This window comes from Nonomuraea sp. NPDC052116, from assembly GCF_040680035.1.
Lineage (GTDB): Bacteria > Actinomycetota > Actinomycetes > Streptosporangiales > Streptosporangiaceae > Nonomuraea > Nonomuraea angiospora_A.
Genome location: NZ_JBFAWA010000059.1, coordinates 1 through 54,474, shown reverse-complemented (window position 1 = coordinate 54,474; position 54,474 = coordinate 1). Strand labels below are relative to the sequence as shown.

Here is a 54,474-nt window from a genome sequence, read left to right as displayed (position 1 = left end):
CAGAGGACGTCGCACACGCCCCACTCGCTCGCGCAGCCCGCGGCCGGCTGCGTCGGGACGTAGCCCGCGCTCGCGCTCGCCACGGCCTGGCCGAGCGGAACGAACATGAGACCGGTGGCCGCAGCGGCCAGGGCCAGCTTGGCGATACGGGCGCTGCGCGGCGTCGGCAAATGCCGAATTTCAGTATTCACGTGCTCTCGTTTCCATTCATGGATAAATCGACGCGAAATCCGACGCCCACATGTCGGTAGGCATTCAGACAGAAGCGTACATACCCGCAAGGATTATCTCATTCACCTCAATGAACCCCAATAACCCGTCAAATTCAATACCTTTAAAGAAGGCGTCATCGCACAAATATTTTGGCGTTTCTTTGCATGTCGTGAGACATGCCATGACGCTGATTCCGATTAATTCACATTTGCCGACAGCCAGCGATTCGCCGTCCAGAACGGCAACGCCTACGAGGCCGTGATCAAGGCCCTCCGCACGCAAGGCTGCACGGCTGTCTACTACGTGGCGGAACCCTGTCTCGCCGGCACAGCCTCTGGACCGCGTGCCGGGCCGACTCCTCGTCGCCTAACGCACCGACGACCGGCTGACCGGCGTGCTCGCCGCAGTCAAACCGCCCGAACTCCTGCACGCCCTCATCGCAGCCCGCGGTTCTGGTCGAAGGAGCCGCCCGCCGGGCTTCAGCGCCGCGATCATCGACCGCAGGGCATGTTCGCGGTCGGCGACGTGCACCGGCACCAGGCGCGCGTGCACGAGGTCGAACGCCTCATCGGGAGGGTCGGAACGGGCGACGTCATGCCTCGGCGCCGACCTCCCAGCACCGCCACCCGGGCTCGATGCCGAGGCTGTCGATCCGCCGGAACGTCGGAGGATCGAAGATCGCCGGGTCATCGTGACGGGGCGAGGCGATCCCAGACGAGGCGCTGCCATAGGCCGCGACCGACGCATTCCATCGCGTCGGAGTCGGTCTGCCTCTCGACGGTGCTCATCCCCACCTTGACCCCGCGCACCTCGTACCTGGCGAAGTATTGCGCGGACGCCGGAATCCACGAGGCGGCGTGAAGGCAGGGGAACGAGGCGAGCGCGGCACCGAACTCATCGACCTCCTCTCGCCGCGCCACCAGGAGATCGATGTCCCCGACAGGAAGCTGGACCCCCTGGAGGAGAGCCGCGCTCGTGCCACCCAGGCGGTAGGCGATGTCGGCACCCGCGGCTCGCACGGCGGTGAGCGCCGTGTCCAGCGCCGCAGTGATGTCCGCCGCTCGAAGAAACGTTCCACCGTCGTCCATGGCGAGCAGCCTAAGAGCGCGAGGACGCGGGATGTCAGTCGTGCTGACCTGCGTTCGCAGTCAGCTTCAGCCGCCTTTGCAGTGGATCACAAGTCGTGATCGCCACGATCACTCGCAGGGTCGTAGATCACGGCCCTGCTGGAAGACGTGATCCGACCGCGATGACCGCGGCATGCACCTGGCCTTCGCCGCCCTGCACACCACCGCCGCCACCCAGGCCACCATGGTCGACAGCCTGGCCGGCATCGAGGCGATCAAGGCCTCCGGCGGAGAGACGGCCGCGGCGGACCGCTGGCGCGTCCACCACGAGGAGGAGCTGACCACCGGGGCGGCCCGGGACCGGCACGTGGCCGCGGTCCAGACCGCCACCACCACCCTGCAGATCGCACTCCACCTGAGCCTGCTGGTGACCGTGTTCGCCTCGACCTCCGGGACGCTGGGCGACCGGCTCGCCCTGGTGTCCCTCGCCGTCGCCGCGACCACGCCGCTGGCGTCGCTCCTGGGCATCGTCTACCAGCTGCAACTGGCCGCCGCACACCTGGGCCGCATCGCCGACCTGATGGGTACGCCGCAGGAGCGCATCGGCGGCGTCCGTCCGGACGGCGGGCTGCGCGGCAGCGTCACCGTCACCAAGATCAGCGTCGGCTACGACGCCCGTACGCCGGTGCTCCGCGACCTCTCCCTGCGCATCCCGGCCGGCGCGCGGGTCGCCATCGTCGGCGCGTCGGGATCCGGCAAGACCACCCTCGGCCGTACCCTCATCGGCCTGACCGAGCCGACCGCCGGGCAGGTCCGCTTCGACGACATCCCGCTGCAAGAACTCGACCGGCAGTGGCTGCGCCGGCAGGTGGGCGTGGTCACCCAGCAGCCACACCTGTTCTCCGGCACCATCGCCGCCAACATCGCGGGCTTCACCCCCGTCAACCACCAGGCGGTCGAGCACGCCGCCCGCCTGGCCGAACTCCACGACGAGATCGTGCGCCTCCCGCAGGGCTACGACACCAACGTCGGAGAGGGCGGTACGCGCCTGTCCGGCGGCCAGCGCCAGCGCCTGGCGCTGGCCCGCGCCCTGGTCCACCGCCCCCGCATTCTGCTGCTGGACGAGCCCACCGCGGCGCTGGACGCCGTCACCGAGGAACGCATCCGCCGCAACCTGCTCAGGCTCGGCCAGACCCAGGTCATCATCGCCCACCGGCTGTCCACGATCCAGGACGCGGATTTGATCGTCGTACTGCACCGCGGCCAGATCATCGAGGCCGGCACCCACCACCAACTCATGACCCACGACGGCCACTACGCCTACCTGGTGCGGCACCAGCACCAGTCGCCCGGCCCTCAACCCCCGTTGACACGGCTCGTCGTGCCATGATCACCGCGTTACGGCTCCTCGCGGAAGGCGGACGAATGAGTGGTGCCACGGCCTGTCTCCCGCTCGTTATGCCGGATCGGCCTTGATCGGATCCACCGACCTGTGAGGGCGCCGGCTGTGGCGGGAGATGAAAGGGGAAAGGGGAGACCCGCGCCTTTCCACTCTCAACGTATAGCGCACCGGGGGGCTTGCCACAAGACCCGGGTCATGCCGCAGAATCGTCCGCCGAGGCCAGAACCTGCGGAAATGGGGGACGCGAAGTGCGTGTGGTGTTGTCGACGTATGGGTCGCGCGGGGACGTCGAACCGATGGCGGCACTCGCGGTGCGGTTGCGGGAGCTCGGCGCGGAGGTGCGGGTGTGCGCGCCGCCGGACGAGGAGTTCGCGCAGCTGTTGGCCGGGGTCGGCGTGCAGTTGGTGCCGGTCGGACAGTCGGCGCGTGCGCTGACGACCGCGGCGCCGCCGCCGTCATCCCTGCCTGAGCGCGCGGCCGAGTTGATCGCCAGTCAGTTCGACGCGGTCACCGCGGCGGCCGAGGGGTGTGACGCGCTGGTGGCGACCGGCGTGACGCCGGCCGCCGCCGGTGCGCGGTCGGTGGCCGAGAAGCTGGGCATCCCTTCCGTGTCCGTCACCTTCCAGCAGCTCACCCTGCCGTCGCCGCACCGCCCGCCGCTGGCCTATCAGGGCCGGCCGTTCCCACCGGAGGTGACCGACAACCGGGTGCTGTGGGACCTGGACGCCGAGAGCATCAACGCGCTGTTCGGTGCGGCGCTCAACATCAGCCGGGCGTCGAACGGCCTGCCGCCGGTGGACGACGTCCGCGACTACGTCATCGGCGACCAGCCGTGGCTGGCGACGGACCCGGCCCTGGACCCGTGGCAGGGGATGCCGGAGCTCGACGTCGTACAGACCGGCGCGTGGATCCTGCCGGATGCTCGCCCGCTCCCGGCCGAGCTGGTGGCGTTCCTGGACGCCGGCGAACCACCGGTGTACGTGGGCTTCGGCAGCATGCCCATGCACGCTTCCAAGGACGTCGCCCGGGTGGCCATCGAGGCGGTCCGTGCGCAGGGCCGCCGCGCGCTCGTCAGACGCGGCTGGGCCGACCTGGCCCTGATCGACGACCGGGACGACTGCTTCGCCGTCGGCGAGGTCAACCAGCAGGCGTTGTTCGGCCGGGTGGCCGCGGTCGTGCACCACGGCGGCGCGGGCACGACGACGACGGCCGCGCGGGCCGGCGCGCCTCAGGTGGTGGTGCCCCAGGCGACGGACCAGCCGTACTGGGCGGGTCGGGTGGCCGAACTGGGCATCGGCGCGGCACACGACGGTCCGGCTCCGACCGCCGAGTCCCTGTCGGCCGCGCTCAGGACGGCTCTGGCCCCCGAGACCCGCGTACGAGCGACTGCCGTGGCCGGCACGATCCGCACCGACGGGGCGGCGGTGGCCGCGAAGCTGCTGCTCGACGTGGTCAGCCGGGAAAGGCGGTCCACGTCCGCGTGAACCCCGGCGACCGGGTTCGTCACGCCGGTCCAGGCGCCGACCTTCGCAAGCGACCTCACATCGGAGCTGATGACTTGAATCCCCAGACCACCAGCGTGTTCGAGCTGCCCGAGCATCTCGCCCCCAAGGCCGACCCGGCGCTGATCGCCGGCGACGAGCGGCACTTCGCGGCCATCGCGGAGAGCCTTGAGCAGTCGATCTCCGAGCTGTCCGACCGCCTCGACGCCGAGCGCAAGGCGCCCGGCGGAAAGGGGCGGGCGGCGCTGGACCGGGACCTGGAGATCCACCGGCTGTCCGCCCGCCTGCGCGCACTGCGTCGCTTCGGCCTGGACCTGTGCCTCGGACACATGGTCAGCGCGGACGACCCCGAGCCCGTGTACATCGGACGGCTCGGCCTCACGGACAGCGAGGGCCGCCGGCTGCTGCTCGACTGGCGTTCCCCCGCGGCCGAGCCGTTCTTCGGAGCCACCCACGGGAACCCGATGGGTCTGGCGAGCCGCCGCAGGTACCGCTGGACCCGCGGCCGGATCAGCGACTACTGGGACGAGGTGTTCACCTCGGACGGGTTCGAAGGGCACCACGCCGCGCTCGACGACCAGTCCGCCTTCATCGCCAGCCTGGGCGGCAGCCGGTCGCCACGGATGCGCGACGTGCTCGGCACCATCCAGGCCGACCAGGACGCCATCATCCGCGCGGGATCCGGCGGCGCCCTCGTCGTCGACGGCGGTCCGGGTACGGGCAAGACCGTCGTCGCCCTGCACCGCTCCGCGTATCTCCTCTACTCCGACCCTCGCCTCGGTCACCGCCGGGGTGGCGTGCTGTTCGTCGGTCCGCACCAGCCGTACCTGGCCTACGTCGCCGACGTCCTCCCCAGCCTCGGCGAGGAGGGCGTACAGACCTGCACCCTGCGGGACCTCGTCGCCGAGGGAGCCACGGCGGCGATCGAGGCCGACCCGGACGTGGCCCGCCTGAAGTCGTCCGCGAACCTGGTCAAGGCGATCGAGCCGGCCGTCAGGTTCTACGAGAACGCGCCCACCAAGGGGATGACGGTCACGACCCACTGGTCCGACATCTGGCTGAGCCCCGAGGACTGGGCCGAGGCGTTCGAGGCGGCGGAGTCCGGCACCCCGCACAACGAGGCGCGCGACCAGGTCTGGGAGGAACTGCTCACGATCCTGGCGGACAAGCACGACAACGAGGACATCTCACCTGACCTGCTCCGCAAGTCGCTGCTGCGGAACAGGGAGCTGCTCACGACCTTCAACCGCGCGTGGCCGCTGATCGAAGCGGCCGACCTCGTCGGAGACCTGTGGTCGGTACCCGCCTACCTGCGGATGTGCGCCCCCTGGCTCAGCCCCGACGAGGTCCGGCGGTTGCAGCGCGCGGACGCCCAGGCCTGGACGGTGTCCGACCTGCCGCTCCTGGACGCGGCGCGGCAGCGGCTCGGAGACCCGGAGGCGGCGCGGCGCAAGCGGCGGCAGGAGGCCGCCGTCGCCGCCGAACGCGAGCGCATGGCCGGGGTCGTCGACAACCTGCTCGAGGCCGATGACGACGGTGAAGGCGCGGTGACGATGCTGCGCGGGCAGGACCTGCGGGACGCCCTGGTCGACGAGAACGCATCACCCGGTATCGAACCGGACCAGCTCGCCGGCCCGTTCGCGCACATCGTCGTGGACGAGGCGCAGGAGCTGACCGACGCGGAGTGGCAGATGCTGCTGCTCCGGTGCCCGTCCAGGAGCTTCACCATCGTCGGGGACCGGGCCCAGGCCAGGCACGGGTTCACGGAGTCGTGGCAGGAACGGCTGGAGCGGGTCGGGCTCGACCGCGTCAACCTGGCCTCCTTGAGCGTCAACTACCGTACGCCGGAAGCGATCATGACGGCGGCCGAGCCGGTCATCCGGGCCGCGCTCCCGGACGCCAACGTGCCGACCTCCATCCGCAGCACCGACGTCCCCGTCGTACACGGGTCCGTTTCGGAGCTGAGCTCGATCCTCGACACCTGGCTCGCCGCGCATGCCGACGGGATCGCCTGCGTGATCGGCGACCCTACGTTCCAGGGGACCTCCCGCGTGCGGTCGCTGACTCCGGAGCTGACGAAGGGGCTGGAGTTCGACCTGGTCGTTCTCGTCGACCCGGAGGCGTTCGGCGAGGGCATCGAAGGAGCGGTCGACCGCTATGTCGCGATGACCCGGGCGACCCGGCAACTGGTCATCCTCACGAGTCCCTGACCTCGGGGTGAGGCCAGGGTAGGACACCTCACGTGGATGAGCGCTGGACGACTCGTGGATCGGCCGAGACGACGGCGGGGAGGGTGGTCTGGCCGGCCAGGCCGGCGATGATCGTCTCGGCGCGGTGGCGGGCCGCGTCGTGCAGGTCGTAGCAGACGGCAGCATCCTGCCCCTCTACCTGCCCGCCAACGGCGGCCTGCTCGCCGCCGTCTCCCTCATGGCAGCGGGCTGGGACGGCACGGACGCCGACTGCCCGGGCTTCCCGAGCGACGGGAGCTGGACCGTCCGGCACGAGGGCTTCACGGCGTGGCCCTGACGTTCGGCCGTGGATGCGATGGCTGAACCGTACTTGGGCTCGAATGTGCGAAAGGTATGGTGAGGGCCTATGACGACGTTTCGGATCAGCGAGGCCGCGGCGCTGCTCGGGGTCAGCGCCGACACCGTCCGCCGGTGGGTGGATGCGGGGCGGCTGGCGGCCGAGCGGGACGAGCACGGTCATCGCCAGGTGAACGGCGCCGACCTGGCCGCCTTCGCCCGGGCCCAGGTCGAGGAGATCGAGAGCGGCAGCCGTTCCTCGGCGCGTAACCGCTTTCGGGGGATCGTGACCGAGGTGATCAGGGACGCGGTGATGGCGCAGGTGGAGATCGCCGCCGGGCCGTTCCGGGTGGTGTCGCTGATGAGTCGCCAGGCCGCCGACGAGCTCGGCCTGGAGGCGGGGGTGGTGGCGGTCGCCGTGATCAAGTCCACCAACGTCGTCGTCGAGATCCCCGGTCACGAGCGCGTGAGCAGCAGCCAGTCCGCATGACCGATCCCGTGCGCGCCGACCGGGCGGACCTGAAAGGCGGGTCCGCCGGTCGCCCGGGCCGTCGGGCTTCCGGGCGGCTGCCGTGGATGCTGGTCGTGCCCGCGCTGGTGGGCCTGGCCTTCCTGGTGCTGCCGCTGGCCGGGCTGCTGGTCCGCGCGCCCTGGGGCACGCTGCTGGAGCGGCTGGCCGAGCCGCAGGTGCTGGAGGCGTTGCGGCTGTCGCTGGTGTGCGCGACCATCGCGACGGCTCTGTGCCTGGTGCTCGGGGTGCCGCTGGCGTGGCTGCTGGCGAGGGTGGACTTCCCGGGGCGGCGGGTGGTGCGGGCGCTGGTGACCGTTCCGCTGGTGCTGCCGCCGGTGGTGGGCGGTGTGGCGCTGCTGCTGGTGCTGGGGCGGCGCGGGCTGGTCGGGCAGTGGCTGGAGTCGTCGCTGGGGATCACGCTGCCGTTCACCACGGCGGGGGTGGTCGTCGCGGAGGCGTTCGTGGCGATGCCGTTCCTGGTGATCAGCGTGGAAGGCGCGCTGCGCGGCGCCGACCGGCGCTTCGAGGAGGCGGCGGCCACGCTGGGGGCCTCGCGCTGGACCGTGTTCCGGCGGGTGACGCTGCCGCTGATCGCGCCGGGTGTGGTGGCCGGGGCGGTGTTGTGCTGGGCTCGGGCGCTGGGGGAGTTCGGCGCGACTATCACGTTCGCGGGCAACTTCCCGGGCACCACCCGTACGATGCCGCTGGCCGTCTACCTGGCCTTGGAGACCGAGCCGGAGGCGGCGATCGTGCTCAGCCTCGTCCTGCTGGCCGTCTCCGTGATCATCCTGGCCAGCCTGCGCGACCGGTGGGTGAGCAGCCCATGACGCTGCAGGCCCATCTGGTGGTCTCCCGGCCCGCCTTCACCCTCGACCTCGCGTTCGAGGTGGCCGCGGGCGAGGTCGTGGCGCTGCTCGGCCCCAACGGCGCGGGCAAGACCACCGCGCTGCGCGCCCTGGCCGGGCTCGTCGCGCTGTCCGGCGGTGAGATCGTCCTGGACGGCCGCGACCTGCACCCGCTGGCCGCCGAGCAGCGCCCGATCGGCATGGTCTTCCAGGACTACCTGCTCTTCCCGCACCTGACGGCGCTCGACAACGTCGCCTTCGGGCCGCGCTGCCAGGGCGTCCCCAAGGCCGAGGCCCGCCGCACGGCCGCCGACCTGCTGGAGCGGGTCGGCCTGGCCGACCGGGCCGCCGCCAAGCCGCGCCAGCTGTCCGGCGGCCAGGCTCAGCGGGTCGCGCTGGCCCGGGCGCTGGCGGTACGGCCCAGCCTGCTGCTGCTGGACGAGCCGCTGGCCGCCCTCGACGCCCACACCCGGCTGGAGATCCGCTCGCACCTGCGTCGTCACCTGGCCGACTTCGACGGCGCGACCGTGCTGGTCACCCACGACCCCCTGGATGCGATGGTGCTGGCCGACCGGCTGATCGTCATCGAGAACGGCGCCGTCGTCCAGCAGGGCACCCCTGCCGAGGTGGCCCGGCACCCGCGTACCGACTACGTGGCCCGCCTGGTCGGGCTCAACCTGTATCGCGGCGTGGCCGACGGGGCGCGGGTCAAGGTCGATGAGCTGCTGCTGCACACCTCCGAACGGCTCGACGGGCCCGCGTTCGTCGCCTTCCCGCCCGCCGCCGTGGCCCTCTACCGGACGCGTCCGGACGGGAGCCCGCGCAACCTGTGGGAGGCGCGCATCGAGGGCATCGAACGGCACGGCGACAACGTACGCGTCCACCTCGACGGGCCGATCACCGCCTTCGCCGACATCACCCCCGCCGCCCTGGCCGACCTCGACCTGACCCCGGGCCAGCAGATCTGGGCCTCGGTCAAGGCCGGTGAGACCCACGCCTACCCGGCGTGAACGCTTGAGCGTCGCTTTCAGTACACGTCGCGGACGTAGCGTTTCGCCGCGGCCAGCTGCTTGACGTACGCGATGGCGTCGTCGGGGGCCAGGCCGCCGTGGCGGGCCGCGATGTCGCGCAGGGTCTGGTCGACGTCCTTGGCCATCCGGGCGGCGTCGCCGCACACGTACACGTGCGCGCCCTCCTGCAGCCAGCTCCACAGCTGCACGCCGTGTTCGCGCATCCGGTCCTGCACATAGACCTTGGCCCGCTGGTCGCGGGAGAAGGCCAGGTCCAGCCGGGTCAGCAGGCCGTCGTCGTGCAGCGCGGCCAGTTCGTCGCGGTAGTAGAAGTCGGTGGCGCGGCGCTGCTCGCCGAAGAAGAGCCAGTTGCGGCCGGGGTGGCCGAGGGCCCGGCGTTCGTCGAGGAAGCCGAGGAAAGGAGCCACGCCGGTGCCCGGGCCGATCATCACCATGGGGGCGCCGGGGTCGGCGGGCGGCCGGAAGTGCTTGGTCGGCTGGACGTGCACCGGGACGGTGGTCTGCTCGTGGCTGTCGGCCAGGTACGCCGAGCACGCGCCGCCCCGCGTCGCGCCGCGTGGGTTGCGGAAGCGCACCACCGAGACCGTCAGGCTGATCCGGTCGGGGCTGGTGAGCGGGCTGGAGGAGATGGAGTACAGGCGCGGTTGGAGCCGTTTGAGCACGTCGGCCCACTCCTGGGCCGTGGCGCGTACGGGGAGCTCGGCGAGCACGTCCACGGCCTGGCGACCCCACATCCATTTGTCCAGCTCGCCCTTGTTGCCGGGGCGCAGGAGCCGGGCGAGGTCGCGGTCGTGGGTGCGTTCGGCGACGAACTTCAGCAGGCCAGGGGTGATCTTGGTGATGTCGAGGTGGCGGTACAGGGCCTCGCGGAGCGGCAGCGTGCCCAGGCCGGGGAGCTCGACGGTGTCGGCAGGGCTGAGGCCGGTGCCGGCCAGCCATTCCATGACCAGGTCCAGGCTGTTGACGGGCAGCACGCCGAGGGCGTCGCCCGCCTGGTAGGTCAGCTCGCCGCCGGTGTCGAAGGTGAACCGGCGGACCTCTTTGGCCGAGCCCGGCAGGCTGAGCAGCCGGTTCGCCGTCAGCGTCGCGGTGATTGGGGAGGCGCGGGTGCCGGACGGCATGGCCGTCGTCGGTTCGCTCCGCGCCGGTCCGGGATCGGCCAGGGTGAACAGGAGCTGGTTGAGCCAGTCCAGGGCGCGTTCGTGCTCGTCCGGCTCGCAGTCCACGCGTGGCGCGAGGCGGAGCGCGCCGAGCTCCTCCAGGCGCCGGTCGAGGCGCCGGCCGTGGCCGCAGAAGTCGTCGTAGCTGGAGTCGCCGAAGGCGAGGACGGCATAGCGTACGCCGTCGAGCCGCGGCGCTCCGGGCTCGGCGAGCGCGTCCCAGAACGCGGTGCCGTTGTCGGGGGCCTCGCCGTCGCCGAACGTGCTGGAGATGATCAGCAGGTCCGCGTCCGGCGTCAGGGCCTGAGGGGCGTAGTCGTCCATGCTTACCAGGCGGGCGGTGCGGCCGGCGCCCGCCAGCCGCTCGGCGCTGGCCACGGCGAACTCCTCGGCGTTGCCCGTCTGCGAGGCCCACAGGATGACGATCTCGCGTGCCGGGGCCTCCGGCTCGGCGGGCGCGGGCTCCGGTTCGGTGGGCTTCCGCGCCGGGCGGACGATGCGGGAGAAGGCGCCGGCCAGCGCCCCGTTCACCCACACCGCGTGGTCCGGCGCGAAGGGCGCATGACCCGGCAGCACCGGTACGTCCGCTCCGTCGAGCGGGGTGCTCGCCAGGCCGGCCAGGAATCCGGACAGATAGCGGCGTTCCGACGGGGAGAGCTCCGGCGGGGTCACGTCGGCGAGCCCGAACAGGCCGTGCAGCGCGCCAACGGCGACCGGCGTCCGCACCTCCTCGGCGGTCGCGGTCGTTCGGTCGGCGTCCGGCGTGCGCGCTCCCTCGGCGGTCGCGGCCGTACGAACGTCGGCTGCCGGGGCGGGAGCGGCCGTGGCGGGGTCCGGGGCGACCTTGGCGAGGGAGACCGCGCACACCTTCAGCTCGGGCTGGTAGGAGATGGGGTCGACGGCGTCGCTGGTGACGGCGTTGACGCTGAGGTACTCGCCGAAGAGATCGTTCCAGTGGAACGGCGCGAACAGGTTGCCCGGCATCACCCGGTCCGTCACCACCGCCGGCAACACGGCCCGCCCGCGCCGGGAGGAGACCGTCACGAGATCGCCCTCGCCGATGCCGTGCTCGGCGGCGTCGGCCGGGCTGATCTCCACGAACGGGCCGGGGTTGAGCTTGTTCAGTTTCGCGATCTTGGCCGTCTTGGTGAGCGTGTGCCACTGGTGCTGCACCCGCCCGGTGTTGAGCACGTACGGGAAGGTGTCGTCGGGCAGCTCGGCGGCGGGCAGGTGCGGACGCGGGAAGAAGACGGCCCGGCCGTCGGCGGTGGCGAAGGCCAGCCGCGGGCCGCTGCCGTCCTCGCGCGTGAGCGTCGCCTGGCTGCGGCCGTCGTTGAGGTAGCGGACCGGGTTGCGCTCGCCGGAGCCGGGCGGGGCGGGCCACTGCACGGGGGTTCCGCGTAGCCGGTCGTACGTCACGCCGCGCAGGTCGTACCCGGTCGCCGGGTTCCACGCCCGCTTGATCTCCTCGAACACCTCCTCCGCGCTCGAATAGGAGAAGCCGTCCGCGAACCCCATCTCGCAGGCGACCCTGGCGATGATCATCCAGTCGGGCAGCGCCTCGCCGACCGGCTCGACGGCCTGCCGGAGCAGGGTGAGGTTGCGCTCGGAGTTGATCATCACGCCTTCGGCCTCGGCCCACAGGGCGGCGGGCAGGACCACGTCGGCGTAGGCGTTGGTCTCGGTGGCCGCGAAGACGTCCTGAGTGACGACGAACTCGGCGGCCTCCAGGCCCGCGATCACCGTCCTGCGGTTGGCGACGCTGGCCACGGGGTTGGTGCAGATGATCCAGCACGCCTTGATCTCGCCCTCGGCCATCCGGGAGAACATCTCGATCGTGCCCTGCCCGACGTCGGTACGCAGCGTGCCGGGCGCGAGGCCCCACAGGTCCTCGACGAACCGGCGGTCCTCCTCCACCAGCACCGAGCGCTGCCCGGGCAGGCCGGGGCCCATGTAGCCCATCTCGCGGCCGCCCATCGCGTTGGGCTGGCCGGTCAGCGAGAACGGGCCGCTGCCCGGGCGGCAGATCGCGCCGGTGGCCAGGTGCAGGTTGCACAGCGCGTTGGTGTTCCAGGTGCCGTGGGTGCTCTGGTTGAGCCCCATCGTCCAGCAGCTCATCCACTCGCCGGCCTCGCCGATCCACCGGGCCGCCTGACGCAGGTCGGCCTCGGGGATGCCGGTGAGCTCGGAGACCTTGGCGGGCGGGTAGTCGAGCAGGAAGTCCGGCATGGCCTCCCAGCCGCGGGTGTGCTCGGCGACGAACTCCTCGTCGACGTGCCCGTTCTCCACCAGCAGGTGCAGCAGCCCGTTGAGCAGGGCCAGGTCCGTGCCGGGCCGGATCTGCAGGAACAGGTCGGCCTTGGCGGCGGTGGCGGTGCGCCGCGGGTCCACCACGATCAGCTTGGCGCCGGCCTTGACCCGGTCCATCATGCGCAGGAACAGGATGGGGTGGCAGTCGGCCATGTTCGCGCCGATGACGAAGAACACCTCGGCGCGCTCGAAGTCCTCGTACGAGCCGGGCGGGCCGTCCGAGCCCAGCGACAGCTTGTAACCGCTGCCCGCGCTGGCCATGCACAGCCGCGAGTTCGACTCGATCTGGTTGGTGCCGACGAACCCCTTGGCCAGCTTGTTGGCCAGGTACTGGGCCTCCAGCGTCAGCTGCCCGGACACGTAGAACGACAGCGCGTCGGGCCCGTGCTCGTCCAGGATCGCGCGCAGCCGCCGGGCGGTCGCCGTGATCGCCGCGTCGATGCCGCTCTCCTCCGGCTGCACGCCCCTGGCGGGCCTGACGAGCGCGCGTTCCAGCCGGCCCGGGGCGGCGAGCAGGTCGGCGCTGGTCGCCCCCTTGGTGCACAGGCGGCCGGCGTTGGCCGGATGGCTCTTGTCGCCGGCGACCTTGACCACCCGGCGCCGCCCGTCCGCACCCCGGGCCACGTCCAGGACGATCCCGCACCCCACGCCGCAGTAGGAGCAGACGGTCTTCACACGCGCGATGGCGTTGCTCGGGTCTGTCGCCGTCATCGGCCCTTCCCCTTCGACAGGGCCTGAACGACGTTCCCTCTCCGTGGGCGCGCCGCAGCCGCACCGGGCAGATCCAACGCGCAAAACGTAAGAAACAGGCGTTACGCGGATGTCACAGCAGCCGACCGCCGCCGGTTACATCCGCATCACCGCCGATCCCCGCCCGCCACACGCCCAGGGTCACGAGGCGGCGCGGGCGAGCACGTCGCGGATGAGGGCGACCACCTCGCCGGGGGTGAACTCCATGGCGTTGTCGCCGACGCTGATCTCGAAGCTGCATCGGCTCGGGCCGGGCGCGGAGCGGACCCGTCCCCAGAGCTGGATGCCGCGTTCGGCGAGGATCTCCGCGCCGGCCCGCTCGACGGCGCGCCTGGGGGCCGGCAGGTGGATGTGGAACAGCGGCGTCTGCGGGGGATCGGGGTAGGCGTGGGCGGCGCCGTCGGCGTTGACGGCCGCCGCGATGGCGACGGCGTGCTCGCGGTAGGCGGGCATGCGTGCGGCCAGGGTGTCGAGGCCGACGAGGGCGGCCAGGGCGAGCGGCCAGGCGTCGCGGATGCCGCCGCCGAGCCGCTGGCGCCACACCCGGGCCGCGTCCACCGTGGCGGTGTCGGTGGCGAGCACGGCGCCCCGTACGCCCTGCAGGCTCTTGTAGAGCGAGACGTAGACCGTGTCGAAGAGGGCGGCGATCTCGTCGAACGGCCGGCGATAGTACGTCTGGGCCTCCCACAACCGGGCGCCGTCCAGGTGCGCGGCGGCGCCGGTGGCCCGTACGAGGGCGACCTGCTCGCACAGGTCCTGCCATTCCGGAAGCAGGCCGCCGAGGTCGCGCTGCGGCAACTCCCAGACGACCGCCGCGAGCGGCTCGCCCGCCGCCCGCAGATCGTCGGTGGTCATCAGCTCGTGCGGGTCGCCGGTGCGGCGCATCCGCAGGCCGTGGACGGCGTTGTAACCCTGCTCCTCCCAGACGTCGAGATGCGATTGCGGGTGCGCGGCGAAGGTGCGGCGCCCGCGCCGATCGGCGTGCAGACGCAACGCGACCTGCTGGGCCATCGTCCCGCTGGGGAAGAACAGCGCGCTTTCCTTGCCGAGGAGCTCGGCCAGCCGCCGCTCCAACACCGCAACAGGGCCGTCGGGGCCGTCCGGCGGAGTGTCGTCGTCCACGAGCGCCAGCATCTGCTCCAGCATCACCCGTGGCGTACGCCGGATCGGCGCGTGCAGGAACAACGACCGTCGGATCATATGCATGTCCTTCGCTATTGCGACTATTTCGCAATAGTAGCGTCAGAGGTCAACGGTCAGGCGAACGGTCACCACGTCCCCCACGTCGAGCCCTTCGGCCTTCCGCACCCCCGCCTTCACCGGCACGATGTAACGCCCGTCCTTCGGGAACAGCGACGTCTTCCACCGGGTCTCCCGTATCTGGGCCGTGACCGGGATCATGCCCCAGCCATAGCTCACCGCGCCGGCGGTCGTCTCCAGATCGCGGCACTCCTCGTCCGGAACGGTGATGAAGTGCCAGGGCGCCGGCCCTCTCCAGAACCACATCTCACTGCTGAACTCCACGTTCATCGACCCAGGATAGGAGCCGTCAAAGCCCGAGATGCCGGTCGAACGCGCCGCGCACCAGGATGTAACCGAAGTAGCCGAAGACGACACCGCTCGCGCCCGCCCCGGTGGCGTCGGGGCTGGCGGTGAACCAGGCGCCGAGACCGCTGACCAGGATGATGAGCCCTGTCACGCTGAGGAACTTGCGCACGCCCCGATAAGCGGACAGGAAGCCGAAGATGAACAACGGCCCCGAGTTCCCCTCGATGTGCGCCCAGCTCCAGTGCAGGAACGGCGCCGACACGATGTCGGGCAGGCTCGCGGGGTTCCACGCCTGGATCCCGTACTCGTAACTCAGCGTGTAGCCTGACGCCCAGTTGGCGATCTGGATCGTCCAGATGACGGCCAGCGCTCCGACCATCACCCATAACGCCTTGCGCGCCTCAGCGATCATGATCTCGGCCGTCGGGCCTTTGGCTTCCACGTGATTCCTCCTGAGCGTCCGTGCCTTTTCCGGGAATCAGTATCGGGGCCGTCGATCACTAATACGGCTGCAGCCGCCTTGTGCAGTGGACGGCATTGCGGCTCGGTGTTCAGAATGCCGATCATGACGCGTGACGACTTCTGGGCGATCCTCGCGCAATGCCCTCCGCCGGCAGGCCCCGACGACGACTGCGACGCACTTGTCGCAAGGCTCGGCCGATTGTCGCCGCCGGAGATCGTCGCGTTCGACCAGCACCTCACCGACCTCCGCCTCGCAGCGCATCGCCTCGACCTGTGGGGAGCCGCGTACCTCATCAACGGCGGCTGCTCCGACGACGGCTTCGAATACTTCCGCTGCTGGCTGGTCGGCCAGGGGCGTCGGACCTACGAGGCCGCACTCGACGATCCGGATTCCCTGGCGGATCACCAGCCCGCTCGCAGGAGCATCCTCGACGATTCGGACGAGTGCGAATGCGAGGCCTTCATGTACGCCCCCGGCAAGGCTTACGAGCGCATCACCGGCCAAGAACTCCCTGAGGGCACCGGGGAGTATCCGAGGCTCGGGGAAATGTGGGACTTCAGCGATGTCGAGGAGATGCGCCGCCGTTACCCACGACTGTCCGCGCTGCTCGACGAGGCTGACGCGCTCGCCTAAGGCGTCAGGGCTTGTTCAGGTAAGTGAGTACGGCGAGCACGCGGCGGTTGTTGTTGTCGTCATCGGTGATGCCGAGTTTGCCGAACAAGGAGGTCGTGTACTTGCTGATAGCGCTCTCACTGAGAAAGAGCCGCCGGCCGATGGCCTGATTGGACAATCCCTCGGCCATGAGGCCGAGCACGGAGTATTCGCGTTCGGTGAGCTGTCCGAGTCGTCGGTCCGAGGATCCGCTGGACAACAATTTGGCGATGACCGCCGGGTCCATGGCGGTCCCGCCGGCTGCGACGCGTTCGAGGGCGTCGATGAACTGATCGGCGTCGAACACGCTCTCCTTGAGGAAATAGCCGATGCCACCGGCGCCGTCGGCCAGGAGTTCGCGGGCGTACAACTGCTCGACGTGCTGCGAAAGGATCAGGACCGGCAGCCCCGGCACTTCGCCGCGGGCGGCGAGGGCCGCCCGCAGGCCCTCGTCGGACTGGGTCGGCGGCATGCGGACGTCGACGACGGAGACATCGGCCCGCCACCTCAGCAGCGCGTCGAGGGTCTCGGGCCCGGTGGTCGCCGTCGCCACCACCTCGTGGCCGTACGCCTGGAGCAGGCGGACCATCCCGTCGCGCAGGAGGTAGAGGTCTTCGGCTACAACGATTCGCATGGCACGACCATCCTCACACGCGTCGGACCGCCCGCCGGACTGGTGATCTCCACGGTGCCGTCGAAGACCGCCAGACGCTGGCGCAGCCCCGCGAGTCCGCCCCCGGCGCTCACACTCGCCCCGCCCCGGCCGTCGTCCTCGACGTCGACGGCGATGCCGGTCTCGTCGCGGGTGACGGAGATCCGCGCCCGGGTCGCGTGGGCGTGCTTGACGGCGTTGGTCAGCAGTTCGGCGACTCCGAAGTACACAGCGGACTCGATCGGCGGGTCCAGGCGCAGCCGAACGCCGGCGCTCACGACCACGTCGAGCGGGCTGTCCAGGGCGAGAGCGCGGACGGCGTCGACGAGCCCGCGCTCGTTCAGCACCGGCGGGCTGATGCCCCTGACCAGTTCGCGCAGCTCGTTCAGTGAGGTGGCGGCGCCCACCCGCGCGTCCCGCAGCAGCGTCCTGGCCTGGTCGGGGTCGGTCTCCATGAGTTTCTCCGCGGTCGCCAGCGAGAGCCCGAGCGCGACCAGGCGCGCCTGCGCCCCGTCGTGCAGGTCCCGCTCGATCCGGCGGATCTCGGCGGCCTGCGCGACCGTGGTGTCCGCACGCTGGGCCGTCAGCTCGTCGACCCGGTCCGCCAGCGTCATCGCGGGCGACGGGCGCAGGAAGCGGACGGCCACCGGTACGACGGGCCGCCAGGCGTACGGGGCGGCGGCGACCGCCACGACCAGGCCGAGCACCCCGACGAGGAGCGACGATCGGCTGAACCCGAGGACCGCCGCCACGGCACCGGCCGGCGGGACGGCGGCGACCACGCCCGCGGTGAGCGGCGCGATCGCCGTGAACCGCAGGTCCCGCCAGAAGCCGGGATCTCTCCACCGGGTCCGCCACTTCTGGTCCATGAGGGCGTCGCGTTTGGTGCGCTCGTAGCTGAAGCCGTTCCACCAGTACCCGGTGGACAGCCGCGTCACCGGCGCGGCCTGCCGGTATCCGGCGGGGATGACGGTGCCCGTCCACCTCGCGACGACGGAGCGGACCATCCGGCTCACCGGGCGCGCCAGGGCGAGCGTGCCGATGCACGCCCATACGAACGGCACCGTCCCCGACCACGGGTTTCCGCCCCACCACCAGATCCACAGCGTCGCGGCGGCGGCCCACACGGCCGGGACCGGCATGGTGACGGCCACCACCACGCATGCGCGCACGAACCCCACGCAGGCGCTCGACACCCACTGTCGCATGATTCTTCCTTCTCACTTCACGACCACGGCTTGGTGTCTTCACTGTGCACCGCACCGGAGCCGCTGCCTGCCGGATCGGCCCTGAAGTGGGTCTGGACCCACCCAACCGTACGTCCAGCCCCATACCGCCCCATCCATGCCCTCCCTAGCGTGATCACCACTCCAGACAACACAAGGGATGAAACAGACATGGAATCCTTCGGCAAGGTCAAGATCCTCGTCGCCGCCTACGGCGCGCTCAGCGTCGTGGTCCTCGCCACGGTCGCCGTCCTCGCGATCAGCGGTCAGACGGTGACCTCGTTCATGTGGGGCCGGTCGGCGGGGGTGCTCGCGAGCGCCGCGGTGACCTACTGGCTGACCGTCCTCGCCGCGCGGGGAACACGGTGGGCCTATCTGCGCGTACGCGTCATCTCGATCGCCATGCCGGTCGCGATCGTCGCCGTCGACATGATCCCTGGCATCTGCCCGATGTGGTTCGCCGCGATGCAGGCGGTATGTGCCCTCCCCATCGCCGCGGCCGGGTTCGTCGTCAACGGCTCCGCCCTGCGCGCCGCCTTCCCCCGCGGTTGACAGGGTGCGGAGCCAACGGCGATCCTCAGCCGGATAAAGATCAATATTTCCCTGGGGCCGGCGGTGGAAAAGCGGATGAAGCTGATCAGCATGGGATTGCTCGCCGGGGTGCTCGCGGCGGCGGCCGGCGCCTTGGTGGCCCGCCGGCGCTACGTGGTGGTCACCGTCGAGGGGACGAGCATGGCTCCGACCCTGCACGACGGCGACCGGGTGCTGGTCCGGCGGCGCCGGATCGGCCAGGTGGCCCGGGGCGATGTCGTGGTGCTCGAACCTCCGTCCGACCCACGAGCGGGTGTGGACGGCACGCGCTGGAACATCAAGCGCGCCGTCGCCCTGCCGGGTGACCCGGTGCCGCCGGACGTGGACGGCGCCGCGGAACGCGTGCCCGCGGGTGCGCTGGTGGTCTACGGCGACAACCCCCGCAGCGTCGACTCGCGGCAGCGCGGTTTCTTCCCGGCCGATCGCCTGCTCGGGGTAGCGCTGCGCCGGCTGGGCGGGTCTGCCCTGTAGGCGGCGGGACGTGAAGTTCCGGATGCTCGGACCGCTGCGGATCGAGGGCGACGACCCGCCGGCGGGATGGGCGATGATCACGGCGCCCAAGCAGCGGACCGTCCTCGCCATGCTGCTCGCCCGGGCGGGCCACGTCGTACCGATCCGGTCGCTGGTGGCGGAGGTCTGGGAGGACCAGCCGCCCCGCTCCGCGGTGGCGAACCTGCGTACGTACCTCATGCAGTTGCGCAAGCTGATGCCGCCCGCGGCCGACCCGGCCGTGGAGCGGCTGGTGACCTCGGACGCCGGTTACCTGTTGCGGGTCGAGCCAGAGGAATTCGACCTCTTCCAGTTCGAGGCGCTGTCCGCGCACGCCCGCCAGGCGCTGGGCAGGCGCGATCTCAGCACCGCCCTGGACTCCTACACCCGGGCCCTCGCGCTGTGGCAGGGGATGGCGGCCGAGGACGTGCCGCTGGGGCCGACGCTGCGGGAGGTGGTCGCGCGCCTGACCGACCACTACCTGAGCGTGGTGGAGGAGCACGCGGACATCCAGCTCGCCCTCGGCAGGCACGCGACGGCGGCCAAGCGGCTGCGCGAGGTGATCGGGCAGTACCCGCTGCGCGAGCGGCTGCACGGCCAGCTCATGGTGGCCCTTTACCAGAGCGGTGACGTGGTCGGCGCGCTGGACGCGTTCGGGGCCGCCCGGAAGGTCCTCGCCGACGAGCTGGGCATCGATCCGGGTCCTGACCTGCGCAGACTGCATCAGCTGATCCTGCGCAGGGACCCGGCCCTGCTGTCGGAGGAAGAGGCCCCCGCCGACGACGGGCGGTCCCGGCCGCGCCAGCTGCCGCGCGCGCCGAGCGTGTTCGTGGGCCGCACGGCCGAGCTCGCCCGGATCCACGCCGTGCTGGGCGCCGGCGCGGGGCCGCCCGTGCTGGCGCTGCACGGCCCCGGCGGGATCGGCAAGTCGACGCTCGCCATGAAGGCGGCGTACGGCGTGGCCGACCGGTACCCCGACGGCCACCTCTACGCCGACCTCCAGGGATCGACACCGAGCCTGTCGCCGTTGCGCCCTGACGAGGTGCTCGGCCGCTTCCTGCGCGCGCTGGGGGTGCCTCCGGGCGAGGTGCCCGCGGCGCCGGCGGAGGCGGCCGCCCTCTACCAGTCGGTGCTGGCCGACCGGCGCGTCCTGGTCGTCCTCGACAACGCCGTCGGCGCCGCCCAGGTGGCTCCCTTGCTGCCGGCGGGCGGTGGCTGCGCGGCGCTGGTCACTAGCCGGTCGGTCCTGACGACGCTGGACGCCGTACCGATCGCCGTGAACATGTTCGACGAGGAGCAGTCGGTACGGATGCTGGCGCTGCTGGCCGGTCAGGCGCGCGTGGCCGCCGAGAAGGAGGCGGCGGCCGAGATCGCGCGCTGGTGCTGCCACCATCCGCTGGCGCTGCGCATCGCCGGCGCCCGCCTCGCGGGCCGGCCGGACTGGTCGCTGGCGGGCTTCAACGAGCGCCTGAGCAACCAGCGGCGGCGGCTGGACGAGCTGCAGGCAGCCGACCTGCGCGTCCGCTCCTGCTTCGAGGTCGGCTACGCGACCCTGACGAGCGCCGCGAGGACCGTCTTCCGCCTGTTCGGCGTGCTGGAGGTGCCGGAGGTGGGCGTCGAGCTCGTCGCCGCGCTGGCCGACGTCGAACTGAAGACCGCCGAGACCGTGCTCGACGAGCTGGTCGAGGCGCGCCTGATCGAGCCGGTCGGCGAGAGCCGGTTCCGCACGCACGACCTGCTGCGGCTCTTCGCGGGGGAGCTGGCCGCCTCCCACGACTCGCCGGCAGACCTGGACCTGGCCGTACGGCGGGCCCTGGACTGGTATCTCGACCTCTGCCACCAGCTGCGCGACCTGCTGCAGTCGCACCTGCGAGCCGGCGGCGGGAGCCGGGAGCGCCGGCGCGATCCCGGCCTGGTGCTGCGTGACCCCGCCGCGGCCGTGCGGTGGCTCGACACGGAGCTGCACTGCCTGGTCGCGGCCGCCGTCCAGGCCGCGCGCGGGGAGCCGGGAACGGCGCGCTTCGCCATCGAGCTGATGACCCTGGTCAAGGCCACGGTGATGAAGGGCGGCTACTGGCGGGAGCTGGAGACCATCGCGCGGCTGGCCATCGAGGTGGCGCGGCGCGACGGCGACCGCGGCGCGGAGGCGTCCACGCTCGCGACCCTGGGGCTGCTGGAGTGGCGAGCCGGTCAGGGGGAGGCGGCCGGCGGCCATATGCGGCGCGCGCTCGAGCTCTGGCGCGACCTGGGCAACCGCGAGGAGGAAGGGATGGCGCTGCACAACCTCGGCTGGCTGCACATGCAGACCGGCGACCTCAACGCGGCCCTCGGCCGCATCAGCGCGAGCCTGCGGCTGCTCAAGACGCACGGGTCCAGGCGCGTCGGGCTGGTCGGCCACAGCCTGGGCGAGCTCCTGCTCCAGCTGGGCAGGGACGCCGAGGCGGTGGACCGCTTCGAACGGTGCCTGACCGTCCGCCGGGCCGATCGCGACCTGAACGGCGAGAGCATCACGCTGGCGGCGCTCGGCCGCGCCTACTGCCTGCTCGACCGGCGGGACGAGGCGCTGGCCGCGATGGACGAGGCGCTGGCCCGCTGTGAGGAGACCGGCAACCGGGAGGACGAGTGGGAGGTGCTGCTCAGCAGGTCCGAGATCCGGCTGCGGCAGGGCGCTCTCACCGCGGCCGAGCGCGACCTGGTCAGGGCCCTGGAGCTGGCCGCCCAGATCGGCGACGCGTACGGCTACGCCGCCTGCACCCGCCAGCTCGCCAGGGCCAGGACGGCGTCGGGCGACCCGCGTGCCGCGGGGGACGCCCGGCGGGCCGAGGAACTGTTCGCGGATCCGTCGATGCGCCTTGACCCGGTGCTGGAAAGGCTGCTCACCGCCCAGGTGTAGCGCGGCTGTATCGGTCGCTGTATGTCCCCCAAATAGCGTTTCGGCCTGACCGCATCGCTATACAAGGAGCGAACATGACTTCTGTCTTGGGCAAGCTCGGCGACAGGATTCTCGACAGGCTCGTCCCGAAGGCGTCCGCCAAGGCGGCCGCGGAGTGGTACGTGCACTGCTACTGCAGGGAGCGTTCCGACTTCAGGAAGATCTGCACGACCGCCGGCGGCACGACCCGCTGCGGGTCCTGCTACGCCTTCAGGGTCTGCGGCGGCTAGGTAGAACGCGCGGACCGGCGGCGGCCTCCTCCGCCGCCGGTCCCCGGACACGAGGGTGACGCCGTGCTCTATCTCATGATCATGTGCCGGGCGCTGCTGGCCGCCGTCTTCGCGATCGCGATCGCGGGGAAGGTACGCGGCCGATCGGCGTACGGCGAGTACGTGTCCTCGATCGTGGTCCTCAAGATCCTTCCGCGAGCCGTGTCCACCATGGCCGCGCACGCCCTGGTGGCGGCGGAGGCCGCCTCGGTCGTCCTGCTGGCGCTGCCGTGGACCGTACCGCTGGGGTTCGCGGTCGCGGTGGGCACGCTCGCCGCGCTGACCGGCGGCATCCTCGCCGCCCTGCGCCGGGGGCGGCAGGCGCCGTGCCGGTGCTTCGGCGCGTCCGTCACGCCGCTCGGCCGGCCACACGTGATCCGCAATCTCGTCCTGGCGGCGTCCGGCGCCACCGGGCTCGCCGCATGGGCCGCGTCCGGCGCGGCGGTGGCGCATCCGGCCGGTGTCGCGCTCGCTCTCGTCGCCGCCGCCGTGGGCGCTCTGCTCGTGGTGCGCCTCGACGACCTGTTGGAGCTGTTCACCGCCTGAAGAGGGGTTGTCCGATGCCTTTCCTGATCGTCGCCGTCGTGCTGGTCGGCCTGCTGTGCCTGCTGGACCTGGTGCTCACCTTGGGGGTGCTGCGCCGGCTGCGCGCGCACACCGCCGAGCTGGAACGCCTCGCGGGGACGTCGACGCTCATGCCGTACGATCCCCGCGTGCTGGTCGGGCGCACGCTGCCGCAGGACGTGGCGGGGCCGCGGCTCGTGGGCTTCTTCGACGTCGGCTGTGACACCTGCCATGAGCGCGCGCCGCAGTTCGCCGCGGAGGCCAAGGGGCAGAGTGCCCTGGCGGTCATCTCCGGCGCCGTCGAGGAGACCGCGGACCTGGTCGAGGTGGTGGGCGGCGTGGCGAGCGTCGTCACGGGCGAGGACGCGCTGCGCATCGTGCAGGCTCTCGACATCCACGCCTTCCCCACGTTCCTGCGGACCGACCAGGACGGCAGGGTCGTGGCCGCGGACACCGAGCTGACCGACCTCGCCGCCATGGCACCGGCGAAGTGACCCGTCGCGCCGCCACCCTGGCGCTGCTGTGCTGGCGGGCCGGGCCGGTGTCGGCGGTGTGCCAGCTGGTCGCCACCGTCCTGGCCGGACTGCTGCCCTCGGCCACCGTGTGGGCGACCAAGACGCTCGTCGACGGGCTGGCGACAGGCCGGCCGGAACGTGTGCTCACCCCGGTCGCGGGCCTCGTCGTGCTGGGGCTGGTCGCCGGGGTGCTGCCGCAGCTGACCGGCTATCTGCGGGGCGAGACGGATCGACGGCTGGACCTGCTGCTGCAGGATCGCCTGTACACGCGGGTGAACACGTTCCACGGCCTGTCGCGGTTCGAGAATCCGGTGTTCCTCGACGAGCTGCGCATGGCCGCGCAGGCGACGGGCAACGCGATGGGGCCGATCACCTCGGGCCTGTTCGACCTCGGGCGCAACGTCATCGCCCTGACCGGGCTCCTCGTCGCCCTCGCCGTGCTGAGCCCGCTCATGGCGGGCCTGGTGGCGCTCGCGGCGCTGCCCGTCCTCGCGGCGAGGATGTCCCTGGAGAAGCGGCGGATCAAGATGATCGCCGGGCAGTCCGCCGCGGCCCGGCGGCAGATCTTCTACTCCTCCCTGATCACCGACGTCGAGGCCGCCAAGGAGGTCCGGCTCTTCGGGCTCGGCGACTTCCTCAAGCGCCGGGTGCTCGGCGAGCTGGCCGTCCTGCAGGCGGGGGATCGGCGGCTGGACCGGCGGGAGGCGCTCACGCAGTCGGCGCTCGCGGCGCTCTCCGCCGCGGTCAGCGGCGCCGGGCTGCTCTGGGCCGTGTACTCCGCCCTCGACGGCCGGCTCACCCTCGGCGACGTGACCGCGTTCGCCGCCGCCGTGGCGGGCACGCAGGCCGCGCTGACCGCCACCGTGGACAACGCCGCGAACGCCCGCCAGGCGCTGCTCCTGTTCGCCCACCACGAACGGGTCATGGCGCTGCCCGGCGACCTGCCCACGCCCGGCGAACCGGAGCCGCTGCCCGCGCTGCGCCGCGGCATCGAGCTGCACGACGTGTGGTTCCGGTACGACGAGAGCCATCCCTGGGTGCTGCGGGGGGTGGACCTGACGATCCCCCACGGCGCCTCCGTCGCGCTGGTGGGGCTCAACGGGGCCGGCAAGAGCACGCTGATCAAGCTGCTGTGCCGCTTCTACGACCCGACGCGCGGCGCGATCCTCTGGGACGGCATCGACATCCGCGACGTGCCACCCGCCGAGCTGCGCGCCAGGATGGGCGTGCTCTTCCAGGACTACATGAGCTACGACCTGACCGCGGCGGAGAACATCGGGGTGGGCGAGGTCGAGGCGATGTCCGACCGCGCCAGGCTCCGGACCGCCGCCGAGCTGGCGGGCGCGCACGAAACCGTCCAGGCACTGCCCCGGGGCTACGACACCATGCTGAGCCGCGTCTTCTTCGGCCCCGAGGACGACGACGACCCGCAGGCGGGCGTGACGCTCTCCGGGGGCCAGTGGCAGCGCCTGGCCCTGGCCCGAGCGCTGGTGCGCGAGCGCCGCGACCTGCTCATCCTCGACGAGCCCAGCTCCGGCCTGGATGCGCAGGCCGAGTACGAGGTGCACCGCCGGCTGCGCGAGCACCGCGCGGGCAACACCAGCCTGCTGGTCTCGCACCGGCTCGGAGCGGTCCGCGACGCCGACCTGATCGTGGTGCTCGGCGACGGCCGGATCGTCGAGCAGGGCACCCACGACGAGCTGATCGCGCTGGGCGGCCGGTACGCCCACCTGTTCGCCACCCAGGCCAGCGGCTACCGCGAGGGCGCCGACATCGGCTGAGCGATCTTGCGCAGCACCACGCCGAACAGGCGATCCGCCGTCAGATAGCCGGACTGCCGGGAGTCGAGCGAGTGGTCCGGATTGTCGCCCAGCACCACCAGGCGTCCGGCCGGCACCCGCGTGCCCGGTTCGGTCCGCAGCGCGGGGACGGTCTCGCGCGGGATCGGGTCACCCGGGACGGCCGCGACGCGCTTGATGATCCAGCCCGGGCCCGCGCCCAGGTGCTGGTGCGCTTCCCGCCGGCGCTCGCTCGGCCGGGCGTGGGCGAAGCCGCTCAGCACGACGACCTGCCCGGGGCGCAGCGATCCCGGCGGCGTCCGCCGTACGAGGACGCGCTCACCCGGCCGGTACGCCGGCAGCATGCTCTCCCCCTGGACGGTCACCACCAGGTATCGCCGGCGCACCCGGAAAACGGCGAGAGCGACGCCGACGGCCGCCAGCACGACGATCGCGCCGGTCACCGCGACAGCTCCACGTCGTCCCGGTAGCCGGTCGCCTGCCGGGCGAACAACTCGGCGTAGGTGCCGCCCTCGGCCAGCAGGGCGGCATGCGTGCCCTGCTCCGTGACGACGCCGTCGGTCAGCACCACGATCCGGTCGGCCGTGCGGATCGCGCCGAGCCGATGGGTGATGACCACGCTGGTCCGCCCCGACCTCAGCGTGGCGAGCCGGCCGTGCACCTCGTACTCGGCCTCGGGGTCCAGGCCGGCGCTGGGCTCGTCGAGGATCATCAGGTCCCGGTCGCGGCGCAGGAACGCCCTGGCCAGCGCCAGCCGCTGCCACTGCCCGCCGGAGAGCAGCACTCCGGCGTCGGCGTCGTCCTGCTCGTCGTCCGGGTCCTGGGGGAATCCACGGCTCAGCAGCGTGCGGTAGCCGTGCGGCAGGGCCGCGACCACGTCGTGGATCCCGGCGTCCCGCGCCGCCCGCTCGATCCGCGCCGGGTCCTGGGCGGCGGAGAGGTCGCCCACGGCGATGTTGTCGGTCGCCGTCAGCTCGTACGACACGAAGTCCTGGAAGACGGCGCCGATCCGGGCACGCAGCGTCTCCGGCGGCACGTCGCGGATGTCCACGCCGTCCCACAGGACCGCCCCGCGCGTCGGGTCGTAGAAGCGGCACAGGAGCTTCACCAACGTGCTCTTGCCGGCGCCGTTGCGCCCGACCAGCGCGACCGTGCACCCGTTCGGGATGAACAGGTTGACGCCGCGCAGGATCCACGGATGGTCCGGGCTGTAGCGGAACCAGACGTCGCGCAGCTCGATGCCCCGGCGCAGGGGCGGCAGCGACGGGTGAGCGCCCGCCGCCGGCAGATCGGACTCGGCGGTCACGATCTCGACGTGGTGATGAAGGGTCAGCAGGTGCTCGTACGCCATCACGCCGGCCGACACCATGCTGTCCAGCGCCGCCTGCACGCCGGCGACCGCCGCCACGAACATCGCCACGTCGCCGACGCTGAGCCGCCCCTGCCCCGCCGCCAGGATCGCCCAGATGAGGCCCGCTCCCGCCACGATCGCCGAGGCGCCTGACAGACTCGCGTGGATGCGGAGCTCCCGCCGATCCATCCGGCGGCGTTCGGCGTTCGCGGTGCGCAGCTCGGCCAGCATGCGAAGCCGCAAGAAGGCGCCGAGGTCGAACAGGCGGATCTCCTTGGCGGCGTCCGCGGTGGACATCAGGTGCGCGTAGAACCCTTCGCGACGCTCGGCCGGCCCGATCCGCCACAACATCGTGTTCCGTTGCCGCGACATCCGCAGCTCGATGAGCAGCGCCGGCAGGGCCGACAACACGACCAGGATGGTGAAGGCGGAGTTGACGAGTGCCAGGGACGCGACGAAGCCGGCGACCGTCACCGCGCTGCGAGCGGTGGTGAGCGCGGTGTCCACCAGCCTGCCGGGGTTGCTCGCGCTCTGCTGGGCCAGCCGCAGCCGGTCAAGGAATGCCGGGCTCTCGAACCTGGCCAGACCGGTGAAGCCGGAGACCGCCGCGAACAGCTCGTCCTTCGCGTGCAGCGCCGTCCTGCGATCCGCCTCGGCACGCAGGTAATGTCCCGCGTGCGCCGCCACGGCGGCGACCGTGGTGACGGCGGCGACAGCAGCCGCCAGGGCGAGCAGCGTGTCGGTCTGCCGTAGCGCCACCCCGTCCAGCACGGCCTTGGTCAGCCAGGCCACGGCGATCGGGGTGGCCGAGCCCACCAGCGTGACCGCCAGGTAGGCAAGGACGTGGACGGGCGCCGACCGCCACACCGTCGCGGCGGCGCGTGCCGCGCTCCTGGCCAGCCCCCGCGACGTCGGCGCCGGCTCGCTCACGCAGGCGACCCGGCCGGCAGCCGGGAGATCTCGGGCGCCACCGCGAGCAGCCTGCCGCCCGCGGTCACCTGGAGGAACGTCGGGAACGAGTGCACGCCGAACGCGTTGCTCACAGCGCTGTCCACGATCACCTGTGCCACGGGCTTCAGAGCGCTGACCATGTCCGCGGGGTCCCCCGATCGGTTGTCGACCACCGCCAGCACCCGCGAGCGGTCCTGGTCCGCGGCCCACGAGGCGAAGTCGGGAAGCTTCTCATGGCAGCCGCGACAATCGGGCGACAAGAACGCGACGACCGTCCCGTCCGGCAGGAGATCCCGGGTGAGAGGGCTCCCGTCCACCGTCGTCGCCTCAAAATCACCGGCGACGTCGCCGACGGCCGGCCCCGCGCCCGGCCCGGACGGGCCGCCCATCAGGTCGACGGCTTCATACAGTCCGTCCAGCAGCTTGGTGTGCTCCCGAAGCCGCCGGACCACGCCGAGGGTCAACACCAGATCCACGAGGCACAATGCGCCGACGAGGGCCACGACGGCGATCAAATAGGGCATGAGACAACCTTCCGTGTAAAGGGCCCGGCCGGCCCGCCAGCCGGGCACCCGCTCAACGTGCGGTCACGAGCAGTAGATGTAGCTCTTGCAGCCGCCGCAACTGCGGCTGCCGTTCGGGTAGTAGCAGCAGTACTTCGCGGTGAACGCCGGGAAACTGCAGCACTCATAACCGCAGTCGGTAGCCCTGGCCACGGAGTGCGGCGCGATCAGCTCGAGGAGCCGGTCGGCCATTCTGGTCACGACGCGCATCGAACTTTCCTTTCGGTTGTTCCGGCGGGACGGCGCCCGCCCGTGCGGAAGCGGTACGCCGGACCACGCCGTCGTCCCGCCGCCCGTCGCAGCGTGCGCCAGAGGCCTGAGCGATTTCTCAATGAATTCTTAACGGCCTGTTTCGGCAGGTCAGGCGGGCGATCGCAGGCGCGTGCGGATCAGGGACGGTGGAAGGAGACGATGCGGTCGCGGACCTTCGCCGCCTGCGCGTCGCCGACGGCGTCGAAGAACTCCGCCGCCTGCTTCCAGACGTCGAGCGCGGCCGCGAGGTCACCGGCCGCGATGTGCGTCTCGCCCAGGCGGACCAGCGTCTCGGCGGCCGCGTGCGGGTCGTCGCAGTCGCGCAGCAGCTCGGCCGCCCGCTCGAAGCAGGCCACCGCCTGCGCGTAGTCGCCCTTGAGGTGCAGGACGTGGGCGACGCTGTCCCACGCGTGCCCCTCGCCCTGGGTGTATCCGAGGCCGGCGAGGAGCCGCTGGGACCGGCGGCAGTCGGCCAGCGCCTCGTCGTACTCGCCGAGCTGGGCCCGCAGCCAGCCGGAGTTGTTCAACGCCCGCGCCTCCCCGCCGACGTCGCCGGCCTGCCGGAACAGCTCCAGCGCGTGCAGGGTGTGGCTCAGCGCCTCATCGGGTCGCGTCCGGCTCAGCGCGACGGTCAGGCCGAGGTGGACGTGCGCGCGCAGGACGGGTTCGCCGAGGTCGCGGTGCAGCTCGACCGCCCGCTCGAAGTGCTCGACCGCCTCGCCGTCGCGGCCGAGCCGGGCGTGGGCGCGGGCGATGCTGTTGTGGCAGCGGGCCTCGGCCAGCCGGTCGCCGAGCCGTTCGGCCGCGGCCAGCGCCACCGCGTGGGTGCGCAGGATCTCCTCCCAGAGGCCGCGCCGCTGCATGAACTCCGCGAACGCCCACGCCAGTTGCCACGCGTGGCCGTCGAACCCGGCCGCGGTGGCCTCCGCCAGCAGCGCGGGCAGCGCCACCGACGCGTCGGCGTACCACCACAGGGCCTCCGCCGGCCCGGCGAACCGCTCCGCCACGGTGCCCCGCGCCGGCGGGTCCAGGAGCAGGTTGTCGCGGTGCGGGTAACACATCCCGTTCGCGGCGCAGGCCGAGTGCAGGTAGTAGTCCAGCAGCCGCCGCGTCGCCGACCGCCGTGCCGCCCGGGTGTCGGCGGCCCGCGCCTGCTCCGACGCGTACACGCGCAGCAGGTCGTGCAGGCGCAGCCGGCCGGGCGCGCGGATCTCGGCCAGGTTGGCGCGGTCGAGGTGCGCGGCCAGCTCCCGCGTGCGCCCCACCGGCAGGGCGGCCAGGCTCGCCGCCGCCGACAGCGGCAGGTGCGGCCCGGGGTGCTGCCCGAGCCGCCGGAACAGCCGGGCCGCGGGCACGGGCAGGTCCCGGTACGAGCGCTCGAACACGTGGCGCAGGTCGATCGCGGGGTCGCTGTGCGCGAACGGTTCCAGATCGGCGTCGGCCCGCTCGAGGTCCGCGGCGGCCTCGGCCAGCGGCAGATCGGTGCGCCGCGCCAGCTGCGCCGCGACGATCGCCAGCGCCAGCGGCAGCCGGCCGCACCGCCGGATGATGTTCGCGGCGGCCTCCGGCTCGGCCGCCGGCCGGGCCTCGCCCAGCCACGCCACCAGGAGGTCGTGCGCGTCGTCGCCGGGCAGGACGTCCAGGCCGACCAGGTGCGCCCCCGCCGTGACCGCGAGCCCGGACAGCTCGGAGCGGCCGGTCACCAGCGTCAGGCACCCCGGCGCGGTGGCCAGCAGCGGGCGGACCTGGGTGGCGCTGCGGGCGTCGTCGAGCACGACCAGGACCCGGCGGCAGTCCAGCATGCTGCGGTAGAGCCCGATCTGCGCCTCCACGCCCGACGGCACCTGCGCCTCCGCGACCCCGAGCGCGCCGAGGAACCGGGGCAGGACCACGGTCCCGTCGGCCGGGTCGATCGTGCTGAGATCGGCGTACAGCTGCCCGTCGGGAAAGCGGTCGCGGTGCAGGTGGGCCCAGCGCAGGGCGAGCGACGACTTGCCCACCCCGGGCGGCCCGGAGATCGCGCAGACCGCCGCGGTGGCCGGCTGTTCGCCGATCGCGGCCAGCCGGTCCAGCTCGGCCGACCGGCCGACGAAGTGCCGCAGGCCGACCGGCAGCTGTGCCGGGATCGGGCGCGCGGTCTCGGTCGTGTCGCCGGAGCGCAGCAGCTTCCGGTGGACGCGCCGCAGCGGCGTACCCGGCTCGACGCCCAGCTCCTCGGCGAGCGTCCGGCGTACCTGGGCGAAATGGGCCAGCGCCTCGGCGGTCCGCCCCCACGCGTGCAGCGCCTCGATCAGCGCGGCGGCCACCAGCTCGTCCAGTGGGTACTCCTCGGCCAGCGGCGACAGCGCCGCCACCGCGGCCGCGGCGTCCCGGCCGGTCACCACCCGTGCCCAGCGCAGCAGGAGCTCCCTGCGCTCGTCGCGCAGGCGGTGGCGGGCCCGTTCGGCCCATTCGCCGGGCAGCCCGGTCAGCGGATCGCCGCGCCACAGCGCCAGCGCCGCGCCCAGCGGCGGCACCGGGTCCGGCACGGCCATCGCCTGGTCGGCCAGGTCGCGGAAGCGTGGCACGTCCACCGCGGACTCGTCCACGTCGAGCAGGTAGCCCCCGAGCCGGCGGACGACGGCGCCCTCATCCGCGAGCACGTCGCGCCGGATCCGGGTGATGATCGTGTACAGGGTGCGCCGCGCGCCGGGCGGGACCTGCTCGCCCCAGACCCGGGCGAGGAGCGTGTCGACCGGCACGACCCGGCCGACCTCCCAAGCGAGCGCGGCGACGGCGAGCGCGACCTGTGGAGGGCGTACGGGCCGGGTCTGCCCCGAGCGCTCCACCTCCACCGGGCCGAGTAACCGGATCAGCACGACGGTCCACCCCTTGCTCGTGGATCTTCGAAGAGTAACGCAGTGGTGCTCTTGCCGGATTTGCCCGGCCGTGGCAGGTTGCGGTCTATGCAGTACGTCGATGTGGCGAGCAGACTGCTGCTGCTCACGGTGTTCGTCCTCGCGCTGGCGAGCAAGGTCTCCAGCCGCCGGTCCTGGAACGAGTTCGTCCAGTCGATCAAGGCGATGGCGGTGATCGACAACGCCAGGGCGCCGGCGGCCGCGACGGCGACGGCGGTGGCCGAGGCCGGTGTCATCGTGCTGGCCGCGGTCCCCCTTCGCTGGGCCGGATCGGCGTCGTTCGTGCTCGCGGCGGGGCTCCTCGGCTGCCTCACCGTCGCCGTCATCATGGTGGTACGGAGGGGCGCCGCCGTTCCCTGCCGCTGCTTCGGCGCCTCCCGGACGCCCCTGAGCATGGCGCACGTGGCCCGCAACGGCATCCTCATCGCGGTGGCGCTGCTCGGGCTGGCCGCTTCCTTGGTGAACGGCTCCTTCGATCCGGCCATCGTCGCCATCGTCGGTGTCTTCGGCGCCGTACTGGGCCTGCTCATGGCCCGGTGGGACGATCTCGTCTCACTGCTCCGGACGACCTGAGCCGGCGGCGGCTCACGTGGCGGGCTGGCGGGTGGCCGAGCGCGCGGTGCGCGCCAAAGGCGCGGGACCAGGCGAGGACCGGGTGGTCGTCATCGAGGACGGCGGCGGCGTCCGCTGCGCGGCGGTGATCGACGGCGTCACCGACAAGTCCGGCCGCGACTACGGCGGGGCGAGCGGCGGGGCCCTGGCCGCCGATCGCGTCGCGCAGACCCTCGTCACCCTGCCGGACGACGTCACCGTGGCGCAGGCGGTCGCGGCCGTCTCGGCGGAGCTCATGGAGCTGCGCCGCAAGTGGGCCGTCGCCGACGACGACCTGCTCGCGCCGGCCGCCGTCGCGGCGGTGGTGTGGCCGAGGCGGCGGCTGATGTGGCGCGTGGGTGACGTCCACGTCTCCCTGGGTCACCGCGACGGCGGGTGGCGTCGTCACCCCGGCGGGAAGCTGATCGACACGGTGCTGGCCGGCGCCCGGGCCGCCTACCTGCACTGCCTGCTGCTGCAGGGAGAACACCCGGAGGATCTGGCGGCCACCGATCCGGGACGGGCGCTGATCCGGCCGGTGCTGGAGCGCCAGGCCGTGCTGGCCAACCGGGATGAAGCCGGTCCTTTCGGATACGGCCTGCTGGACGGGCGGCCGGTCCCGGAGCGGTTCGTGGAGACGTTCGTGCTGGCGGAGGACGTGGACGAGGTGGTGCTGGCGTCGGACGGCTACCTCGGCCCGGCGCAGACCCTCGCGGCAGCCGAAGCGGAGCTCCGGGCCTCGTTACGGGCCGATCGGCTGCGCATCATGGAGCACGCGGCCACCAAGGCGGTGGCGGCCGGCGCCGAGAGTTTCGACGACCGGGCCTACGTGCGGCTGTCCCGCGATTCCCCTCGTGACCGCGGCTCACCGAGTCGGATATCGTGACCACGCTGCGTGAGCAGATCAGCTGCCCGCTCCCACCGAGGAGGACGCGTGAGCCCGCTTCCGACGCGCATGGCGAATCGCTGGGAGAAGCGCCGATCGCTCATGCTGCCGCCGGGGCAGGGGCGGCTCTACTGGCACGTTCTGCTGGGGGAGGACCCGCAGGCGCGGGCCATCGTCGAGGAGGCGCACGACCGGCTGGCCGGCCTGGCGGGGCTCGATCTGGTGCCGCGGCGGTTCATCCACCTCACCACGTTCGTCGCCGGATACTCGCACGAGATCACCGAGCGTCAGGTGACCGTGATGGCCGCGGAGGCGGCGGGCCAGCTCGCCCGGGTCGCGCCGATCACGGTGACGCTGGGGCGGGTGCTCTATCACCCCGAGGCGGTCGTGCTGGAGGCGCGGCCCTCCGAGCGGCTGAGGCCACTGCTGGAGGCGGCGCGGTTCGCCACGAGGGCGGCCACGGGCCGTGACGGCGTGCTCGCCCATGACACGTGGCTGCCGCACGTCACCGTGGCCTACAGCAACGCGGACGGCCCGGCGGCGCCCATCATCGACGCGCTCGGCGAGCGCCTTCCGGAGCGCGAGGTGACGATCCGCAGCATCCACGTCGTCAACCAGGACGGCCCGGAGACGGCATGGGACTGGCGACCGGTGGCGGAGGTCCGGCTCGGCGCGTCGTGAGCGAGCTCCGCGGGGTTCACCCCCGTACCTCCTTGGTGGCACGTCGGTAGGCCTCGGTGACGCGGCTGAACATGTCCAGCATCACCATCGCCTGCTCCGGCTCGTAGTGCGCGCTGATCGCCGCCAGGTGCCGCCTGGACGCCTCGCAGGCGGCGTTGTAGTCGTCCAGACCGCCCTCGACCAGCTCCACGGTGACCGTGCGCCGGTCGCGTTCGCCGCGCACCCGCCGTACGTAGCCCGCCTTCTCCAGCCTGTCGATCAGCCGGGTCGCCGAGGCGGACGGCAGCCCCAGCTCCTCGGAGATCGCCCCCACGGCGAGCGGCCCGCGCGTCTCCAGCAGGATGGCGGCCGCGACGTCGACGGGTTGCAGGCCGAGCCGGTCGGCGACCGCCTCGTTGTGCAGGAGGACCGCGACCAGGAACTCGCGGAAGACGTCGTCTGGATGTTCGTGGGCCACTTTCCTAACCTACTCCATCACGGAGTATCTTCATATCGAAGATACTCCGCTTTGGAGGAGATATGGATGTTCTCGTCATTGGCGCCGGGGTGGGCGGCCTGGCCGTCGCGCGCGGGCTGCTGGCCGCCGGTCACCGGGTGCGGGTCTACGAGCAGGCTCCGGCCCGGCGGACGGGCGGCAAGGCGGTGCTCATCTGGAGCAACGGCACCGCCGTACTGCACGATCTCGGCATCGACCTCGACGGCGTCGGCGCCCGCATCGACCGGATCGACGCGCTGACCGCCGGCGGGCGGCTGCGTACCAGCATGGACATCGCCCACGCGGCCGGCCGCTTCGGCTTCGAGACCAGGGCGATCCCCCGCCGCCACCTGCTGGAACGCCTGGCCGACGGGCTGCCCGGCGACCTCGTCCGCCACGGCCTGGCCTGCCGGGGCGTGACCCAGGACGACGGCCAGGTCACGGCGACCTTCAGTGACGGCTCGACGGCCAGGGGAGACCTGCTCATCGGAGCCGACGGCCACCACTCGGTCGTACGGCGCTGCCTGTGGGGCGACGGCGCCGTACAGCCGGCGACCTTCGGCACCTGGCAGGGGCTCAGCCGGATCGACATCGATCTCGCCGGCACGCACCGGCACCTCATCATCTCGGGGCGCGAGGGCGCGTGCGGGCTCATGCCCGCCGGCGAGGGGTTGCTGCAGTGGTGGTTCGACGTGCGCTGGTCGCCGGCCGATCCGCGGCCGGCGGCGCCGCTGGCCGAGCTGAGGCGGCGGTTCGGGCACTGGGCGTCACCAGTCCCCGAGGTGCTGGCCGGCGCGACCGAGGACGACCTCGAGTTCTTCGGCCACCACTGGACCAAGGTGCGCCCGGCGTGGGGCAAGGGGCGGATCACCCTGGTCGGCGACGCGGCCCACATCATGCCGCCCACCCTGGGGCAGGGCGCCAACCAGACCCTCGAGGACGCGTGGGTGCTCGGGCGCGAGCTCGCCAAGGGCGGCGACGACCCGGCGGTACGGCTGCGCGCCTACGAGAAGGTCCGCTACCCGTACATCTCCCTGGTCTCCCGGCTGGCCAGGCGCAACCCCGCGAACTGGCGCGTCCCACCACTGATCGCCCGGCTGTTCCCCGAGACGTCCCAGACCGCCATGCTCGCCCGCTTCAGCAACCGCCTCAACGAGCCGGCGGTCTCGCGACGCTAGATCAGTTGCCGGAGCACGTCATCGACCGGGGTGGCGCCGACGCCGAGGATCTTCTCGGTCTCGGAGAAGTCGAGGACGAGCGGGTGGCCCGGCTTGGTGAGCACTTCGTGCATCTCCCCCCACAACGGATCGGTGATCCCGAGCAGGGTCAGGTCGCGTTCCGTCATCTCCTCCAGCCGCGGCGCGGGCGCTCCCGAGAGTTCCGCGAGCCGCCGGGCCAGTTCCCGCACCGACAGGGTCGCGGTGGGCACGTGCCAGGCCCTGCCGTACGCCTGCTCCTCGCGGCTCGCGGCGACCAGCGTGCGCGCGGTGTCGTCGATCGCCGAGTAACTGTGCGGAACGTCGAGTTCCTGCGGCACCAGGACGAGCCGGCCCTCCAGCACGGGCCGCTGCACCAGGAGGCTGAACACCGAGAAGGCGCCGGCGCCGTAGAACTGGCCGGCCCGCACCTCGGTGACCTTCACCCCCGAGGCGGCGGCCTCCTCCCACGCCCGCGCCCTGGCCCGCCCCTTGGGTCCGGTCGCCGTCAGCGGGAAGTGCGGCGTGATCGGCCCGTCCACGGGGCCGTAACCGTAGATGTTGCCGAGCATGACGTACGCGGCCCCCGTCCGCCGCACCGCGGTGAGCAGCGACGCCGACAGGATCGGCAACTGCTCGGGCCAGGTGTGGTACGGCGGCACGGCGGTGGTGAACAGCGTGTCCGCCCCCTCGGCCAGCTCGGTGAGCCGGTCGGTGTCGGTCGCGTCCGCGGCGACCCTCTCGACGAGCCGGTGGTCGGGCCCGCCGCCCGTGCGGCTGATCATCCGTACCCGCTCGCCGTCCTCGGCCAGCAGCAGAGCGGTCTTCGACGCGGTGGCCCCGCGACCCACGATCACATGAAATTTCATGATGACAACGGTGCCGACCTGCGGCCTCGTGGCATAGTGGCCGGAATGCCAACTATCCGGAGGATCTGGCCATGCACCGCCTCGCCGCAGTGATCGTCCCTCCCGTGCTGGGCTTCGACGTCTCGATCCCGCTCATGGTGTTCAACAGCGTCCCGCACTACGACGTGCGCGTCTGTACGGCGCGGCCCGGCCCCGTGCCGACCGTCGGGGGCCCCGACGTGGTGGTGGCGCACGGCCTGGAGGCGCTGGAGGAGGCCGACACGGTGATCGCGGTCGGCAGCGGCGGCGAGCCGGCTCCCCCGGAGGTCCTCGACGCCCTGCGGAAGGCCGCGGCCGGTGGGGCGCGGATCGCCTCGTTGTGCACGGGCGCGTTCGTGCTGGCCCAGGCCGGCCTGCTCGACGGGCGCCGCGCCACCACCCACTGGGGGCTGGCCGGCGACCTCGCCGCCCGCTTCCCGTCGGTCGACGTGCGGCCCGACGTCCTGTTCGTCGAGGACGACGGCATCTTCACCTCGGCGGGCGCCGCGGCCGCCATCGACCTGTGCCTGCACCTGATCAGGCTCGACTACGGGGCGGCGGTGGCCAACACGGCCGCCCGGCTCGCGGTCGTCTCCCCCGTACGGCCGGGCGGGCAGGCCCAGTTCATCGAGACCCCGCTGCCTCCCGAGCGCGGCACCTCACTCGCCCCCACCCGGGCCTGGGCGCTCGAGCACCTGGACCGCCCGCTCACCCTGGCCGACCTGGCCCGCCACGCCAGGATCAGCGTGCGTACCCTGACCAGGCGCTTCCACGCCGAGACCGGGCTGAGCCCGCTCCAGTGGCTGCTGCACCGGCGCGTCGACCGGGCCAGGGAGCTGCTGGAGACCACCGGACTGCCGATGGACCAGGTGGCCGGGCGGAGCGGCCTGGGCAGCGCGGACTCCCTCCGCAAACACCTGGTCAGCCGGGTCGGCATCACTCCCACGGCCTACCGCGCGAGCTTCACCCGAGAGCCTCTTCCGTCATAGGGCCCCCGGTGAATGGCTGATCAGAGGAACAGTATTTTTCGCGGATTTCCGTCGGATTCCACGATGGCCAGCTCGTGGCCCTGCGCGAGCTGGTCCTCGACGAATTTCCAGATCGTGATGGCGCGGCGGATCGCCTCGGTGAACGACAGGCCCTTGCGCTCGGCCAGTGCCTTGAACGTCTGCGCTGTTTCGTGGCTCAGATTGACGGACAGCCGGACGAAATTGCTGTTGTTGTTGCTCCTCTCCTGCTCGAGCCTGGGGTCCTTGCCGGTGGACTCACGCGTCATGGTCATGTCACCTGGCCCTTGGGGGTAAGGGGGCACGTGGAGTAGAGGGCGGGGATGCTCCGACGTCTCGCTGCTCTCGGTCCTCATCGATAGGTGCATGCTTTTTATACACGCCGGCTTGCCATGAGGAACGGGTCCGATCCGTACCGAGTGTTGTCCTGTCACACCTCGACGGAAGAACGTTATACCGGTGCGGAAAGATCTCCTCCTGCGCCTCATATGTGATTAATTCTGGCAAATAGTACGCGTCGCGGCATCATGAAATGTGGGCTAAAGGCGCGCTCGAATCCCACAGGCCCCTAGGATGTGCCTTATCCCGCAGGGGCGCGCGATCGGGCAGCGTGGCAGAAATCCCGCATGAAGCGGCAGAAATCTGACATAAACACGTGGCTCGCTCTCCGAGGTGGGTCCCATCGCAGTCTGAGGTGGTCCAACGCACCTCCCCGTAGTCAGCCCTGACGACTGGGCTGATGGAGGAAACATGAGTGGAGCCAGTCGGCCGTCTGGCGCCGGAGATCGATCCGGGGCCGAGGGGGCCGAGGACGTCCGACCGAAGAGCGAGCTGGTGGATCTCTCCCCGCCACCCCCCGGACTCGCCGGTGGTGGCGGACGTGCGGCTCTGGCTCTTCCAGATCGGGTTCGTGATCGTGGGCGGCTATCTCTTTGCCGAGAAGGCGCCCAAATAGCTAGTGCGGACTCGGGCCGTCCAGAAGCGGTAACCAGGTGCGATCAGGGCAGACGCGGGCGATCTCCGATGGCGGGAGCCAGTCGGCCCTGGTGCTCTCCGAGCCGGCCGGCGGTTGGGTCGGCCGGCCCGGATGCGGGAGGCGGGCCCTGAACATCACCATGTACGTCAGCGGCGGGTAGCGGTAGCCGGCCGGGGCCGCGTCCAGGAGCTCGATGCGCTGCCAGGCGAAGGCGGACAGCGCGGTGGCCGGCAGGCGCAGGCCGGTCTCCTCGTACAGCTCCCTGGCCGCGGCGTCGAGGGCCGTTTCGCCGGGTTCGAGGTGGCCGCCGGGGATGTCCCACCCGCGGCCCTCCTCGTCCACGCATGTCATGAGCGTTCTGCCGGTCTGGTCCGAGACGAACGCGAACGCCGACGTGGTCTTGTCCACAGGCGGGAGGGCCGGGGACAGGATCACGTCCAGGCGATGGCGTACGGGGATCCAGGGGACCGTCAGATGAGTCATCCCTCAAGGGTCTCAGACACCCCGGCGCATGGCCCGGTTGCCCAGATACAGGCCGATCGCGGCTATCGCGCAGGCGGCGACGGTTCCGTACAGGATCGAGGGGCTTGTCAGGTTGCCGGAGAAGAGGGCTCGCTGGCCTTCGACGATGTACGTGACCGGATTCGCGTACCCGATCGTCCGCAGCCACGCCGGAGCCGTCTCCAGGGGGAGCATCATCCCCGAGAGGAGGAGCAGGGGGAACATGATCGACTGGCTGACGATGTAGAAGAGCGTGCCGCCGGGCGCCGACTTGATGGCCAGCACGAACGAGAGCGAGCCCAGGCCGACGCCGAAGACGACCAGCTGCGCCAGGCCCGCCACGACGCCCGCCGGATACAGCTCGAAGCCCAAGGGGACGGCCAGCGCGATGATCAGGACGGCCTGGGCCAGCAGCACGATCATGGTCTTCAACGTCCGGCCCACCAGCATCGCCGTGCGGTTCAGCGGGGTGACCATCAGCCGCTCCAGCGAGCCGCCGATCAGCTCGACCAGCAGGGTGTAGCCGGCGGACATGGGGCCCGTCAGGCACATCATGACCAGGATCCCCGGCACGAACCACTGCCACGACGACCCGACCGCCCCGTCCAGCAGCGACCCGAACAGGAACAGGAACAGCAGCGGCTGCCCCATCTCGAACAGCAGCCCGACCGAGTCGCGCATGACCGGCTTGAACTCCCGCGAGAAAACGGTGGCGGTGTCACGAAAGAATGTCGTCATCGGTAAGGCTTCTCCCGGTAAGAGCGAGGAACACGTCGTCGAGCGTCGGACGGATGGTCTCGGCGGTGGTGACCTTGATGCCGGAGCCGTCCAGGGTTCTGAGGTAGTCGGGGAGCGCGGCGGCCGCGTTGGGGACGCGCAGGCGCACGGTGGTGCCGTCGGCGGCGCCGCCGCCGAGCTCCGCGGCCCTGCGCGCCTCCTCCTCCGTGCTGGTGGTGATCGTGATGTGGTCGCCGGCGAGGTCGTTCTTGAGCTGCTCAGCGGTGCCGTCCGCGATGATCCGGCCGTTGTCGATGATCACCACGCGTTCGGCCATGTTGTCGGCTTCCTCCAGGTAGTGGGTGGTCAGGAACAGCGTCGTCCCGTACGTCTCCCGCAGCTGGAGAATGTGCTGCCAGACCTCGGCGCGGCTCTTCGGGTCGAGGCCGGTCGAGGGCTCGTCGAGGAACAGCAGGCCGGGGCGGTGGATGAGGCCGAGCGCGATGTCCAGGCGGCGGCGTTGGCCGCCCGAGAGCGTGCCGGGGCGCCGCTTGGCCAGCGCTCTGAGGTCGAGCAGGTCGAGCAGTTCCTCGGCGCGGGCGGTCGCCTGCCTGGAGTCCAGGCCGTAGCAGCGGCCCTGGGTGACGAGCTCGTCGCGGACGAGGAAGTTCTCGCCCGCGCTGTTGCGCTGGCCGACGTAGCCGATGCGGGCGCGCACGCCCGCCGGGTCCTTGGCCACGTCGTGGCCCGCCACCATGGCGGTGCCCGAGGTGGGCGGCAGGAGGGTCGTGAGCATGCGCAGGGTGGTGGACTTGCCCGCGCCGTTGGGCCCCAGGAAGGCGACGAGCTGACCGGCCTCCACCTCCAGGTCGATGCCGCGTACGGCTTCCACACGCTCCTTCTTGACTTTGAACACTCGGGTCAGTCCCCGGGTATGGATCATGGTCGGCCTCTCCGGGCATGGCGAAATAACCCCTGGTCGGGGGCGCGATTGAGGATCGAATCAAGTTTGTGCAGGTTCAATCCGGTTTGGCAAACGCGAATGTCACTTTCATAAACCCCTCCTACCTGCGGAAACGTCGTTTCCGACGGTGGCCCGCGACGGCGGATTTCGGGGCGCTGAGGTGCGGTTTTCCGGGTGTTGCGAAGATTTCCTGGCGGGGCTGGCAGCATGGCTGACCGTGTGCCGGATGGTGGTGCTGGTGAACGGGTTGCCTGGGGCCGGGAAGACCACGGTCGCGCGGGCCCTGGGGCGGGTGCTCGGCCTGCCGGTCTTCAGCAAGGACGACCTCAAGGAGACGCTGGCCGACGTGCTCGAACGGCCGCCCGGGATGGGCGAGCGGGAGTGGAGCAGGCGGCTGGGCGCGGCCGCAGGGGAGAGCATGTGGACGCTGCTGGCGAGCGCCGGGCGGGGCGCGGTGCTGGAGAGCCCCTGGCTGGCGCCGACGCGGCCGCTGGTGCTCGCCGGACTCGAGCGGGCCGGGGTCGAGGCCTCGGTCGAGGTGCGCGAGGTCTGGTGCGCGGTGCCGCCGGAGCTGGCCAGGCGCCGGTACGAGGGGCGGGTGCGGCATGCGATCCACGGCGAGGCCCGGCTCGGGGACGAGCGATGGGCGGAATGGGCGGCGGGAGCGCGGCCGCTGGGAGTTGGGACGGTCTATTGGCTTGATACCTCAAAAACAGTTGATATTTCGGGACTTGCAGGGTTGTGTCAGGGTCCGCAATGATCTCCCGCGTGAAAAGTCTGTGGGTAATTGCGGCAATTGCTGCCTTAGGTATGGGTGGAGTCGCGGAGGCGGCCGACGGTGTTCCCGGCGTCGACGTCAGTAACTGGACGGGCGAGATCGACTGGGAAAGCGTGGCCTCCGGGGGCGCGAAGTTCGCGTTCGTGCAGGCCACCGAGGGGACGAACTACCGCAACCCCAGTTTCGACGCCCAGTACGGCGGCGCCGCCGGGGCCGGGCTGATCCGGGGCGCATATCACTTTGCGCAACCACACGAATCCGACGGGACGGCCCAGGCCGACTATTTCCTGCAGAACGGCGGCAACTGGATCAGCGACGGTCAAACGCTGCCCGGAGTGCTCGATATCGAGGACAACCCGTACAAGGACAAGAACGGCAAGAACAACTGCTACGACCTGTCCGCCGAGGACATGGTCACGTGGATCAAGGACTTCACGAAGAAGTACCACGAGGCCACCGGCCGCCGCGCGATCATCTACACCACCACGAGCTGGTGGCAGACCTGCACGGGGAACTCCGACAAGTTCAAGTCGAACCCGCTCTGGCTCGCCCGCTGGGGCGGCGACCCCGGTGAGCTGCCGAAGGGCTGGAAGAGGCACACGTTCTGGCAGTCGGCGGAGAAGGGCACGCTGGCCGGTGGGCAGAACTCGTTCAACGGCTCCGAGTCCCAGCTCAAGGAACTGGCCAACCCGCCGGCCGAGGTGACGGTCTCGGGCGCGGCCCGGAACCGGAAGACGTACACGGTCACCGTCTCGAACACCGGCCCGCACCCCGTCAAGGACGTCAAGGTGTCGGGGCGGGCGTTCGGCGGGCAGCGCGTGGTGAAGGCGCCCGGGTGCAAGTTCAGCGGTACGGCGGTGCTGTGCCAGGTGGGGGAGCTGACGCGGGGACAGAAGGCGACGTTCACGATCACCACGAAGCCGTCGAAGTCGAAGGGCACGGTCGGGCTGTACGTCACCGTGGGCTCTGTGAAACTGACCCTCAAGACCCGCTGACGCCTGCCTGGGAGCCGCTGAGCGGCGCAGATCCCCATGAGGCAGGATGACTCCTGAGGGCCATGGAGCTTGTCGGGGGCGGGACGGTATGAGGCGGTGGCGGCTGGCAGCAGGGGCGGCGGCGCTGGTCCTGCTCGTCGCCACGGCCTCCGTGCCGCTCGGGCTGTACGTGCCGGAGAACGTCGTGCGGATCGCGTACGAGATCGAGCAGCGCAGGATCGTCTACTCGTGGGGAGGCGGTCACGCCGAGGAGCCCGGGCCGTCGAAGGGGACCTGCAAGGGATACCAGGGAAAGATCCGGCCCTGCCCGGCCGCCCGGACGCGCGGGCTCGACTGCTCGGGGTTCGCGCGATGGGTGTACGCGCTGGCCAGCGGGTCCGACGTGCTGGGGCCGGGGAACACCAACGATCACGTACGGCGGATGCGGCGGGTTCTGGTGGCCATGCCGGGGGACCTGGTTTTCTTCGGAAGCATCACGAAAAAAGCCATCAAAACCCACCATGTGGGCATCTATCTCGGCAACGGGAAGATGATGAACGCGCCCGAGACCGGTGCGGTGGTGCGCGTGGACGACATCGCCCGTCGGAAGGATTTCTTGGGTTTCTACCGACTCTGAACCGATTCGGTATGGCCTGTAACGCGTGTGGCGTGGCAAAAATTGAGAGACCCGGCGGCTACTGTGTGCCGCTATGGACAGGCGATGGGTCGGCCTCGACGGCTACGAGGTCGTAGGCGTGGTGCACGGCGGGCGGCAACTGCTGCGGGTGCGCCGGCACGGGTGGGTGGTCGCCGACTGCACCTCTGTGGCGGAGGTGGCCAGACACGTCGACCTGGCCGATCTCTGCGAGGTCATCGAACTGCCTGCGCGGCGGCGGACGGAAGTGCGCGCGGAGGCCCGAACGAGTTCGCATCATCGCTGAGTGCCGTGTATGGTTACACCTGTCCGCAGCGCCGGACAGGCCCCTATAGCTCAGTCGGCAGAGCGTCTCCATGGTAAGGAGAAGGTCAACGGTTCGATTCCGTTTGGGGGCTCTTGCTCTGAACACCCACAACGCCCGACCCGCAAGATCGCGGGGCCGGGCGTTTCGCATTCCCCACCCCTCGCCCCCACCCCAGCACATCCACCCCCACCCTTAACCACCACCCCCGTCCTCGCCGCCCAACCTCCTCCACCCACCCCAAATCACCGTCCCGCCGCGCCGCCACCCTTGCCCCGCGCCGCCAGGCCCGCTTCACAGGGGTGTGCTTGCCCTGCGCCGCCACGCCACCCTGCGCGTACCGGTCGCGGTCGAGCGGCGTGGTCACTCGTGCGGGTGGAAGCGGTGCGGTGGGGTGTGGATGTCGAAGGGGATCCGGGCCTGCGCCAGGACCGAGTGCGGGGGCGTGTCGGGCGCGATCAGCCCCAGGCGCTCGAAGAAGGGAAACCTGGCGAAGGTGGCCTCCAGGTGCCGGGGCCGCATGACCGGGTGCCAGATGCTGTAGGCGCCCACCCGGCCGTCTCTGCGCCGGTACCAGCCCTGGGTGGGGTGGGTGAGTTGCTCCAGCCAGTCCGAATCGTCCGTGAAGCCGTCCAGCAGCGTCGGAGCCTGCGGGAGCTCGACCGCCTCGCACCGGCCGTCGGTGGACTCCAGGCGCCAGCGGGCCGGGGTGCCCAGCCAGTCGGCCTCGATGCGGATGTGGTCGTGGCGCCACGGCATGCCCCACAGGTGCTGCGGGATCGCCACGACGGGGTGGTCCAGACGGGTGCCGAAGAACCAGACGCCCGCCTTGCCGTACGCCGTGACGTAGGCCCGGTAGTTGATCTGCCCGCAGTTGATCGACGCCTGCGGCAGGAACCGGAAGTGGAAGTCCCGGTCGCGGAAGGCGACGGCGGAGACCAGGGCGCCGGGGCCGTCCCCGAAGCTCGCCTCCATGGGCGCGAAGCCCTCGGGCAGGTGCCGGGCGAGCGCGTCGGCGTCCACCCGGTAGCTCACGATCGCGAAGTCCTCCAGATCCGTGTGCGCGTGGTGCCAGCGCGGACGCGGCCGGGGAGTGCCCACGAAGCTCATGCCCAAAAGGTACGGCTCTTACGGCCGCGCGGGGCCGGGCGGGGCCGGGCGGGATCATGTGCGCCACGGCGAGAACCAAGGGCTCTCAGGGGTTGTGCGCGTCGCGCCGGTCGCTGCTACGCTTGCCTCCTCCACTGCTTGATCTTCAGGTGGAGTCGGCTGTTCGGGGGCGAGCATCGCCGATTGGTAATGGATTTCGGTTGTCGGGGGTTCCTGAGGCATACTGGGAGCACCCCACCCGATCGGGCGAGTTACGAATGTGCTCGCTGTGTCGGGTATCCTCTACGGGGCCGGGGTCGTTACCGGCCCAAAGGCGGAGTAGCTCAGTCAGGCAGAGCAAACGGCTCATAATCGTTGTGTCGCCGGTTCAAGTCCGGCCTCCGCTACTGCCCACTCCCAGGTCACCAGGCCTGGGTACGGGCGTGTCCATGTCCCGAACGTAGAAAGGCACTCCCAAGTGGCTGCCACCGACGTTAGGCCGAAGATCACGCTGGCCTGCCAGGAGTGCAAGCACCGCAACTACATCACGCGGAAGAACCGGCGCAACGACCCGGATCGGCTTGAGCTGAAGAAGTACTGCCCCAACTGCCGCTGCCACCGCGCGCACCGCGAGACCCGCTAGGTCTCCGGGCAGGGCTTCTGCCCCACATTTCGTCATATCGCACAACCGGCGTCCTATCACGGGGCGCCGGTTTGTCGCGTCTGCACAGGGTTTCAGCGACTCCACACGGACCCCAGGGTCCTCTCTGACGCCCTGATGATGATCGGCCCCGCGGGGGGCGGTCCAGTGGGGCCTGCGGGTGTCGTGACGTCGGCTGGTCCTATGGGGGTCGGGGCGTGCTGACGGTGGTCGGCCGCGTGCGGGTCAGCAGGCGCCGTGATGGGGGCCGATCCCGTGCGAGTCCCAGAGGCCCTCGGTCACGTACGGCGGGTGGTGCCCATCGTGCGCAGTCGTACGGGATACAGGGTCGCAACAGTTGTCGTTTGAGTGTGCGTAGGTGTGTACGAGGTCGCAGGGGTCGATATCGGCGTTGGGTGTGACCTTGCGGTGCGGTGCGGCGCGGTCCGGGTGGAGCCGGTTGCGTGAGTCTGCGGCTCCCATGGACGGGGAGAAGGGCTTGCGTTTCGCTCGAATGTTCTGCCCGGCATGGTCGAATGTTGGTAATCTCGCGGTCACGTTCGGTAAAGGGACGGGAGGTGGGCGAGGCGTTATGCAGACGTGCCAGTGTTGCGGTGTCCGGCGTGTGGTGACCTCGCCGGGTGACCGCCGTCCGGTGCCGGATTGGGGGCGGGCATCGGCGCAAGCTGCACCAGGTCCTGTCCGACCCGAAGGTCGTCGTGATCTTGGTGGAGCACCGCGACCTGCTGGCCCGCTTCGGGGTCGAGCACCTCGAAGCCGCCCTGTTGGCGACCGGCCGCCGCCTTGTCGTTCTGGACCAGGAAGTGACGACGGATGACCTGGAGCGGGACGTGACCGAGGTCCTCACCTCGATGTGCGCTCGTCCGTACGGCCGTCGCGCCGCCAGGAACCGCGCGGAGCGTGCGGTGAAAGCAGCGACCGAAACAGGGGCGGAGCAGGAGTGAAGAAGTTCCAGCCCCGTGACGGGTACACCGTGCTGGCTCACAAGGTCGCTCTCGATCCGAACGCCACCCAGCTCACCGCGCTGCGGTCGCACTGCGGTGCCGCGCGGGCCGCCTACAACTGGGCGGTGCGCTGGGTGCTGGCCTCGTGGTCGCAGCGGAAGGCGGAGGAGACCTACGGTATCTGCGAGGAAGACCGTACCGCGTGGCGGTCGTGGTCCCTTCCGGCGCTGCGTAAGGAGTTCAACCAGGTCAAGCGCACCGATTCGCGCTTTGCGGGCTGGTGGGAGGAGAACTCGAAGGAGGCGTATAACACGGGCCTGGCCAACGCTTCGGCGGCGTTCGACAACTACAGCAAGTCCAAGCAAGGCGTGCGTAAGGGCCGGCGCATGGGCCGTCCCCGGTTCAAGACCAAGCGCAAGGCCCGCCTGGCGTGCCGGTTCACGACCGGCACGATCCGTATCGACGACCGCCGGCACATCGTGCTGCCCCGCCCGGGCCGCATCCGCGTTCACGATGATCTCTCCGGCCTGCTGGCGAAGGCGGAGGCGGACGAGATGCGAATCCTGTCCGCAACGGTCCGCTTCGAGCGGGGCCGCTGGTTTGTGTCCTTCCAGGTCGAAGAACGCCGCCCCCACCAGCCGGTGGAACTGCCGCACGCTTGGGTCGGCATGGACGTCGGCGTGAAGACCCTCCTCGTCGCCGCCGACAGCAACGGCCAAGTACTGCAGGTCCCGAATCCGGCGTTCTACCGGCAAGCCCTCCAACGGCTCCGCAAGGCGTCCCGGAAGGTGTCGCGGCGTCGCCGCCCGGACCAGGGCACGGGTATCGAGCCGTCTCGCCGGTGGGAGAAGGCCAACGCCGAACGCAACAAGATCCACCACCGGGTCGCCAACCTCCGCGCGAACCTGATCCACCAAGAGACCACTCGGCTTGCCCGCCGGTACGGCACCATCGTGGCGGAAGACCTCAACGTGCGCGGCATGGCCCGCAACCGGCGTCTGGCGAAGTCCATCGCGGACGCCTCCTTCGGCGAGATCCGCCGCCAGCTCACCTACAAGAGCGCACGGCACGGCGGCCACCTGCAGGCTGCCGACCGGTTCTACCCGTCGTCGAAGACCTGCTCCGGCTGTGGCGTGGTGAAAGCCAAGCTGCCCCTCAGCTGCCGCGTCTTCAAATGCGACGCATGCGGCCTGGTCCTGGACAGGGACCACAACGCCGCATTCAACCTGGCCGCACTCGCGACCCGCACCCCTGGTACCGGAGTGGCCGGAGACCAGGACACCATACCCATGGTGTCGAAGCCCCGTGGAGTCCAGCGGAAGACCCGCACCGCCCGAACCAGCCGCGCGGCAGGGACGGGCAAGCGGGCAGCGGACGCAATCCTCCCCGCGCCCAGGCGCAGGAAGAAGGAAGCGGGAGACCGTCCTCAAACCGAAACGCATCCCACGCTTCGGTGACGTGACGGACCATCCGGGCGGAAACGCCCGGATTGCTGAGATCCGACCACGGACTCGGCAACGGCAAAATCAAGATAATCACGGCGACAGCCGAACCTTGTTCTGTTACCGTCGGCCTCAGCAGCGCTCGGTTGGTGACATGCGAGGGAGCACTGATGGCCTTGAACCGAGACTTCGTGGGCAGGACCTATTCGCCCAGCGCGCCGTACGAGGTCAGCCGGGTGAAGATCAGGGAGTTCGCCGCCGCGATCGGTGACAACAACCCGCTCTACCGGGACAAAGAGGCCGCCCAGGCCGCCGGATATCCCGATGTGATCGCGCCGCCCACGTTCCCCATCGTGTTCAGCCTGCAGAGCGGAGGCGAGGCGCTCGTCGATCCCGACCTCGGGCTGAACCTCGCCATGGTCGTCCACGGCGAGCAGCGCTTCGAGTACGTCCGGCAGGTCTGCGCCGGGGACCAGCTCGTCACGACCGCGACGATCACTGACATCCGCACGGCCGGGCGGAACGAGCTGCTGACGGTCAGGAGCGAAGTGACGACCGTCGACGGCGAGCCGGTCTGCGTCACCTACAACACGATCGTCGAGCGCGGAGGGGCCGGTTGAGATGACCGCCACGGTGAAGTACGACGAGGTCGAGGTCGGGCAGGAGATCCCGGCCGCCGATTACAACGTGCGCAGGCTCAACCTGGTGATGTACGCCGGGGCTTCCGGGGACTTCAACCAGATCCACTGGAACGAGCGGTTCGCCAAGATGGTGGGGCTGCCCGACGTGATCGCGCATGGGATGTACACGATGGCGCAGGCCGGGCGGTTCGTCACGGACTGGGCCGGGGATCCCGGGGCGGTGGTGGACTTCGGGGTGCGGTTCTCGTCGATGGTGGTCGTTCCCGACGACGATCAGGGGGCGACGGTCTCGGTCAGCGGGGTGGTGGAGGAGAAGCTGGAGGACAAGCGGGTGGTCATCGGGCTCACCGCCAGGTCGGGCGATCAGAAGGTGCTGTCCAAGGCCCGCGCGGTGGTCCAGCTGTCCTGACGCGGCGGCCGGCCGGGTGATATTTCGGGCGGGTCTCGGGTACGCGTGACGTCCATGAACGAAGCCGCGCGACGAGTTTGGCCCACAGTTCGATCGATCCCCGTTTCCGCTGTGACCGATGCCAAGCCGCCCGCCCACCTTCGGCCGGCGCGGGTCGAGAAGGTGGCGGGCAGCTCCGGCACCGGACGGGACACCGCGGGCGGCACCGAAACCGGGGCTGTCGGTGCAAGGGCCAGGGCGACCGAAGCCGGTACGGCCGACATGAAGGCCAGGGCGACCGAAGCCGGTACGGCTGGCGCGAAGGGCAAGGTGACCGAAGCCGGTCCGGAGGCCAAGGTGACCGAACCCGAAACTGCCGGTGCGAAGGGCGAGGTGGAAGGGGCAGGGGCGCATGCTCGGCTTGATCCCGCTGCCGAGTTGGGCTTTTCCGGCGCTCTCGGACGGTGGGGCGACACGGGTGACACCATGCTGCACGCTCAGCGCGTATGGGACAGCTCGCTGGCCACCAACCGTCTCGACGAGCTGGGCGTCAAGCTGGAACGCCAGCGTACGGAGATCAAGGACGTCACCGTCACCGTGAGCCTGCTGGTCGACGGCTGGCCGGAGGACGTCAGGAAGAGCGTGGGATCGATCGTCGAGCACACGAACGCGCGCGTGCTCGCCTTCGACCTCGGCGACGTCGACGGCGCCGGTGAGGTGCTGGACGAGCTGGCCGACCGGCATCCGGACCGGATCGCCGTGTGGCACGTGGCCGAGGAGCCGCACTGGCGAGGGGGTACGGCGACCTGGGGCGAATGCCGTGCCAAGCTGCTGCGGCTCGACGAGGCGGACGTGCACGTGCTCATGGACACGAACGTCGAGCTCTGCGGCGACGCGCTGACCCCGCTGGTCGCGGCCGTCGCGGGGGGCGCCGTGGCGGCCGGGTGGAGGGGCGTGGACTTCCCGGACGGGGAGCCGGAGCCGGTCCGCGTGGTGGAGCCGGGGCCGGGCACGGCCGGGCCCAGGAGGGTGCGGGCGCTGACGGGGGAGCTCATGGCGGTACGCCGGGCCCCGGCGCTCGGAGCCCTGCCCGAGGACGCCGGCTACGGCAGGAACGCCGATCTGGCGCTCTCCCTCGCACTCCAGCAAGGGGCTCACCAGCAAGGCTCCCACCAGCAAGGGTCCCACCAGCAAGGCTCCCACCAGCAAGGGTCCCTCCAGGGGGCCCACCAGCAGGGGCCCAACCAGCGAGAGCCTCTCCGGCAAGGGCGCAGAGAGCTGGTCGTGCCCGAGGAGCCGCTGCCCGCCGTGCGGCTGGGATCGCACGACGTGGACCCCGACTACGACGCACGGGAGTCCCGCCGGAACTTCGACCGCGTGCTGCGCATACTGGGCACCTCATAAGCTATTGGCCCATGGAGATGCTCGCGCCGTATACCACGCTGCGCCTAGGTGGCCCCGCCCGCGACTTCGCCGAAGCGACCACGGCGGAGCACCTCGTGTCCCTGGTGGCCGAGGCGGACATGAAGGGGTTGCCCACGCTGGTGCTCGGCGGGGGCAGCAACGTCGTGGTGGCCGACGAGGGCTTCGACGGGCTGGTCATCAAGGTCTCGACCCGGGGCGTGACCGTCTCGCGCGACGGCGAGCAGGTGCTGGTCACGGTCGAGGCGGGGGAGGACTGGGACCCGCTGGTCGCCCGCGCCGTGGCCGAGGGCTGGTCGGGCATCGAGTGCATGTCGGGCATCCCCGGGCTGGTCGGCTCGACGCCCATCCAGAACGTCGGCGCGTACGGGCAGGAGGTGGCCCAGACCGTCTGGTGCGTGCGTGCCTACGACCGCCGCACCAGGCAGGTGGTGGATCTGGAGGCGCGGCAGTGCGGGTTCTCCTACCGTGACAGCGCCTTCAAGCGCGACCTGGCGCGGCACGTGGTGCTCGCGGTGACGTACGCGCTGGATATTTCGGAAATGTCCGGCCGGCTGGCGTACGAGGAGCTGGCCCGCAGGCTGGATGCGGAGCCCGGTGGGAGGGTGCCGCTCGCGCAGGCCCGTGAGGCCGTGCTGGCGCTGCGGCGCGGCAAGGGCATGGTGCTCGACCCGGACGATCCCGATACCCGCAGCGCCGGCTCGTTCTTCACGAACCCGATCCTCACGCCCGAGGAGGCCGCGGAGCTGGCCTCCCGCGCCCCGGGCCATCCGCGCTGGGAGCTGCCCGGCGGGGCGGTCAAGGTGCCCGCCGCGTGGCTGATCGAGCAGGCGGGCTTCCCGAAGGGGTACGCGCGCGGGCCCGTACGCATCTCCACCAAGCACACGCTCGCGCTGACCAACCCCGACGGGGTCGCCACCACTGGCGACCTGATCGCGCTGGCCAGGGAGGTCAGGGACGGGGTGCGGGAGAAGTTCGGGGTCACGCTGGTCAACGAGCCCGTGCTCGTCGGCTGCGAACTCGGGGAATAGGTCACGTTCGCGGGCTGTTATGGTTGGTTGGAATTTCCGAAGGGGAGTAGTCCCAATCGTGTGATCGACACACTGGCGCTTCATCGCGCCCGGTCACACGGGCCTCATACGGGCGGACGAGACCTTCGGCCTGGCAGTTGTGCAATGCGACGCTGCCGGGCCGAAGTCGTGCCCGAATCTCCCCGGGTCGCCGCTTCCGGCTCGGTCGCGCGGAAGGGGACCGTTGGAAGCGTTCTGGATCAGTCTCGCCGTCATCTTCGTGGCCGAGCTCGGCGACAAGAGTCAGCTCATGGCGATGACGTTCGCGACCCGTTTCAAGATCTGGCCCGTGCTCGCGGGCATCACCATCGCCACGACCCTCGTGCACCTGGCCAGCGTCGCCCTGGGCGGGCTGATCGGTGACGCGCTGCCGACGACGGCCATCGCGGTGGTGGCGGGGCTTGCCTTCCTCGGGTTCGCCGCGTGGACGCTGCGCGGGGACGAGCTGACCGAGGACGAGTCGAAGAAGGCCCAGCGCACCACCAGGAACGCCCTGATCGCGGTGACCGTGGCGTTCTTCCTGAGCGAGCTGGGCGACAAGACGATGCTGGCCACCATCACGCTGGCCACGCAGCACGGCTGGCTCGGCACCTGGATCGGCTCGACCGTCGGCATGGTGGCGGCGGACGCGCTGGCGATCCTGGTGGGACGGCTGCTGGGCAAGCACCTGCCGGAGAAGGTCATCCGGTACGGCGCCGCGGCGGCGTTCGCGATCTTCGGCGTCGTCCTCCTGGCGGAAGCGCTTATCGGATCAGGGGGACAGTAGTGAGAGGCGGTGGGCCGCGGCGGCGGCCTCGCCGCGGGTGGTGACGCCGAGCTTGGCCAGGATGTTGGACACGTGCACGCTCACCGTCTTCGCCGAGATGAACAGCTCGGTCGCGATGTCCCTGTTGGTCCTGCCCTGGGTCACCAGCCGCAGCACCTCCAGCTCGCGCGGCGTCAGCAGCTCGGAGGGCTCCTGGGCGGGCTGAACCCCGCCCACCCGGCGCGACAGCGCCTCGATCTCCTCGATCAGCGGTGTCGCGCGCAAGGCCTGGGCCAGCGGGCGCGCCACCTTCAGCCGGGCCGCCGCCCCCTCGCGGTCGCCCCCGCGCGCGGCCGCGATGGCCGCCCGCAGCAGGGCCTTGGCCTGGTTGTGCGGGCGGTTGAGCCGCTCCCAGGCCGCCGCGGCGGCGTCGAAGTCGCCGGTGTACGACAGCCGGTACGCCTCCACGACCGGCCCGATGACCGACAGCTCGGCCGCCACCTCCGCGGCCAGCTCGCGCACCGCGGCGGCCCGTTCGGGCTCGGTGGCCTCGGCGGCGTCGCAGACCGTGCGGAGTAGCGAGAGCAGCCGCCAGCTGAGCATGGCCTTGCTGGACTGCTTGTGGTGCGAGAGCACGCGCTCGGCCACGCTGAGCGCGGCCCCCGGCTCGCCCTTCGTCAGGTGCCAGCCGATGTGCAGGCGGGCGTTGTTGATGATGTCCTGGACGAACTCCTCGGGCCGGTCCTTCAGCACGCCGACCTCTGACAGGATGCCCTCGACCAGTTGCAGCTCGCCCCTGGCCAGGGCGATGTCGGCGCGGACGCGCAGGAGCGCGTACCTGTGACGCAGGACGGGACCGTGACCGAGCGCGCCTTCGATGATCTCGATGGCTTCGTCCCAGCGGCCGATCACCTCCAGCGCCTCGGCCCAGTTGTTCTTGATGAACAGCCCGCTGCCGCGCAGCCTGCCGTACTTCTTGGCGAGCTCCCAGCCGTGCTCGGCCAGGCGCAGCGCCTCCTCGTGGCGGCCCATGTCGATCAGCGCGTCGATGTTGTTGCCGACCGCCCTGGTGATCAGGCGGGCGGACCCCGCCGCCGTGCCGATCTCCAGCGCCTGCTCGTTGACGGTGATCGTGGACTCGTTCTCGCCGTTGAGGGAGTGGCCCAGCGCCAGGTTCATCAGCAGGTCGGCTTCGAGGCAACCGTCGCCGAGCTCCCTGGCCAGGCGCAGCCCTTCGGCGATCAGCTCGCTCGCCTCGGCGATCTCACCTCGCAACATGAGGTGGCGGCTCAGCACCGAGACCACCTCGGCGCGGTCGGCGCCGTTCTCGGGTACGAGCCGCAGCGCGTGCCGGAGATCCTCGATGACGCCGAGCTGCCCCTTGGAGTTCTTGAACCCCACCCGCCGCACGATGAGCTGCGCGACGCGGCCGGGCTCCTTGGCCTCGTCCAGCTCCGCCAGCGCGGCCTTGACGAACTTGGCGCCCTTGTCGGCCTCGCCGCCGGCGTTCGCGGCCTCCGAGGCGCGTTCGAGGACGGCGGTGTGGTCGGCGTCGATGAGCTCGGCCGCGTCGGGCACGCGCTCCCACAGCATGAGGACGCGTTCGAGCAGCGGAACGGCCTCGGTGTACGCGAACGCCTTGAACGACTTCTGCGCCGCCTCCCAGGCGGAGATCAGCGCCCAGGTGTCGTTGCGGGCGCCGTACCAGTGGTGTGCCAGCTCGACGGCGGCGCGCCCCGGCGGGACCAGCCCGCGGTCCTTGGAGATCTCTTCGGCGAACCTGGCGTGCAGCCGCTGGTGCTCGCCGGGCAGCAGCTCGTCGTGCACGGCCTCGCGGATGAGCGAGTGCCTGAAGACGTAGGCGCGGTTGTCGGCGATCTGCAGGACGTTGCCCGCGATGGCCGGGCGCAGCGCGGCCTCCAGCTCGACGTCGGACAGGCCGCTCACGGCGGCCAGCAGCTTGTGGCTGACCCGGATGCCGCCGGCGGCGGCGACGCGCAGCAGGCGCTGGGTCTCCTCGGGCAGCCGTTCGACGGAGTTGAGGATGAGGTCCTGCATGGACTCGGGGAACGCGCAGTCCTCGCCCTCCAGCATGGCCTCCACGAACAGCGGGATGCCCTCGCTGCGCTCGTAGACCTTCTCGACCTTGGCGTACTGGGGGACCTCGCCGAGGATGCCGGCCATCTGCTGGGCGACCTCGTCCCGCGACAGGCGGGGCAGGTCGAGCCGGTGCACGCCGCTCACCCTGCCCAGCTCAGCCAGCACCGGCCGGAGCGGATGCTGGCGGTGCAGGTCGTCGGAGCGGTAGGTCATGACGATCAGCACCTGCGGGGCGTGCAGGTTGCGGCTGAGGAAGGCGATGAGATCGCGGCTGGACCTGTCGGCCCAGTGGATGTCCTCGATGACGAGGACGGTGGGACGGGCGAGGGCCAGGCGTTCGAGAAGGGTGAGGAACTGCTCGAAGAGCCGGGCGCGGCCGGTGTCGGTCTCGCCGTCGCCGCTCGGCTCGCCGAACTCGGGCAGCAGCCGCGCGAGATCGCGCTCGGCGCCGTCCGGCAGCAGCCCGGCGACGGCCGCGGGGCCCTGCTCCCTGACGAGCTGCCGGAGCGCGGCGGTGAACGGCGCGTAGGCCAGACCCTCTGTGGACAGCTCCACGCAGCCGCCGAACAGCACGTGGGCGCCACAGGCCTGGCACTGCTCGGCGAAGCGCTGGATGAGCCTGGTCTTGCCGACTCCGGCCTCGCCGCCGAGCAGGACGGCCGTTACCGTGCCTTTTCGCGCCTCGTCGAAGCTTTCAGACAGAGCCGCCAGCTCCTCTTCCCGCCCGACGAAGACGGGACTGACAGAACGTCCCCGCATGTCATCCAGCATGTCATGCCCCATCGATTACTTTCGACGCTTTTATGGGGGTCCCTTTACGGGGGTTTCGAGGCCCGGCCACGAGGGAGGTGGTGGCCGGGCTCTCGTGGGAGGGTCATGAGAAACGGAGCTTGCCGAAGACCGAGCGGCGCTCGGACTTGTTGGCCCTCTCGGCCTCGCGTACTCGCCGGTGCTCGGCGGCGGCCTTGCGGAGCTCGCTCGCGTGGTTCTTCATGAGCTCGTACTCGATCTCGGGGTGCATGGTGTGTCTCCTGAAATTTCGTGCTTCTTCCTGACACCTTTAAGACTCGGTCTAAGGCCCTGCCTGCCACATCGGGTGGATGCCTTATCTCCGGTACGCCGACGCGTACGGCATGCCTAAGACCCCGGGGCCGACCGCCTAAGGCGGTCCGGTTTGGAGCTCACGGCCCTGGTCGGCGATGCTGTGTTGGTGTCAACTGTGACTACCTCGCTCGCGGACGTCGCCTCGTCCGACTCGGCGTTGCGAGCTTTCCTGCACGGCCTGCCCGGGGTTGACCGGGTCGGCGCGGACCAGCGGGCGGCGATGCTCGGCACCCGTTCGATCAAGACC

Annotated in this window: 55 protein-coding genes, 2 tRNA genes and 2 pseudogenes (1 of these 59 only partly in view); 36 read left to right on the top strand and 23 right to left on the bottom strand. The window is 71.1% G+C overall.

The window, feature by feature from the left end:
• The 3 genes from AB0L65_RS59040 to AB0L65_RS59030 all read right to left on the bottom strand — a co-directional run.
• Positions 1-191: the 5' portion of a hypothetical protein gene (locus AB0L65_RS59040; protein WP_364265745.1), read on the bottom strand. Its footprint begins 559 nt before the window's first position; 191 of the gene's 750 nt are visible here — the first part of the coding sequence; the start codon lies at positions 189-191; the stop codon falls past the left edge of the window.
• Between the two features lie 388 nt (positions 192-579).
• The gene (locus tag AB0L65_RS59035) at positions 580-903 is read right to left on the bottom strand and encodes a class I SAM-dependent methyltransferase (protein WP_364265743.1); all 324 of its coding nucleotides are present in this window, start codon (positions 901-903) and stop codon (positions 580-582) included.
• Positions 900-1,301: a hypothetical protein gene (locus AB0L65_RS59030; RefSeq protein ID WP_364265741.1), complete on the bottom strand. Its 402-nt coding sequence runs from the start codon at positions 1,299-1,301 to the stop codon at positions 900-902. Before AB0L65_RS59030 ends, AB0L65_RS59035 begins: the two co-directional genes overlap by 4 nt.
• A gap of 172 nt (positions 1,302-1,473) precedes the next feature.
• Here AB0L65_RS59030 and AB0L65_RS59025 point away from each other — a divergent pair, with 172 nt between their 5' ends.
• The 7 genes from AB0L65_RS59025 to AB0L65_RS58995 all read left to right on the top strand — a co-directional run bounded on the left by AB0L65_RS59025 (position 1,474) and on the right by AB0L65_RS58995 (position 9,075).
• Positions 1,474-2,670, top strand: coding sequence for an ATP-binding cassette domain-containing protein (locus AB0L65_RS59025; RefSeq protein ID WP_364265739.1), 1,197 nt, complete (start codon positions 1,474-1,476; stop codon positions 2,668-2,670).
• A gap of 260 nt (positions 2,671-2,930) precedes the next feature.
• Positions 2,931-4,166 carry a glycosyltransferase gene (locus AB0L65_RS59020; RefSeq protein ID WP_364265737.1) on the top strand — a complete coding sequence of 412 codons (1,236 nt, stop codon included), beginning with the start codon at positions 2,931-2,933 and terminating at the stop codon, positions 4,164-4,166.
• A gap of 74 nt (positions 4,167-4,240) precedes the next feature.
• Positions 4,241-6,394, top strand: coding sequence for an RNA polymerase recycling motor ATPase HelR (gene helR / locus AB0L65_RS59015; RefSeq protein ID WP_364265735.1), 2,154 nt, complete (start codon positions 4,241-4,243; stop codon positions 6,392-6,394).
• Positions 6,395-6,518: 124 nt separating this feature from the next.
• Complete coding sequence (locus AB0L65_RS59010) at positions 6,519-6,710, top strand: hypothetical protein (protein WP_364265733.1); 192 nt, start codon at positions 6,519-6,521, stop codon at positions 6,708-6,710.
• 69 nt (positions 6,711-6,779) lie between these two features.
• A complete protein-coding gene (locus AB0L65_RS59005; RefSeq protein ID WP_355206873.1) occupies positions 6,780-7,199 on the top strand; it encodes a helix-turn-helix transcriptional regulator in 420 nt (139 codons plus the stop codon).
• 86 nt (positions 7,200-7,285) lie between these two features.
• On the top strand, positions 7,286-8,047 hold the full coding sequence (modB, locus tag AB0L65_RS59000; RefSeq protein ID WP_364265761.1) for a molybdate ABC transporter permease subunit: 762 nt from the start codon (positions 7,286-7,288) through the stop codon (positions 8,045-8,047).
• Entirely contained in the window at positions 8,044-9,075 is a 1,032-nt protein-coding gene (locus AB0L65_RS58995; protein ID WP_364265731.1) for an ABC transporter ATP-binding protein, read from the top strand. The genes modB and AB0L65_RS58995 overlap by 4 nt, the downstream gene beginning before the upstream one ends.
• Before the next feature lie 17 nt (positions 9,076-9,092).
• Here the strand turns inward: AB0L65_RS58995 and AB0L65_RS58990 are convergent, their stop codons facing one another.
• From AB0L65_RS58990 to AB0L65_RS58975, 4 genes are all read right to left on the bottom strand, one after another.
• A complete protein-coding gene (locus AB0L65_RS58990) occupies positions 9,093-13,277 on the bottom strand; it encodes a bifunctional nitrate reductase/sulfite reductase flavoprotein subunit alpha (RefSeq protein ID WP_364265729.1) in 4,185 nt (1,394 codons plus the stop codon).
• A gap of 180 nt (positions 13,278-13,457) precedes the next feature.
• Complete coding sequence (locus tag AB0L65_RS58985) at positions 13,458-14,516, bottom strand: beta-eliminating lyase-related protein (RefSeq protein ID WP_364265727.1); 1,059 nt, start codon at positions 14,514-14,516, stop codon at positions 13,458-13,460.
• 42 nt (positions 14,517-14,558) lie between these two features.
• Positions 14,559-14,846 (bottom strand): DUF1905 domain-containing protein, encoded by a 288-nt coding sequence (locus AB0L65_RS58980; RefSeq protein ID WP_350733675.1) that lies wholly within the window; start codon positions 14,844-14,846, stop codon positions 14,559-14,561.
• 19 nt (positions 14,847-14,865) lie between these two features.
• On the bottom strand, positions 14,866-15,306 hold the full coding sequence (locus AB0L65_RS58975) for a rhomboid family intramembrane serine protease (protein WP_364265725.1): 441 nt from the start codon (positions 15,304-15,306) through the stop codon (positions 14,866-14,868).
• Between the two features lie 123 nt (positions 15,307-15,429).
• Between AB0L65_RS58975 and AB0L65_RS58970 the strand changes: the two genes are divergently transcribed.
• Positions 15,430-15,960: a DUF4240 domain-containing protein gene (locus tag AB0L65_RS58970; protein ID WP_364265723.1), complete on the top strand. Its 531-nt coding sequence runs from the start codon at positions 15,430-15,432 to the stop codon at positions 15,958-15,960.
• A gap of 4 nt (positions 15,961-15,964) precedes the next feature.
• On the opposite strand, the gene AB0L65_RS58965 is transcribed toward AB0L65_RS58970, so the two are convergent.
• Together AB0L65_RS58965 and AB0L65_RS58960 are read right to left on the bottom strand one after the other, a co-directional pair.
• A complete protein-coding gene (locus AB0L65_RS58965; protein ID WP_364265721.1) occupies positions 15,965-16,612 on the bottom strand; it encodes a response regulator transcription factor in 648 nt (215 codons plus the stop codon).
• Positions 16,597-17,838 (bottom strand): histidine kinase, encoded by a 1,242-nt coding sequence (locus tag AB0L65_RS58960; RefSeq protein WP_364265720.1) that lies wholly within the window; start codon positions 17,836-17,838, stop codon positions 16,597-16,599. The genes AB0L65_RS58965 and AB0L65_RS58960 overlap by 16 nt, the downstream gene beginning before the upstream one ends.
• Positions 17,839-18,027: 189 nt before the next feature.
• On the opposite strand from AB0L65_RS58960, the gene AB0L65_RS58955 reads away from it, so the two are divergent.
• The 7 genes from AB0L65_RS58955 to AB0L65_RS58925 all read left to right on the top strand — a co-directional run bounded on the left by AB0L65_RS58955 (position 18,028) and on the right by AB0L65_RS58925 (position 24,997).
• Positions 18,028-18,408: a hypothetical protein gene (locus AB0L65_RS58955; RefSeq protein WP_364265718.1), complete on the top strand. Its 381-nt coding sequence runs from the start codon at positions 18,028-18,030 to the stop codon at positions 18,406-18,408.
• A gap of 75 nt (positions 18,409-18,483) precedes the next feature.
• Positions 18,484-18,918: a signal peptidase I gene (gene lepB / locus AB0L65_RS58950; protein WP_364265716.1), complete on the top strand. Its 435-nt coding sequence runs from the start codon at positions 18,484-18,486 to the stop codon at positions 18,916-18,918.
• 10 nt (positions 18,919-18,928) lie between these two features.
• Entirely contained in the window at positions 18,929-21,829 is a 2,901-nt protein-coding gene (locus AB0L65_RS58945; protein WP_364265714.1) for a BTAD domain-containing putative transcriptional regulator, read from the top strand.
• 74 nt (positions 21,830-21,903) lie between these two features.
• A complete protein-coding gene (locus AB0L65_RS58940) occupies positions 21,904-22,098 on the top strand; it encodes a hypothetical protein (protein ID WP_192789616.1) in 195 nt (64 codons plus the stop codon).
• A gap of 63 nt (positions 22,099-22,161) precedes the next feature.
• Positions 22,162-22,683 (top strand): MauE/DoxX family redox-associated membrane protein, encoded by a 522-nt coding sequence (locus tag AB0L65_RS58935; protein WP_364265712.1) that lies wholly within the window; start codon positions 22,162-22,164, stop codon positions 22,681-22,683.
• 14 nt (positions 22,684-22,697) lie between these two features.
• On the top strand, positions 22,698-23,195 hold the full coding sequence (locus tag AB0L65_RS58930; RefSeq protein ID WP_364265710.1) for a hypothetical protein: 498 nt from the start codon (positions 22,698-22,700) through the stop codon (positions 23,193-23,195).
• A complete protein-coding gene (locus AB0L65_RS58925) occupies positions 23,192-24,997 on the top strand; it encodes an ABC transporter ATP-binding protein (protein ID WP_364265708.1) in 1,806 nt (601 codons plus the stop codon). The genes AB0L65_RS58930 and AB0L65_RS58925 overlap by 4 nt, the downstream gene beginning before the upstream one ends.
• On the opposite strand, the gene AB0L65_RS58920 is transcribed toward AB0L65_RS58925, so the two are convergent.
• The 5 genes from AB0L65_RS58920 to AB0L65_RS58900 all read right to left on the bottom strand — a co-directional run bounded on the left by AB0L65_RS58920 (position 24,970) and on the right by AB0L65_RS58900 (position 30,990).
• Positions 24,970-25,458 carry a S26 family signal peptidase gene (locus tag AB0L65_RS58920; RefSeq protein WP_364265706.1) on the bottom strand — a complete coding sequence of 163 codons (489 nt, stop codon included), beginning with the start codon at positions 25,456-25,458 and terminating at the stop codon, positions 24,970-24,972. The two genes, AB0L65_RS58925 and AB0L65_RS58920, sit on opposite strands and share 28 nt — an antisense overlap.
• Positions 25,455-27,296, bottom strand: a complete 1,842-nt coding sequence (locus AB0L65_RS58915) for an ABC transporter ATP-binding protein (RefSeq protein ID WP_364265704.1) — start codon at positions 27,294-27,296, stop codon at positions 25,455-25,457. Before AB0L65_RS58915 ends, AB0L65_RS58920 begins: the two co-directional genes overlap by 4 nt.
• Positions 27,293-27,841, bottom strand: a complete 549-nt coding sequence (locus tag AB0L65_RS58910; RefSeq protein ID WP_364265702.1) for a hypothetical protein — start codon at positions 27,839-27,841, stop codon at positions 27,293-27,295. Before AB0L65_RS58910 ends, AB0L65_RS58915 begins: the two co-directional genes overlap by 4 nt.
• A gap of 63 nt (positions 27,842-27,904) precedes the next feature.
• Positions 27,905-28,090, bottom strand: a complete 186-nt coding sequence (locus AB0L65_RS58905) for a hypothetical protein (RefSeq protein ID WP_350733697.1) — start codon at positions 28,088-28,090, stop codon at positions 27,905-27,907.
• A gap of 179 nt (positions 28,091-28,269) precedes the next feature.
• Positions 28,270-30,990: a tetratricopeptide repeat protein gene (locus AB0L65_RS58900; RefSeq protein ID WP_364265700.1), complete on the bottom strand. Its 2,721-nt coding sequence runs from the start codon at positions 30,988-30,990 to the stop codon at positions 28,270-28,272.
• 87 nt (positions 30,991-31,077) lie between these two features.
• Between AB0L65_RS58900 and AB0L65_RS58895 the strand changes: the two genes are divergently transcribed.
• From AB0L65_RS58895 to AB0L65_RS58885, 3 genes are read left to right on the top strand one after another with little or no spacing between them, the layout of a single operon-like run.
• Positions 31,078-31,602 carry a MauE/DoxX family redox-associated membrane protein gene (locus tag AB0L65_RS58895; RefSeq protein ID WP_364265698.1) on the top strand — a complete coding sequence of 175 codons (525 nt, stop codon included), beginning with the start codon at positions 31,078-31,080 and terminating at the stop codon, positions 31,600-31,602.
• 16 nt (positions 31,603-31,618) lie between these two features.
• On the top strand, positions 31,619-32,506 hold the full coding sequence (locus AB0L65_RS58890) for a hypothetical protein (protein ID WP_364265696.1): 888 nt from the start codon (positions 31,619-31,621) through the stop codon (positions 32,504-32,506).
• A 48-nt stretch (positions 32,507-32,554) separates the two neighbouring features.
• The gene (locus AB0L65_RS58885; protein ID WP_364265694.1) at positions 32,555-33,187 is read left to right on the top strand and encodes a 2'-5' RNA ligase family protein; all 633 of its coding nucleotides are present in this window, start codon (positions 32,555-32,557) and stop codon (positions 33,185-33,187) included.
• 16 nt (positions 33,188-33,203) lie between these two features.
• Here the strand turns inward: AB0L65_RS58885 and AB0L65_RS58880 are convergent, their stop codons facing one another.
• Positions 33,204-33,644, bottom strand: a complete 441-nt coding sequence (locus AB0L65_RS58880; protein ID WP_364265692.1) for a MarR family transcriptional regulator — start codon at positions 33,642-33,644, stop codon at positions 33,204-33,206.
• 62 nt (positions 33,645-33,706) lie between these two features.
• Here AB0L65_RS58880 and AB0L65_RS58875 point away from each other — a divergent pair, with 62 nt between their 5' ends.
• Complete coding sequence (locus tag AB0L65_RS58875; RefSeq protein WP_364265690.1) at positions 33,707-34,840, top strand: FAD-dependent monooxygenase; 1,134 nt, start codon at positions 33,707-33,709, stop codon at positions 34,838-34,840.
• Here the strand turns inward: AB0L65_RS58875 and AB0L65_RS58870 are convergent.
• Positions 34,837-35,727: an NAD-dependent epimerase gene (locus AB0L65_RS58870; RefSeq protein WP_364265688.1), complete on the bottom strand. Its 891-nt coding sequence runs from the start codon at positions 35,725-35,727 to the stop codon at positions 34,837-34,839. The two genes, AB0L65_RS58875 and AB0L65_RS58870, sit on opposite strands and share 4 nt — an antisense overlap.
• A gap of 71 nt (positions 35,728-35,798) precedes the next feature.
• Between AB0L65_RS58870 and AB0L65_RS58865 the strand changes: the two genes are divergently transcribed.
• On the top strand, positions 35,799-36,734 hold the full coding sequence (locus AB0L65_RS58865; RefSeq protein ID WP_364265686.1) for a helix-turn-helix domain-containing protein: 936 nt from the start codon (positions 35,799-35,801) through the stop codon (positions 36,732-36,734).
• Positions 36,735-36,754: 20 nt separating this feature from the next.
• Here the strand turns inward: AB0L65_RS58865 and AB0L65_RS58860 are convergent, their stop codons facing one another.
• Positions 36,755-37,027, bottom strand: a complete 273-nt coding sequence (locus AB0L65_RS58860) for a ribbon-helix-helix protein, CopG family (RefSeq protein ID WP_355206940.1) — start codon at positions 37,025-37,027, stop codon at positions 36,755-36,757.
• Positions 37,028-37,506: 479 nt separating this feature from the next.
• Between AB0L65_RS58860 and AB0L65_RS58855 the strand changes: the two genes are divergently transcribed.
• Complete coding sequence (locus tag AB0L65_RS58855) at positions 37,507-37,707, top strand: hypothetical protein (protein WP_364265684.1); 201 nt, start codon at positions 37,507-37,509, stop codon at positions 37,705-37,707.
• Here AB0L65_RS58855 and AB0L65_RS58850 read toward each other — a convergent pair whose 3' ends face one another.
• From AB0L65_RS58850 to AB0L65_RS58840, 3 genes are read right to left on the bottom strand one after another with little or no spacing between them, the layout of a single operon-like run.
• Positions 37,708-38,211, bottom strand: a complete 504-nt coding sequence (locus AB0L65_RS58850; RefSeq protein ID WP_364265682.1) for an NUDIX hydrolase — start codon at positions 38,209-38,211, stop codon at positions 37,708-37,710.
• 12 nt (positions 38,212-38,223) lie between these two features.
• A complete protein-coding gene (locus tag AB0L65_RS58845) occupies positions 38,224-38,967 on the bottom strand; it encodes an ABC transporter permease (protein WP_364265680.1) in 744 nt (247 codons plus the stop codon).
• Positions 38,948-39,889, bottom strand: coding sequence for an ATP-binding cassette domain-containing protein (locus tag AB0L65_RS58840; protein WP_364265678.1), 942 nt, complete (start codon positions 39,887-39,889; stop codon positions 38,948-38,950). Before AB0L65_RS58840 ends, AB0L65_RS58845 begins: the two co-directional genes overlap by 20 nt.
• A 247-nt stretch (positions 39,890-40,136) precedes the next feature.
• Between AB0L65_RS58840 and AB0L65_RS58835 the strand changes: the two genes are divergently transcribed.
• The 5 genes from AB0L65_RS58835 (at position 40,137) to AB0L65_RS58815 (ending at position 42,715) form a co-directional block, all read left to right on the top strand.
• Positions 40,137-40,670, top strand: a complete 534-nt coding sequence (locus tag AB0L65_RS58835; protein ID WP_364265677.1) for an ATP-binding protein — start codon at positions 40,137-40,139, stop codon at positions 40,668-40,670.
• A 50-nt stretch (positions 40,671-40,720) separates the two neighbouring features.
• Positions 40,721-41,683, top strand: a complete 963-nt coding sequence (locus AB0L65_RS58830) for a GH25 family lysozyme (RefSeq protein ID WP_364265675.1) — start codon at positions 40,721-40,723, stop codon at positions 41,681-41,683.
• 88 nt (positions 41,684-41,771) lie between these two features.
• A complete protein-coding gene (locus tag AB0L65_RS58825) occupies positions 41,772-42,299 on the top strand; it encodes an NlpC/P60 family protein (RefSeq protein WP_364265673.1) in 528 nt (175 codons plus the stop codon).
• 73 nt (positions 42,300-42,372) lie between these two features.
• Positions 42,373-42,603, top strand: a complete 231-nt coding sequence (locus AB0L65_RS58820) for a transposase (protein ID WP_364265671.1) — start codon at positions 42,373-42,375, stop codon at positions 42,601-42,603.
• Between the two features lie 39 nt (positions 42,604-42,642).
• Positions 42,643-42,715: transfer RNA gene (locus AB0L65_RS58815), tRNA-Thr, on the top strand.
• Positions 42,716-42,984: 269 nt separating this feature from the next.
• Here the strand turns inward: AB0L65_RS58815 and AB0L65_RS58810 are convergent.
• Positions 42,985-43,731, bottom strand: coding sequence for a DUF2071 domain-containing protein (locus AB0L65_RS58810; protein ID WP_364265669.1), 747 nt, complete (start codon positions 43,729-43,731; stop codon positions 42,985-42,987).
• 312 nt (positions 43,732-44,043) lie between these two features.
• Here AB0L65_RS58810 and AB0L65_RS58805 point away from each other — a divergent pair.
• The 9 genes and pseudogenes from AB0L65_RS58805 to AB0L65_RS58765 all read left to right on the top strand — a co-directional run bounded on the left by AB0L65_RS58805 (position 44,044) and on the right by AB0L65_RS58765 (position 51,044).
• Positions 44,044-44,117 (top strand) — tRNA-Met (locus tag AB0L65_RS58805).
• A gap of 71 nt (positions 44,118-44,188) precedes the next feature.
• A complete protein-coding gene (gene rpmG / locus AB0L65_RS58800; RefSeq protein WP_019632658.1) occupies positions 44,189-44,353 on the top strand; it encodes a 50S ribosomal protein L33 in 165 nt (54 codons plus the stop codon).
• Positions 44,354-45,021: 668 nt separating this feature from the next.
• Positions 45,022-45,315, top strand: a pseudogene (locus AB0L65_RS58795) (IS607 family transposase); the annotation flags it as partial.
• Complete coding sequence (gene tnpB / locus AB0L65_RS58790; RefSeq protein WP_364265667.1) at positions 45,312-46,772, top strand: IS607 family element RNA-guided endonuclease TnpB; 1,461 nt, start codon at positions 45,312-45,314, stop codon at positions 46,770-46,772. The pseudogene AB0L65_RS58795 and the gene tnpB, both read left to right, overlap by 4 nt.
• 155 nt (positions 46,773-46,927) lie before the next feature.
• Positions 46,928-47,377, top strand: a complete 450-nt coding sequence (locus AB0L65_RS58785; RefSeq protein WP_192789633.1) for a MaoC family dehydratase N-terminal domain-containing protein — start codon at positions 46,928-46,930, stop codon at positions 47,375-47,377.
• Position 47,378: 1 nt separating this feature from the next.
• Complete coding sequence (locus AB0L65_RS58780; protein ID WP_350733726.1) at positions 47,379-47,807, top strand: MaoC family dehydratase; 429 nt, start codon at positions 47,379-47,381, stop codon at positions 47,805-47,807.
• 111 nt (positions 47,808-47,918) lie between these two features.
• Positions 47,919-49,190, top strand: coding sequence for a hypothetical protein (locus AB0L65_RS58775; RefSeq protein ID WP_364265664.1), 1,272 nt, complete (start codon positions 47,919-47,921; stop codon positions 49,188-49,190).
• An 11-nt stretch (positions 49,191-49,201) separates the two neighbouring features.
• Entirely contained in the window at positions 49,202-50,239 is a 1,038-nt protein-coding gene (locus tag AB0L65_RS58770) for a UDP-N-acetylmuramate dehydrogenase (RefSeq protein ID WP_364265662.1), read from the top strand.
• Between the two features lie 223 nt (positions 50,240-50,462).
• Positions 50,463-51,044: a TMEM165/GDT1 family protein gene (locus AB0L65_RS58765; RefSeq protein ID WP_364265660.1), complete on the top strand. Its 582-nt coding sequence runs from the start codon at positions 50,463-50,465 to the stop codon at positions 51,042-51,044.
• On the opposite strand, the gene AB0L65_RS58760 is transcribed toward AB0L65_RS58765, so the two are convergent.
• Positions 51,030-53,882, bottom strand: coding sequence for an AAA family ATPase (locus AB0L65_RS58760; protein ID WP_364265658.1), 2,853 nt, complete (start codon positions 53,880-53,882; stop codon positions 51,030-51,032). The two genes, AB0L65_RS58765 and AB0L65_RS58760, sit on opposite strands and share 15 nt — an antisense overlap.
• A 115-nt stretch (positions 53,883-53,997) precedes the next feature.
• A complete protein-coding gene (locus AB0L65_RS58755; protein WP_192789639.1) occupies positions 53,998-54,144 on the bottom strand; it encodes a hypothetical protein in 147 nt (48 codons plus the stop codon).
• Between the two features lie 198 nt (positions 54,145-54,342).
• Between AB0L65_RS58755 and AB0L65_RS58750 the strand changes: the two are divergent.
• A pseudogene (locus AB0L65_RS58750) lies at positions 54,343-54,474 on the top strand (deoxyribose-phosphate aldolase); the annotation flags it as partial.

What these genes read in the sequence shown, in the direction of transcription:
- AB0L65_RS58810 (WP_364265669.1), bottom strand. Translation starts at nt 43,731, where the DNA reads ATGAGCTTCGTGGGCACTCCCCGGCCGCGTCCGCGCTGGCACCACGCG.
- AB0L65_RS58990 (WP_364265729.1), bottom strand. Translation starts at nt 13,277, where the DNA reads ATGACGGCGACAGACCCGAGCAACGCCATCGCGCGTGTGAAGACCGTC.
- AB0L65_RS58910 (WP_364265702.1), bottom strand. Translation starts at nt 27,841, where the DNA reads ATGCCCTATTTGATCGCCGTCGTGGCCCTCGTCGGCGCATTGTGCCTC.
- AB0L65_RS58760 (WP_364265658.1), bottom strand. Translation starts at nt 53,882, where the DNA reads ATGCGGGGACGTTCTGTCAGTCCCGTCTTCGTCGGGCGGGAAGAGGAG.
- AB0L65_RS58780 (WP_350733726.1), top strand. Translation starts at nt 47,379, where the DNA reads ATGACCGCCACGGTGAAGTACGACGAGGTCGAGGTCGGGCAGGAGATC.
- AB0L65_RS58770 (WP_364265662.1), top strand. Translation starts at nt 49,202, where the DNA reads ATGGAGATGCTCGCGCCGTATACCACGCTGCGCCTAGGTGGCCCCGCC.
- AB0L65_RS58755 (WP_192789639.1), bottom strand. Translation starts at nt 54,144, where the DNA reads ATGCACCCCGAGATCGAGTACGAGCTCATGAAGAACCACGCGAGCGAG.
- AB0L65_RS58895 (WP_364265698.1), top strand. Translation starts at nt 31,078, where the DNA reads ATGCAGTACGTCGATGTGGCGAGCAGACTGCTGCTGCTCACGGTGTTC.
- AB0L65_RS58860 (WP_355206940.1), bottom strand. Translation starts at nt 37,027, where the DNA reads ATGACCATGACGCGTGAGTCCACCGGCAAGGACCCCAGGCTCGAGCAG.
- AB0L65_RS58820 (WP_364265671.1), top strand. Translation starts at nt 42,373, where the DNA reads ATGGACAGGCGATGGGTCGGCCTCGACGGCTACGAGGTCGTAGGCGTG.
- AB0L65_RS58980 (WP_350733675.1), bottom strand. Translation starts at nt 14,846, where the DNA reads ATGAACGTGGAGTTCAGCAGTGAGATGTGGTTCTGGAGAGGGCCGGCG.
- AB0L65_RS59030 (WP_364265741.1), bottom strand. Translation starts at nt 1,301, where the DNA reads ATGGACGACGGTGGAACGTTTCTTCGAGCGGCGGACATCACTGCGGCG.
- AB0L65_RS58865 (WP_364265686.1), top strand. Translation starts at nt 35,799, where the DNA reads ATGCACCGCCTCGCCGCAGTGATCGTCCCTCCCGTGCTGGGCTTCGAC.
- AB0L65_RS58930 (WP_364265710.1), top strand. Translation starts at nt 22,698, where the DNA reads ATGCCTTTCCTGATCGTCGCCGTCGTGCTGGTCGGCCTGCTGTGCCTG.
- AB0L65_RS59025 (WP_364265739.1), top strand. Translation starts at nt 1,474, where the DNA reads ATGCACCTGGCCTTCGCCGCCCTGCACACCACCGCCGCCACCCAGGCC.
- AB0L65_RS58845 (WP_364265680.1), bottom strand. Translation starts at nt 38,967, where the DNA reads ATGACGACATTCTTTCGTGACACCGCCACCGTTTTCTCGCGGGAGTTC.
- AB0L65_RS58875 (WP_364265690.1), top strand. Translation starts at nt 33,707, where the DNA reads ATGGATGTTCTCGTCATTGGCGCCGGGGTGGGCGGCCTGGCCGTCGCG.
- AB0L65_RS58785 (WP_192789633.1), top strand. Translation starts at nt 46,928, where the DNA reads ATGGCCTTGAACCGAGACTTCGTGGGCAGGACCTATTCGCCCAGCGCG.
- AB0L65_RS58905 (WP_350733697.1), bottom strand. Translation starts at nt 28,090, where the DNA reads ATGCGCGTCGTGACCAGAATGGCCGACCGGCTCCTCGAGCTGATCGCG.
- AB0L65_RS59005 (WP_355206873.1), top strand. Translation starts at nt 6,780, where the DNA reads ATGACGACGTTTCGGATCAGCGAGGCCGCGGCGCTGCTCGGGGTCAGC.
- AB0L65_RS58940 (WP_192789616.1), top strand. Translation starts at nt 21,904, where the DNA reads ATGACTTCTGTCTTGGGCAAGCTCGGCGACAGGATTCTCGACAGGCTC.
- AB0L65_RS58985 (WP_364265727.1), bottom strand. Translation starts at nt 14,516, where the DNA reads ATGATCCGACGGTCGTTGTTCCTGCACGCGCCGATCCGGCGTACGCCA.
- lepB (WP_364265716.1), top strand. Translation starts at nt 18,484, where the DNA reads ATGAAGCTGATCAGCATGGGATTGCTCGCCGGGGTGCTCGCGGCGGCG.
- AB0L65_RS58960 (WP_364265720.1), bottom strand. Translation starts at nt 17,838, where the DNA reads ATGCGACAGTGGGTGTCGAGCGCCTGCGTGGGGTTCGTGCGCGCATGC.
- AB0L65_RS58825 (WP_364265673.1), top strand. Translation starts at nt 41,772, where the DNA reads ATGAGGCGGTGGCGGCTGGCAGCAGGGGCGGCGGCGCTGGTCCTGCTC.
- AB0L65_RS58830 (WP_364265675.1), top strand. Translation starts at nt 40,721, where the DNA reads ATGGGTGGAGTCGCGGAGGCGGCCGACGGTGTTCCCGGCGTCGACGTC.
- AB0L65_RS58970 (WP_364265723.1), top strand. Translation starts at nt 15,430, where the DNA reads ATGACGCGTGACGACTTCTGGGCGATCCTCGCGCAATGCCCTCCGCCG.
- AB0L65_RS58835 (WP_364265677.1), top strand. Translation starts at nt 40,137, where the DNA reads ATGGTGGTGCTGGTGAACGGGTTGCCTGGGGCCGGGAAGACCACGGTC.
- AB0L65_RS58870 (WP_364265688.1), bottom strand. Translation starts at nt 35,727, where the DNA reads ATGAAATTTCATGTGATCGTGGGTCGCGGGGCCACCGCGTCGAAGACC.
- AB0L65_RS58850 (WP_364265682.1), bottom strand. Translation starts at nt 38,211, where the DNA reads ATGACTCATCTGACGGTCCCCTGGATCCCCGTACGCCATCGCCTGGAC.
- AB0L65_RS59035 (WP_364265743.1), bottom strand. Translation starts at nt 903, where the DNA reads ATGACCCGGCGATCTTCGATCCTCCGACGTTCCGGCGGATCGACAGCC.
- AB0L65_RS58955 (WP_364265718.1), top strand. Translation starts at nt 18,028, where the DNA reads ATGGAATCCTTCGGCAAGGTCAAGATCCTCGTCGCCGCCTACGGCGCG.
- AB0L65_RS58965 (WP_364265721.1), bottom strand. Translation starts at nt 16,612, where the DNA reads ATGCGAATCGTTGTAGCCGAAGACCTCTACCTCCTGCGCGACGGGATG.
- AB0L65_RS58995 (WP_364265731.1), top strand. Translation starts at nt 8,044, where the DNA reads ATGACGCTGCAGGCCCATCTGGTGGTCTCCCGGCCCGCCTTCACCCTC.
- modB (WP_364265761.1), top strand. Translation starts at nt 7,286, where the DNA reads ATGCTGGTCGTGCCCGCGCTGGTGGGCCTGGCCTTCCTGGTGCTGCCG.
- AB0L65_RS58840 (WP_364265678.1), bottom strand. Translation starts at nt 39,889, where the DNA reads ATGATCCATACCCGGGGACTGACCCGAGTGTTCAAAGTCAAGAAGGAG.